This window comes from Arthrobacter humicola (assembly GCF_022803015.1).
In the GTDB taxonomy this organism is placed as follows: Bacteria; Actinomycetota; Actinomycetes; order Actinomycetales; family Micrococcaceae; genus Arthrobacter; species Arthrobacter humicola_A.
This window is the reverse complement of the sequence record NZ_JAFKON010000001.1, coordinates 796,146-853,318: the sequence shown is the minus strand read 5'-3', so window position 1 is coordinate 853,318 and position 57,173 is coordinate 796,146. Positions and strand designations below refer to the sequence as shown.

At 67.7% G+C, this 57,173-nt stretch carries 52 protein-coding genes (2 of these 52 cut by a window edge); 27 read left to right on the top strand and 25 right to left on the bottom strand.

All coding sequences use genetic code 11. The features are described 5' to 3' along the window. Window positions 1–750, top strand: partial view of a pirin family protein gene (locus ARTB_RS03960; protein WP_243177799.1) — the 3' portion only. Its footprint begins 312 nt before the window's first position; 750 of the gene's 1,062 nt are visible here — the last part of the coding sequence; its start codon lies off the left edge, out of view; it ends in the stop codon at window positions 748–750. Window positions 751–847: 97 nt separating this feature from the next. After that, entirely contained in the window at window positions 848–1,195 is a 348-nt protein-coding gene (locus ARTB_RS03955) for a GNAT family N-acetyltransferase (protein ID WP_243177798.1), read from the top strand. A 28-nt stretch (window positions 1,196–1,223) separates the two neighbouring features. Here ARTB_RS03955 and ARTB_RS03950 read toward each other — a convergent pair whose 3' ends face one another. Then, the gene (locus ARTB_RS03950) at window positions 1,224–1,802 is read right to left on the bottom strand and encodes a TMEM175 family protein (RefSeq protein WP_028276784.1); all 579 of its coding nucleotides are present in this window, start codon (window positions 1,800–1,802) and stop codon (window positions 1,224–1,226) included. 81 nt (window positions 1,803–1,883) lie between these two features. After that, complete coding sequence (locus ARTB_RS03945; RefSeq protein WP_028276785.1) at window positions 1,884–2,213, bottom strand: carboxymuconolactone decarboxylase family protein; 330 nt, start codon at window positions 2,211–2,213, stop codon at window positions 1,884–1,886. A gap of 324 nt (window positions 2,214–2,537) precedes the next feature. Here ARTB_RS03945 and ARTB_RS03940 point away from each other — a divergent pair, with 324 nt between their 5' ends. Together ARTB_RS03940 and ARTB_RS03935 are read left to right on the top strand one after the other, a co-directional pair. Further along, entirely contained in the window at window positions 2,538–3,977 is a 1,440-nt protein-coding gene (locus tag ARTB_RS03940) for a DUF2252 domain-containing protein (RefSeq protein ID WP_243177797.1), read from the top strand. A 28-nt stretch (window positions 3,978–4,005) separates the two neighbouring features. After that, a complete protein-coding gene (locus tag ARTB_RS03935; RefSeq protein WP_243177796.1) occupies window positions 4,006–5,508 on the top strand; it encodes an FAD-dependent oxidoreductase in 1,503 nt (500 codons plus the stop codon). Here the strand turns inward: ARTB_RS03935 and ARTB_RS03930 are convergent. The 3 genes from ARTB_RS03930 to ARTB_RS03920 all read right to left on the bottom strand — a co-directional run bounded on the left by ARTB_RS03930 (window position 5,505) and on the right by ARTB_RS03920 (window position 7,279). Continuing rightward, complete coding sequence (locus ARTB_RS03930; protein ID WP_243177795.1) at window positions 5,505–6,320, bottom strand: CDP-alcohol phosphatidyltransferase family protein; 816 nt, start codon at window positions 6,318–6,320, stop codon at window positions 5,505–5,507. The two genes, ARTB_RS03935 and ARTB_RS03930, sit on opposite strands and share 4 nt — an antisense overlap. 141 nt (window positions 6,321–6,461) lie before the next feature. Beyond that, window positions 6,462–6,920, bottom strand: a complete 459-nt coding sequence (locus ARTB_RS03925) for a hypothetical protein (protein ID WP_028276789.1) — start codon at window positions 6,918–6,920, stop codon at window positions 6,462–6,464. Beyond that, on the bottom strand, window positions 6,917–7,279 hold the full coding sequence (locus tag ARTB_RS03920; protein WP_243177794.1) for a cupredoxin domain-containing protein: 363 nt from the start codon (window positions 7,277–7,279) through the stop codon (window positions 6,917–6,919). Before ARTB_RS03920 ends, ARTB_RS03925 begins: the two co-directional genes overlap by 4 nt. A 203-nt stretch (window positions 7,280–7,482) precedes the next feature. On the opposite strand from ARTB_RS03920, the gene ARTB_RS03915 reads away from it, so the two are divergent. Beyond that, entirely contained in the window at window positions 7,483–8,430 is a 948-nt protein-coding gene (locus ARTB_RS03915; protein ID WP_028276791.1) for a cation diffusion facilitator family transporter, read from the top strand. Window positions 8,431–8,467: 37 nt separating this feature from the next. Here ARTB_RS03915 and ARTB_RS03910 read toward each other — a convergent pair whose 3' ends face one another. After that, window positions 8,468–10,738, bottom strand: coding sequence for a putative bifunctional diguanylate cyclase/phosphodiesterase (locus tag ARTB_RS03910; protein ID WP_243177792.1), 2,271 nt, complete (start codon window positions 10,736–10,738; stop codon window positions 8,468–8,470). A gap of 219 nt (window positions 10,739–10,957) precedes the next feature. Then, window positions 10,958–11,260 carry a DUF4193 domain-containing protein gene (locus tag ARTB_RS03905; protein ID WP_028276793.1) on the bottom strand — a complete coding sequence of 101 codons (303 nt, stop codon included), beginning with the start codon at window positions 11,258–11,260 and terminating at the stop codon, window positions 10,958–10,960. Window positions 11,261–11,567: 307 nt separating this feature from the next. On the opposite strand from ARTB_RS03905, the gene ARTB_RS03900 reads away from it, so the two are divergent. Next, window positions 11,568–11,813 (top strand): hypothetical protein, encoded by a 246-nt coding sequence (locus tag ARTB_RS03900; RefSeq protein WP_230008878.1) that lies wholly within the window; start codon window positions 11,568–11,570, stop codon window positions 11,811–11,813. Between the two features lie 96 nt (window positions 11,814–11,909). Further along, window positions 11,910–12,620, top strand: coding sequence for a response regulator transcription factor (locus ARTB_RS03895; RefSeq protein WP_028276795.1), 711 nt, complete (start codon window positions 11,910–11,912; stop codon window positions 12,618–12,620). Here ARTB_RS03895 and ARTB_RS03890 read toward each other — a convergent pair. After that, entirely contained in the window at window positions 12,568–14,040 is a 1,473-nt protein-coding gene (locus ARTB_RS03890) for a sensor histidine kinase (RefSeq protein ID WP_243177790.1), read from the bottom strand. The genes ARTB_RS03895 and ARTB_RS03890 overlap by 53 nt on opposite strands. A gap of 345 nt (window positions 14,041–14,385) precedes the next feature. Then, window positions 14,386–16,311, bottom strand: a complete 1,926-nt coding sequence (locus ARTB_RS03885; protein ID WP_243177788.1) for an alpha-amylase family protein — start codon at window positions 16,309–16,311, stop codon at window positions 14,386–14,388. Between the two features lie 166 nt (window positions 16,312–16,477). On the opposite strand from ARTB_RS03885, the gene ARTB_RS03880 reads away from it, so the two are divergent. Beyond that, complete coding sequence (locus ARTB_RS03880) at window positions 16,478–17,227, top strand: ABC transporter permease (protein ID WP_243177787.1); 750 nt, start codon at window positions 16,478–16,480, stop codon at window positions 17,225–17,227. A gap of 24 nt (window positions 17,228–17,251) precedes the next feature. Here ARTB_RS03880 and ARTB_RS03875 read toward each other — a convergent pair whose 3' ends face one another. Further along, entirely contained in the window at window positions 17,252–17,755 is a 504-nt protein-coding gene (locus ARTB_RS03875) for an HtaA domain-containing protein (protein ID WP_052355067.1), read from the bottom strand. Window positions 17,756–17,939: 184 nt separating this feature from the next. Here ARTB_RS03875 and ARTB_RS03870 point away from each other — a divergent pair, with 184 nt between their 5' ends. From ARTB_RS03870 to ARTB_RS03860, 3 genes are all read left to right on the top strand, one after another. Then, window positions 17,940–18,923, top strand: a complete 984-nt coding sequence (locus ARTB_RS03870; protein ID WP_043436053.1) for a S1C family serine protease — start codon at window positions 17,940–17,942, stop codon at window positions 18,921–18,923. Window positions 18,924–19,279: 356 nt separating this feature from the next. After that, on the top strand, window positions 19,280–20,218 hold the full coding sequence (locus ARTB_RS03865) for an AfsR/SARP family transcriptional regulator (RefSeq protein WP_243177785.1): 939 nt from the start codon (window positions 19,280–19,282) through the stop codon (window positions 20,216–20,218). 181 nt (window positions 20,219–20,399) lie between these two features. Then, window positions 20,400–20,663, top strand: coding sequence for a hypothetical protein (locus ARTB_RS03860; RefSeq protein ID WP_028276801.1), 264 nt, complete (start codon window positions 20,400–20,402; stop codon window positions 20,661–20,663). Between the two features lie 104 nt (window positions 20,664–20,767). Here the strand turns inward: ARTB_RS03860 and ARTB_RS03855 are convergent, their stop codons facing one another. Continuing rightward, the gene (locus tag ARTB_RS03855) at window positions 20,768–21,388 is read right to left on the bottom strand and encodes an L-threonylcarbamoyladenylate synthase (protein WP_028276802.1); all 621 of its coding nucleotides are present in this window, start codon (window positions 21,386–21,388) and stop codon (window positions 20,768–20,770) included. A gap of 209 nt (window positions 21,389–21,597) precedes the next feature. Here ARTB_RS03855 and ARTB_RS03850 point away from each other — a divergent pair, with 209 nt between their 5' ends. Then, entirely contained in the window at window positions 21,598–22,467 is an 870-nt protein-coding gene (locus ARTB_RS03850; RefSeq protein WP_243177784.1) for an SDR family NAD(P)-dependent oxidoreductase, read from the top strand. Beyond that, the gene (locus ARTB_RS03845; protein WP_243177783.1) at window positions 22,464–23,009 is read left to right on the top strand and encodes an NAD(P)H-dependent oxidoreductase; all 546 of its coding nucleotides are present in this window, start codon (window positions 22,464–22,466) and stop codon (window positions 23,007–23,009) included. The genes ARTB_RS03850 and ARTB_RS03845 overlap by 4 nt, the downstream gene beginning before the upstream one ends. A 189-nt stretch (window positions 23,010–23,198) precedes the next feature. On the opposite strand, the gene ARTB_RS03840 is transcribed toward ARTB_RS03845, so the two are convergent. From ARTB_RS03840 to ARTB_RS03800, 9 genes are read right to left on the bottom strand one after another with little or no spacing between them, the layout of a single operon-like run. Beyond that, complete coding sequence (locus ARTB_RS03840; RefSeq protein ID WP_243177781.1) at window positions 23,199–24,326, bottom strand: XdhC family protein; 1,128 nt, start codon at window positions 24,324–24,326, stop codon at window positions 23,199–23,201. 9 nt (window positions 24,327–24,335) lie between these two features. Beyond that, on the bottom strand, window positions 24,336–25,070 hold the full coding sequence (locus ARTB_RS03835; protein ID WP_243177779.1) for an SRPBCC family protein: 735 nt from the start codon (window positions 25,068–25,070) through the stop codon (window positions 24,336–24,338). Then, entirely contained in the window at window positions 25,060–26,382 is a 1,323-nt protein-coding gene (locus ARTB_RS03830) for a vWA domain-containing protein (RefSeq protein ID WP_243177777.1), read from the bottom strand. Before ARTB_RS03830 ends, ARTB_RS03835 begins: the two co-directional genes overlap by 11 nt. After that, window positions 26,375–27,298 carry an AAA family ATPase gene (locus ARTB_RS03825; protein ID WP_243177776.1) on the bottom strand — a complete coding sequence of 308 codons (924 nt, stop codon included), beginning with the start codon at window positions 27,296–27,298 and terminating at the stop codon, window positions 26,375–26,377. The genes ARTB_RS03830 and ARTB_RS03825 overlap by 8 nt, the downstream gene beginning before the upstream one ends. After that, a complete protein-coding gene (locus ARTB_RS03820) occupies window positions 27,295–27,945 on the bottom strand; it encodes a nucleotidyltransferase family protein (RefSeq protein ID WP_243177774.1) in 651 nt (216 codons plus the stop codon). The genes ARTB_RS03825 and ARTB_RS03820 overlap by 4 nt, the downstream gene beginning before the upstream one ends. After that, entirely contained in the window at window positions 27,929–28,924 is a 996-nt protein-coding gene (locus ARTB_RS03815) for an XdhC family protein (protein ID WP_243177772.1), read from the bottom strand. The genes ARTB_RS03820 and ARTB_RS03815 overlap by 17 nt, the downstream gene beginning before the upstream one ends. Beyond that, window positions 28,924–31,317 (bottom strand): aerobic carbon-monoxide dehydrogenase large subunit, encoded by a 2,394-nt coding sequence (locus tag ARTB_RS03810; RefSeq protein ID WP_243177770.1) that lies wholly within the window; start codon window positions 31,315–31,317, stop codon window positions 28,924–28,926. Before ARTB_RS03810 ends, ARTB_RS03815 begins: the two co-directional genes overlap by 1 nt. Continuing rightward, entirely contained in the window at window positions 31,314–31,865 is a 552-nt protein-coding gene (locus ARTB_RS03805) for a (2Fe-2S)-binding protein (protein ID WP_243177768.1), read from the bottom strand. The genes ARTB_RS03810 and ARTB_RS03805 overlap by 4 nt, the downstream gene beginning before the upstream one ends. A gap of 5 nt (window positions 31,866–31,870) precedes the next feature. After that, window positions 31,871–32,749 carry an FAD binding domain-containing protein gene (locus ARTB_RS03800; protein WP_243177766.1) on the bottom strand — a complete coding sequence of 293 codons (879 nt, stop codon included), beginning with the start codon at window positions 32,747–32,749 and terminating at the stop codon, window positions 31,871–31,873. A gap of 131 nt (window positions 32,750–32,880) precedes the next feature. Between ARTB_RS03800 and ARTB_RS03795 the strand changes: the two genes are divergently transcribed. Continuing rightward, window positions 32,881–33,870, top strand: a complete 990-nt coding sequence (locus ARTB_RS03795; RefSeq protein WP_243177997.1) for a LysR family transcriptional regulator — start codon at window positions 32,881–32,883, stop codon at window positions 33,868–33,870. A gap of 116 nt (window positions 33,871–33,986) precedes the next feature. Then, window positions 33,987–34,304: a DUF6457 domain-containing protein gene (locus ARTB_RS03790; RefSeq protein WP_028276814.1), complete on the top strand. Its 318-nt coding sequence runs from the start codon at window positions 33,987–33,989 to the stop codon at window positions 34,302–34,304. Window positions 34,305–34,497: 193 nt separating this feature from the next. Here ARTB_RS03790 and ARTB_RS03785 read toward each other — a convergent pair whose 3' ends face one another. Further along, on the bottom strand, window positions 34,498–36,846 hold the full coding sequence (locus ARTB_RS03785) for an FdhF/YdeP family oxidoreductase (protein ID WP_243177764.1): 2,349 nt from the start codon (window positions 36,844–36,846) through the stop codon (window positions 34,498–34,500). Window positions 36,847–36,969: 123 nt separating this feature from the next. Continuing rightward, on the bottom strand, window positions 36,970–38,709 hold the full coding sequence (locus ARTB_RS03780; protein ID WP_243177762.1) for a long-chain-fatty-acid--CoA ligase: 1,740 nt from the start codon (window positions 38,707–38,709) through the stop codon (window positions 36,970–36,972). 351 nt (window positions 38,710–39,060) lie between these two features. Between ARTB_RS03780 and ARTB_RS03775 the strand changes: the two genes are divergently transcribed. From ARTB_RS03775 to ARTB_RS03745, 7 genes are all read left to right on the top strand, one after another. Continuing rightward, a complete protein-coding gene (locus tag ARTB_RS03775; RefSeq protein WP_243177761.1) occupies window positions 39,061–40,443 on the top strand; it encodes an MBL fold metallo-hydrolase in 1,383 nt (460 codons plus the stop codon). Continuing rightward, window positions 40,440–41,756, top strand: a complete 1,317-nt coding sequence (locus tag ARTB_RS03770; RefSeq protein ID WP_243177759.1) for an erythromycin esterase family protein — start codon at window positions 40,440–40,442, stop codon at window positions 41,754–41,756. Before ARTB_RS03775 ends, ARTB_RS03770 begins: the two co-directional genes overlap by 4 nt. A gap of 32 nt (window positions 41,757–41,788) precedes the next feature. Beyond that, window positions 41,789–42,658, top strand: coding sequence for a universal stress protein (locus tag ARTB_RS03765; RefSeq protein ID WP_243177757.1), 870 nt, complete (start codon window positions 41,789–41,791; stop codon window positions 42,656–42,658). A gap of 104 nt (window positions 42,659–42,762) precedes the next feature. After that, window positions 42,763–43,449 carry a hypothetical protein gene (locus ARTB_RS03760; RefSeq protein ID WP_243177755.1) on the top strand — a complete coding sequence of 229 codons (687 nt, stop codon included), beginning with the start codon at window positions 42,763–42,765 and terminating at the stop codon, window positions 43,447–43,449. A 265-nt stretch (window positions 43,450–43,714) separates the two neighbouring features. Then, window positions 43,715–44,920, top strand: coding sequence for an inorganic phosphate transporter (locus ARTB_RS03755; protein WP_243177754.1), 1,206 nt, complete (start codon window positions 43,715–43,717; stop codon window positions 44,918–44,920). Continuing rightward, window positions 44,917–45,138, top strand: coding sequence for a hypothetical protein (locus tag ARTB_RS03750; protein ID WP_028276822.1), 222 nt, complete (start codon window positions 44,917–44,919; stop codon window positions 45,136–45,138). The genes ARTB_RS03755 and ARTB_RS03750 overlap by 4 nt, the downstream gene beginning before the upstream one ends. A 116-nt stretch (window positions 45,139–45,254) precedes the next feature. After that, entirely contained in the window at window positions 45,255–45,803 is a 549-nt protein-coding gene (locus ARTB_RS03745) for a dihydrofolate reductase family protein (RefSeq protein ID WP_243177752.1), read from the top strand. A gap of 48 nt (window positions 45,804–45,851) precedes the next feature. Here the strand turns inward: ARTB_RS03745 and ARTB_RS03740 are convergent, their stop codons facing one another. After that, window positions 45,852–46,316 carry a hotdog fold thioesterase gene (locus ARTB_RS03740; protein WP_028276824.1) on the bottom strand — a complete coding sequence of 155 codons (465 nt, stop codon included), beginning with the start codon at window positions 46,314–46,316 and terminating at the stop codon, window positions 45,852–45,854. On the opposite strand from ARTB_RS03740, the gene polA reads away from it, so the two are divergent. The 3 genes from polA (at window position 46,315) to rpsA (ending at window position 52,330) form a co-directional block, all read left to right on the top strand. Next, entirely contained in the window at window positions 46,315–49,209 is a 2,895-nt protein-coding gene (gene polA, locus ARTB_RS03735; protein ID WP_279293865.1) for a DNA polymerase I, read from the top strand. The two genes, ARTB_RS03740 and polA, sit on opposite strands and share 2 nt — an antisense overlap. A 120-nt stretch (window positions 49,210–49,329) precedes the next feature. Beyond that, window positions 49,330–50,616: a GNAT family N-acetyltransferase gene (locus ARTB_RS03730; protein ID WP_243177751.1), complete on the top strand. Its 1,287-nt coding sequence runs from the start codon at window positions 49,330–49,332 to the stop codon at window positions 50,614–50,616. A 238-nt stretch (window positions 50,617–50,854) separates the two neighbouring features. Then, window positions 50,855–52,330 (top strand): 30S ribosomal protein S1, encoded by a 1,476-nt coding sequence (gene rpsA / locus ARTB_RS03725; RefSeq protein WP_026537355.1) that lies wholly within the window; start codon window positions 50,855–50,857, stop codon window positions 52,328–52,330. Between the two features lie 630 nt (window positions 52,331–52,960). Here the strand turns inward: rpsA and ARTB_RS03720 are convergent. Further along, entirely contained in the window at window positions 52,961–53,638 is a 678-nt protein-coding gene (locus ARTB_RS03720; RefSeq protein ID WP_243177749.1) for a GNAT family N-acetyltransferase, read from the bottom strand. Window positions 53,639–53,642: 4 nt separating this feature from the next. Further along, the gene (locus ARTB_RS03715; protein WP_243177746.1) at window positions 53,643–54,344 is read right to left on the bottom strand and encodes an IMPACT family protein; all 702 of its coding nucleotides are present in this window, start codon (window positions 54,342–54,344) and stop codon (window positions 53,643–53,645) included. A 22-nt stretch (window positions 54,345–54,366) separates the two neighbouring features. Here ARTB_RS03715 and coaE point away from each other — a divergent pair, with 22 nt between their 5' ends. Together coaE and uvrB are read left to right on the top strand one after the other, a co-directional pair. Beyond that, window positions 54,367–55,668, top strand: a complete 1,302-nt coding sequence (gene coaE, locus ARTB_RS03710; protein ID WP_243177745.1) for a dephospho-CoA kinase — start codon at window positions 54,367–54,369, stop codon at window positions 55,666–55,668. A 40-nt stretch (window positions 55,669–55,708) separates the two neighbouring features. Then, window positions 55,709–57,173, top strand: partial view of an excinuclease ABC subunit UvrB gene (gene uvrB / locus ARTB_RS03705; protein ID WP_243177743.1) — the 5' portion only. It continues 617 nt past the right edge of the window; the window shows 1,465 of its 2,082 coding nt (coding positions 1–1,465); the start codon lies at window positions 55,709–55,711; the stop codon falls past the right edge of the window.

Here is a 57,173-nt window from a genome sequence, read left to right as displayed (position 1 = left end):
GTGCGGCCCGGTGAAGTGAACCTCATGACCGCCGGCCGCGGCATCAGCCACTCGGAATTTTCCACCCCGGACACCACCGTCCTGCACGGCGCGCAGCTGTGGGTGGCGCTGCCGGACACGGCACGCCACATGGCGCCCACCTTTGAGCACTACCGTCCGGAGCCGGTCAGCGGAAACGGCTGGACCGTGCGCGTCTTCCTGGGCTCGCTCGCCGGGTCCGTCTCGCCCGTCACAACCCACACGCCCCTGCTCGGTGCCGAGCTCCTGCTCGAAGCGGGGACGGAGCTGACGCCCACAACAGATGCGTCCTTCGAACACGGCCTGCTCGTGGACTCGGGCAACCTTGCCCTGGACGGGCAGCCGGTCCCGAAGGACAACCTCGCGTACCTGCCCGTCGGCCACGGGTCCCTGACCCTGGTCGCGGGCAGCGAGGGAGCCCGCGTTCTCCTGATCGGCGGAGAGCCGCTGGGCGAAAAAATCGTGATGTGGTGGAACTTCGTCGGCCGCAGCCATGAGGAGATCGTCGCGTACAGGACCCAGTGGCAGTCCGAGATCGGCGCGGACGCCGGCACTGAGGACGCCGGCACTGCGGGCTCCGACGGCACTGGGGACGCCGGCACTGAGGACGCCGGCACTGCGGGCTCCGGCGGCCGAGCATCCGACCTGCGGTTCGGTCCGTTCCCGCCCGGCGGCCCCGCAGCTCTCCCGGCCCCGGCCCTGCCGAATGCCCGCATCCGGCCCCGCGGCTGACCTGTCTATTCCGGCAGGCCCATACTGGCAAGCCCAGCCGGCCCTGCACCCGTAAGCCCGACTGCCGGGCCAATCCGGCCCGCTCAAGGAGACCATATTGACCACGATCACCATCAGTAACAACCCGCAGCGCAGCCGTTTCGAAGTGCTCGACGCCGGCACCGTGATCGGCCAGGCCGCTTACGTGGACGACGTCGGGGCGGGCCAGCGGATTTTCTACCACACGGAGATCAACGAGGAATATGGCGGCCGCGGGCTGGCCGGGGTGCTGGCCGCACAGGCACTCGATGAGACTGTCGCCGCGGGCCTCACGATCGTTCCGGTGTGTCCCTACATCAAGAAGTTCCTGGGCAAGCACCCCGGCTACGCGGCCCACGTGGTAAAGCCGGCCCCGGCTCAACTGCGGTTCCTGAGCGCCTCGCTGGCTCAACGCGTCCGGCAGTAGCCGCCCCGGGACAGATGCGCCTCTGGACTCACGTGTGCGCGATGAACCGCTCCACACGCCGGTCCGGGATGAGCCAGATCGCGGCGACCACCGAATAGGCGGCGATCCCCAAGAGCGGGTTCACCAGGCTGAGCCCCATCCCGGCGATGTAGAGCGCGGGCGATCCCTTGCCCTTCCAGTCCTGCCCCATGGCCCGGTCCAGCGCGCCGCCGCGTCCCTGCTGGCGGATCAGGGTTGTTTTCAGGATGTAGTACGCAATGGCGGCGAACAGCAGGTCCAGCCCATAGACGAGGACGGGTACCTCGGCCAGGCCCGTGTCATTTATCCACCGGGTGGTGAAGGGGATGAGGGAGAGCCAGAACAGCAGATGCAGGTTTGCCCAGAGCACCCCACCGTTGATCCGCCCGGCCAGATGCAGCATGTGGTGGTGGTTGTTCCAGTAGATCCCGACATAGATGAAGCTCAGCAGGTAACTGAGCAGGGTTGGAAGCTCGTGAAGCAGGGCCGGCCAGGTCGGTTCGGCTGGGACGTGAAGCTCCAGCACCATGATGGTGATGACGATCGCCAGCACCCCGTCGCTGAAGGCCTCCAGCCGGTTCTTGTTCATGGGCCGCCTTTAATCAGGGCATCGTGGCAGATGCAACGAGGAACTGCCGACGCCGTGACGTGCGGTTCGTAGGTAAGGGTACTAGTCCCGGGTCCCTGCTTCGAGTTCTTCCTCCGCCATTTCGAGGGCAAAGCCCAGCGCCTGGACGAGATTGGTGGTCGCCGCCACGATCCGGGGAGTGCCGACGATGGGTGCAACGGCGATCAGGACGCCGCGGACATCCTCCAAGGTGATGCCGACGTCCACGGCGGTACCGGCGTTGAACAGGTAGGAGGCGCCCGGGGCGTCGACCGCCGCGAGCGCCGCAATCCGGGCCAGCATCAGTTCGCGAGGCTCAAGGGTGGAGCGTTCGAGCGAAACGGCGGTGATGTCGGCGAGGACGGCGAGAACAGGTGCTTCTTCTTCGGCCATGGTTATGTCTCCATCTGGTTTCAGTGGTGTGCGCCGAGTGACGCGACGTGAGCGGATCGGCCCGACTCGTCATGAACGTAACCCGCCACGACCAGGGGTGGCATCACCCGAACCGCATGAATCGATTGGTCAGTCGCCCGGCTGCGGAACAGATGGCGTTTTGAGCCTGCGCTGCGGGATCCATCAGCGATGCGTTGACGATGGGCCGGTTCGGGGCCAGAATCGCAGTAGCTTGAGCCGAGACGCATTGGCGCGCTCGGCGGGGACTGACCCAGGCAAGCAGTGCCGGTGGCGGTTCCGGACCTAATAGGGAGGTCGCCGATCATGGCCGAGACCAAAAAAGTCAAGCATCCGAGCGTCGAGGAGCGTGCTGCGAAGGGCAAGGGGCGCCGGGAAAAGACGCCCGTCTCCAGCCACGCAGGCTGGGTCCCCGCGTCCGACCGCCCGGATCCGGTCGCGCTGCTCGAGGAACAGAACCTCACCCGCGAACAGGACCTCGTTCCGGTGAGGCACGGCCGGATGCTGGTCTCACCGTTCACGTTCTACCGGGGCGCCGCCAAGATCATGGCAACCGATCTGAAAGACACTCCCCGGGCCGGCCTGGTGTCCCAACTGTGCGGGGACGCCCATTTATCCAACTTTGGCGTCTTCGCCTCACCAGAGCGAACCCTGTTGTTCGATCTCAACGATTTCGACGAAACTCTGCCCGGCCCATTCGAGTACGACGTCAAACGCATGGCCGCGAGCTTTACCATCGCGGCGCGGAACAACGCGTTCACCAAGGAAGAAACGCGCGACGCGACACTCACCGCCGTTCGGGCTTACCGCGAGGCGATGGCAGAGTTCGCACAGATGGGCACCCTGGACATCTGGTACGCCCGTCTGTCCGAGGAACAGCTGATGGAAACCATAGAGCTGGCCGTGGCAACCCAAAAGGGCAAGGCCCTCAAGAAGGCAGCCCACGGCATGGAAAAGACGGCGAAACAGAACGTCGCCAAGGCCCACACCCGCGACAGCCTGCAGGCACTCTCCAAGCTCGCCGAGCGGGTGGACGGGGAGTACCGGATCGTCAGCCAGCCGCCGATCGTCATTCCCTCGCGGGAGCTGGGTGAATCGTTCGGCATGTCTGCGGATGGGATTCAGAAAGCGGTTCGTGAGCAGCTCCGTTCCTACCGGGCCACGCTGCCAGACGACCGACGAATCTTGCTGGAGCGCTTCGAAGTCATCGATGTCGCCCGCAAGGTCGTGGGCGTCGGCAGTGTCGGCACGCGGGCGTTCATCGCCTTGCTCCAGGGCCGGGATGAGCAGGATCCGCTGTTTCTTCAGGTCAAGGAGGCGACGAGGTCGGTGCTCGAGGACCACTTACCGAAGAGCAAGTTCAAGCAGCCGGGCGAGCGTGTGGTGCAGGGCCAGCGGATGATGCAGGCCGCGAGCGACATCTTCCTGGGATGGACCAAGGGGGTACAGGACAACCGGTACCTGTATTGGCGCCAACTGCGTGACATGAAGGGCTCAGCCATTGTGGAAGGGATGAAGCCGCTCGGCATGACCTTCTATGCCGGCGCCTGCGGCTGGACGCTGGCGCGGGCCCACGCCCGGTCCGGCGACCCCATCGCGATCGCGTCCTACCTCGGTAAGAGTGACAAGTTCGAACGCTCCATCACCGACTTCTCCGAGCGGTACGCGGACCAGAACGAAAAGGACTACGAGGCCTTCGCCGATGCGGTTCGCTCGGGGCGGCTGGAAGCCACTGAGGGCCTCTGATTCCGGATGTTCAGTAGAAGGCGCCGCCGTGGGTGAACGGCTCGAAGGACGGCAGGTTTCGCTCTGGCTCGCCACAACCGGTACCACCCGCTATCCCTCCCTGGACACGGATCTTGAGGTCGACGTCGCCGTCGTCGGGGGAGGGATCGCCGGCCTGACGGCGGCGCTGGCCCTCAAACGCGCCGGCAGCACCGTCGCGGTCCTGGAGGCAGCCCGCATTGGCACCGGCGTTACGGGGCACACCACCGGCAAAGTCACCTCACTGCACCGGCTGGCCTACACCGAACTCGCGGACCGGCACGGACCGGACGTCGCGGGCACGTACGGGCAGGCCAACCAGGCCGCCATCGAGCACATTGCGCGTGTCGTCGCGGAGGAGGGCATCGACTGCGACTTCCGCAGGGTGTCCAACTACACCTACGCCGAATCCGACGACGCCCTCGCCAGGGTCCGCGGCGAGGCGGCCCTGGCCGGACGGCTCGGCCTGCCAGCTGTCTTTACCTCCGAGGTGCCGCTGCCGTTCGGTACCCGGGGCGCAGTCCGGTTCGACGGCCAGGCACAACTCCACGCGGTGAAATACCTCCAAGGCCTCGCCCGCGCCGTGGACGGGAGCGGAAGCCACGTACTGGAGGACTCGCGCGTCACCTCGGTCCGCGACGGGGTGCCCGCCGTCGTCAAGACCGGGAGCGGCACCGTCCGGGCGCGCGAGGTGATCATTGCCACCAACGTCCCCGTTGGCGACGCCGGGCTGTTTGCCGGGCGCTGCTACCTGCACCGTTCCTACGTCGTTGCCAGCCTGGCACCTGCCGTGCCCCTGGACGGGACCTTCATCAGCGTCGACGAGCCGATGCGCTCCATCTTGGCGATCGACATTGAGGGCGCCCGGTTCGTTCTCACCGGCGGCGAGGGGCACCGTGCCGCCGACGCCAGCGATGCCGCCGCGCGGTACCGCCGCCTCGCGGCTTTCTCCCGGGAACGCCTCGGCACCGGGGAGACCAGCTTCCGCTGGTCCACGCAGGACAACATGCCCGTCGACGGGTTGCCCTACGCCGGGACTTTGACACCGACGGCGGCGCACCTTCATGTGATCACCGGCCTGCGAAAATGGGGCCTGACCAACGGCACCGCTGCCGCCCTGATCCTGGCCGACACCCTGTCGGGCCGGCACAACCCCTGGGCCGCGGTTTTCGATACCAACCGCCCTTCCGCCGGCCAGGCAGGCGGGGTGCGGCAGCAACCGGACCAGCCGCCCCCACACCGGCTGCCGGCCCAACCGGCCGTCGCCGGGCTGCGACCCGGCGAAGGCACCGTCGTGGAGATCGACGGCGAAATGACCGCCGTCTACGCTGGCGCTGCCGGGGACCTCCTCGCCGTCTCGGCCATCTGCACGCATCTGGGCTGCACGGTCGCGTTCAACGCGGACGATTCGACGTGGGACTGCCCCTGCCACGGCTCGCGGTTTGCCGCCGACGGCGCCGTCATCCAGGGCCCGGCGACGAAGGACCTGGCGCCGAGACCCGCACCGCGTTAGGTTCCTGCGGGTGAACCGGCCCGGGTGGCGGGGAAGCCGGCGGCCGAAGCGCGTCCCGCCCGGAGCCGTTCCAGCTTGACCACGTCCCGCCCGAATGAAAAGGCCAGCAGCCCAAGCGCCGGCCCGAGCACCATGGCTCCCAGCGCCGGAGTCACCGCCGGCAACAGGGCGAACAGCAGGGCCGCCGGCTGGGCGGCTCCGATGACCCTGCGGACAGTGCTGGACGGCAGCGGGTTCTTCAGGGACGGCCGGAACCAGGCCGCTGCGAGGAACGCGTAGTACATCAGGCCGATGCCCAGGGGCCACAGGCCGAACTTTCCCGCCGCCGCGCAGGACAGCACCAGGACCAGCGCGGCGTCCGTATCCGAATCCAGGCGCGAACCCTCGGCCGTGGCACAACCCGTGAACCTGGCCACCCGTCCGTCCACGGCATCGAGCAGGAACGCGGCCGTGCCCAGGACCACCACCAGAAGGCTTGGTCCGGCTCCGGCGATCAACCCCACCACCGTTTCGGCGGCACAAAAGGCCACGATGCCGGCCCGGCCGAGGGTGACGCGGTCCGCGCGGGTGGAAAAACGCGGTTTCCGTCGCAAAACGGAGCCGGCGGCCCGGATGATCACCGCGGCCCCCGCCGCCAGGGCCAGGAGCCAGGGAACAGGATCCCTGAAGACCGCCGCGCCGAACCAGGCCCAGGCCCAGGCCCAGGCCACAAGATAGGCGCCGACGGCGGTGCCGGCATCCGCCACGGCACGGCGGGCGGCTGCCGATCCTGGCCCGGTCTGCCCTGGCGCCGGGGAAGCAGTGGCCCTCATCGGTTCTGCAGGCCGGCTTCCGGGCACGTTTGCTGATCCCGTGCCTGTAGACGCCGTGTCCTCTTGTTTCGTGCCTACTGCAAACGACTTCAGCCTGAACCACCCCGCCCACATGCTAGCAAGTCCGCGGCCCGGGGTTGGTCAGTGCTTGGACTGGGCGCCCTGCCCGTTCGTCCGCCGTCCGGCCCGGACGAAACCGATGGCCGCCAGGACGGCGCCGGCGCCTTCGGCCACGGCGCTGACGGACTTCTCGAAGAACCAGATGGGCTCGTACATGGCCGGGAAAGGCCCGAACGCCGGAATATTCACGTAACGGTAGGCCACCACGGCCACGAAGGCGCTCAGCGCGACGACGAATGCGACGGCGAAGGCCGCCCTGCTGCCGCGCAGCAGCACGTACAACCCGGCCAGCACAGCGGCAGCCGATTCCAGCAGGAACAGGTTCCCTTGGCCGATTCCCGCGGAGTTCCCCGCCTGGTAGCCCGGGGCCAGGTGGATGTGGACGGCGGCGTCAATGAACAGGGCAACGGCCGTGAGGATTCGCAGTGTCATGCCGGCCGTATGGACCCGCACGGTCCGTCCGGGGCTCTGGGCGCTCATTTGACCACCAGCGTCCCGTGCATGCCCGGATGGTAGGTGCAGTGATACGCGTAGGATCCGGGCTTCGTCGGCGCAGTGAAAGTGGCAGTGCCGCCGCCCGTGACCTGGGCATCGAACGCTGAACCTTCGTCAGCCGTGACCGTGTGCGCCGCGGCATCCATGTTGGTGACGGTGACCGCCGCGCCGGGGGCCACGGTGAGCGGGTCGCCGTAGGCGAAGTCCTTGATGGTGATGGTGGCGGCGGCGGTGCCCGCCGTCGGGCCGGCCCCGTAGGCAGGGCCGGGTGGGGGCGCCGACGTCGACGCCGGCGATCCGCTGCCGCCGGCGCACCCGCCGGTGCCCAGCAAGATCAGGAGCACCAATAGCGACGACAGCTTCCGACGAGCATTCATTGCGCACCACCCCGAGCGGCTTGAGGAAACGAGCGGATGAAGGTACTAGCTATATTGTGCGCCTGACCGGCACGAATGGAACCAGTCGGCGTCGAACGCCGGTCCGGGAGAGCCCGGGGAGATAGCGTAGTCACTGGCATGCATCCTGCAGCCGAGGGAGGGAAAATTGCGTGAAGCGTAAGAAGTCCTGGTCAGCATCGCTCACAGTGCTGATTGCCTTTGCAGCGAACGTCCTCGTCGCGGCAGCCAAAACAGTGGCCGCACTCATCTCTGGCTCGGCGTCCATGACTGCCGAGGCGGCCCACTCCTGGGCCGATACCGGCAACCAGGTCTTCCTGCTCATCGCCGAACGGAAAGCCGCGCGGAAACGCGACAAAGCCCACCCCATGGGTTACGGGCGCGAGGCCTACGTATGGTCAATGATCGCCGCCTTTGGCCTGTTTACGGCCGGCGCGGTGGTGTCGGTGATGCACGGCATCCAGCAGCTGATCACCCCGGAACCGCCAGGTGACTATGGGATCGCCTACCTGGTGCTGACCATCGCGTTCGTCCTTGAAGGCGTGTCCTTCATCCAGGCGTTCCGGCAAAACCGGAAGGCGGCGCGAGAGCTTGACCGGAACACCCTCGAGCAGGTCCTCAAGGGCTCCGACCCCACGCTGCGCGCCGTCTTCGCCGAGGACGGGGCCGCGCTCGTTGGCCTGCTCATCGCCTTCGCCGGGATATTCCTGCACCAGGTCACGGGGTCCTCCGTGCCGGACGCCGTGGGGTCCATTCTGGTGGGCATCCTCCTGGCCGTGGTTGCCGTCGTGCTGATCGAGCGGAACCGGCGCTTCCTGGTGGGACAAGCCGTGACCGGCGATATCGAGGGCAGCATGGCCCGCCGCCTCCTCGAACACCCAGAGATCGAACGCATCACGTACCTGCATCTCGAATACGTCGGCCCGCGCAAGCTCTACGTCGTGGCGGCCGTGGACATACAGGGAGATCTCCGGGAACACGACGTCGCCGTGGCCCTACGCCGCGTTGAACGCGAACTTGAGGACCACGAAACCGTGGAAGAGGCCGTGCTGACACTCGCCACCGCGGACGAGCCCTCGTTGGACTTCCCCGCCGTTTGAGCACAACGCCGACCGCCTGTCCGGTCCTTCGGCTGGCTCAGGCGCCGGCCGCCGTCGCGTCCATGCCGGCCGGCGGCTGCAGGCGGGCCCCGGAGGCCAGCAGCGCCTCGAGAACGGGAGACGGGCTGGGACTGGCCAGAAGGAAGCCCTGGCCCATGTCGCAGCCGAGCGAGCGCAGGAGATCCAGCTGCCCGGTGTGCTCGATGCCCTCGGCGATGACGGCCAGGTCCAGTTTCCGGGCCACTTCCAGAATGCCCTCGAGCATCGCCGCGGCCGGGGCGTCCCCAGGCAGCCCGGACAGGAAGGCACGGTCGATCTTGAGAATGTCCGCGGGCAGCGCAGCGAGCGTGCTGAGCGAGGAGAAACCGGTCCCGAAGTCGTCGATTGCGATGCGGACGCCGAAGCTCTTCAGCCGGTTCAGGGCAGCGACCCCGCCGTCGGCGCTCGTGGCCAGGGCCGATTCGGTGACCTCGAGGATCACCTTGTCGGCCTGCGAGGCGGGGTGGGCCAGGATGCGCTCCAGGGCTGCCAGGTTCCGGTCGCTCGAAAGCTGAAGAGTGGAAAGATTGACTGAGACCCAGAAGTCTTCGGCAGTGCCCGGGGACCGGCGCCAGCCGGCGACGTGACGGCTTGCGGTGTCCAGTACCCAGCAGCCGATGGGGCCTATCTCGCCGGTTTCCTCGGCCAAGGAGATGAAGTCGGCCGGTCCCAGCCGGCCCAGGGTCGGGTGCTCCCAGCGGACCAGGGCCTCCACCCCGGCGATCTCACCGGTGCCGAGATTCACCACGGGCTGGTAGTCGAGGCGCAACTGCCCGGCCTGCACGGCTGTGGCGAGGTCCGCCCGGAGAGCGGCCCGGTAGGTCATTTCGTCATACCCCCGGGCATCGAAGAGCTGGTAGCGGCCTTTGCCGCCGTGCTTGGCCATGTACATGGCGAAGTCCGCCTGCCGCATCAGCTCGGCCGGATCTGCAGTGCCGGCGCTGCGCTGGGCGGCGCCCATGCTGACGGTTACCTTCAGCCGGACGTCATCGATGCAGAAAGGGTCCCGCAGCGTGTCCTGGATGCGCCGTGCGACGTCGTCCGTCGCCGTGCCGCCCTCATCCGTCACAAGGATCGCGAATTCGTCGCCGCCCAGCCGGGCGACGAGGTCATGCCCGCGCACGCAGCCCCGCAGCCGTTGGGCCAGCTGAATGAGCAACGCGTCGCCGCCCTCATGGCCCAGCGAGTCGTTGACGTCTTTGAAGTCGTCGACGTCGATGACCAGCAGGCCTTCATGCCCGTCGCAGACCTCGGTGCCAGCTGCTTCCGGGTTCTTTGCCTCGGGGTCGAACGCGGCGGTGAGGCGTTCGGTGAGGACTGCCCGGTTGGCCAGTCCCGTGAGCGGGTCGTGGGTGGCGCGGAAGGTCAGTTCCAGGTGGTTGTCATGCACGGTGGCGGCCATGGAATTGAAGGCCTCGGCCAGCTGCCCAAGTTCGTCATTGCGGACAACGCTGATCCGGTGGCTGTAATCACCGGACTGCAGCTTCAGGACCCCGCGGTACAGACCCTCCACGGGGCGCATCAGGTACTTGGTCATCCGCCGTCGGAAAAAGAAAACCCCGCCCGCGGCCAGCGCAAAGAGGGCCGTGCGGACGGTCGATACCATCTGCTGAAGCCCGGCCCCACGGGCGACGCCGTCGTCCAGCGCGTCGAGCGAAGCGCGACGGACGTCGGCGAGCAGGGCGCGGGCCCTGGCGCTGGACGCGGCGAACGCCGGCGCCTCCGCCACCCGGTTGCCGTGGAGAGTGGCCACCTGGCTTTCCCAGAGATTGTGCGCGGACAGTCCCTCCTGCCACGCGGCCCGGGCCTCGCGGACTGTGGCCCGCATGCCGTACGCCTCCGGCAGGATCCGGGCGGTGGCATCGAACTGGGCGCAGATGTCCTTTTGTTGCAGCAAAAAAGCGGCCGGATCTGCCGGGGCGGACAACAGCTGGAGTCCGGCTTGTTCGTGGGTCTCGATGCCGGTCCGGAGCTCGGCGATGGCCTCCGACTCGACGCGGTGCTGTGCGGCAGCGTGCTGGATTTGGTCCGTGACAAAACGGACGCCGACCAGGGTTACCGCGGCCCCGGCGAGCAGGGCAAGGAGCACCAGGATGAAGGCCCTGGACCATTCGCGCTGCAGGCTCCCTGCGCGGGCGGGTTTGCCGGTGCCGGGGGTACGGGTGGCCGCCGGCCCGTCGGATCGTTCGGGTCCATTGGCGTCGTTGGCGTCGGCGGCCGACGGCGGCGCAGCAGCAGGGTCAGCCAAGCTGCTGGTGGATTTACGCATGATCAGCCTCCGGCCGTGTGCCGGCCGTCGCCGCATCGTCAAACAGGAGCGTAGCCGAACGTGCCCCGGCTGGTCATGTCCTTCCGCCTCCCGACACTATTGTGAAGCATGTGACAGAAGTGTATTCGACGGGCGGCCCGGCGGGCAGCGTCCGGTGCCGGAACCACACCTGCCGGGCTGTACGTTTCCGGACCGGCTGAGCCGGTCCTGCCGGGGGCTCTAGCTGAGGCAGTCTGCGCAGTAGGCGTGGCCGGCCTTCTCCTTGGCCAACTGGGACCGGTGCCGCACCAGGAAACAGGAATAGCACGTGAATTCGTCTTCTTTTTGCGGGATGACCGTGACGGTCAGTTCCTCGCCGGACAGGTCTGCCCCCGGCAGTTCCACGCCTTCGGAGGTATCGGCCTCGTCTAGTTCGCGGACAACGCTTCGCGCGTCAGGCGCATTCGCCGAACGGAGCGCCTCCAGGGAAGCGTTGCGGGATTCCGCGACGTCGGAGCGTACTTCGTCATAATCGGTTGCCACCTGGTGATACTCATTTCAGTTGCTGGGCGTGTGATTCGGAGTCTCTCCGGATCTACGTATCTCTGTATCTCCGGATCTCCGGGATTGAACCGTACAGCATGACGCCGTGTAAATGCTGGGGACCGGGGCAGTCGCGGCAGTGACGCTCATGACACCCGGAGGCGGACGCCCGCGACGCCGGCCTTCCTGCTTTGTTCGCCACTGGTCACCGGGGCGTCACGTGCCGTTAATTTGGCTGCCCTAGCCTGATTCTTTAGGCACCATCCACCTTGGGCACCATCCGCACCATCCGTCGGGAGGATTCACCATGGCCGATATTGCTGCAGTGCTGGGACGGCTCACGCAGGACGAACTTAATGAACTGCGGTCCCTGGGCCCCAGCGGGCACCTGACCCGTCGCCTGACCGACGCCATCGACCGCGCCGCCGGCGGCCCCGGAGCCGGGCGCGGCTACTACGTCCCCAACGGAAGCGTCAGTTCCACCGGCGGACCGCACGTGGTCCTGCGCAGCGACGTTTCGGGGTGGCTGTTCGGTCCTCCCCAACAGGCCTGACCGAACTGCGACGGGCATCCCCTCCCACTGGGCCCGCGAGGTTCCTTCCAGCCCGGCCCCGGAAGGGCCATACTGGCCCAAAGGGAGGGGGCTGGATTGCGGATCCTGATGGTGGAGGATGAGGACGCCCTGGCGGAGACAGTCCGCCGCGGGCTGAGGAACGAGGGGTTCGTCGTCGACGTCGCCCACGACGGCGTGCGGGGACTCGCGGCGGCGCTGGAGAACGCGTACGATGCCATCCTGCTGGACCTCATGCTGCCGCGGATGAACGGCTACGACGTCTTGAAGGAATTGCGGCAACGCAAGGTGTGGACTCCGGTGCTGATGCTCACGGCCAAGGACGGCGAATACGACCAGACCGATGCCTTCGACCTGGGCGCTGATGACTACCTCACCAAGCCGTTCAGCTTCCTGGTGCTGGTGGCCCGGATCAGGGCGTTGATCCGGCGCGGAGCGCCCGCCAGGCCTGTCATCATGACGCTTGGCACGCTGTCCCTGGACCCCGTCAGCCACAGTGTGCGCCGCGGCGACACCCTCATCAGCCTCACGGCCAGGGAGTACGGGCTCCTGCATTATCTGATGCGCCGGCATGACCAGATCGTCTCAAAGGCGGAAATCCTGCAAAACGTCTGGGATCCGGCTTTCGAGGGCGCGAACAATGTGGTTGAGGTGTACATCGGCTACCTTCGGCGCAAGATTGATGTCCCGTTCGGGATCCACAGCCTGACCACGGTGCGCGGCATGGGCTATCTGCTCAGCGCCGACCCGACCCCTGAACCCCGTGCCGCCGGGAGTCGCGAGGAGTGACGTCGGCCGGCTCCACAGGTTCCGGAAGGGGAAGTGTGATCTCAAAGCGGCAGTGACCCGCCGGTCCGTCCGTCGGACGGATGCTCCCATGATGGGCGGCCACAATTCCCGCCGCGATGGCCAGGCCCAGTCCGCTGCCGCCGCCTTCCCGGGAACGGCTGCCATCGAGCCGGACGAACCGTTCGAAGATCCGCTCCCGGTCCGCCTCCGGGATGGGGTCGCCGTCGTTGTCGACAGTGAGGATGACCCGGTCCCCGGCCGTGTGCAGGTCCACGGCGATCCGGGACAGGGCGTGGCGGTCGGCGTTGTCCAGGACGTTCCGGAGGACCTGCGCCAGCCGCCGGGCGTCGCCGCGGATCCGGGTCGGAACGAGCTCCACCGAGATCCGGTTCCGGCTGGTGGACCGCAGCCGGCGGATCTCCTGGTCCAGCACGTCGTCAAGATCGACGTCCTTCTGCTCTACGCGCAGGCCGCCGTCATTGGCTTTGGCCAGTGTCAGCAGGTCCTCCACGAGGAAGCTCATGCGGGCCGTCTCCTCGGAGAGGACATCCTTCATCTGAAGCCACATCGCCCCGGTCGGGTCCGCCGCCGCGATCTCGATTCCGGCCCTCAGCGTGGCCAACGGGCTGCGCAGCTCGTGGCTGGCGTCCGAGACGAATCTGCGCTGTTCGGTGTCCGAGGCCTGCAGCCGGTCCAGCATGGTGTTCATGGTCAGCGCCAGGGCGTGGATTTCGTCGTTGGTGGGCGGGACGTCGACGCGCCCATCCAGCCGCTCGGCGTTGATCCGGGCCACCTGGCCACGGATCCGCTCAACCTGGCGGAGGGAACGGCCCACCAGGAGCCATACGGACACGGCCACGGTCCCGAGCAGCAGCGGCGTGGCTCCCAGCATGAACCACGCGACGGTGGAAATGGTGTCCGCCTGTATCTGTGAGGCCTGGGCCACCACCACGGTGTAGCTCAACGTGCCGGTCCGTGCTCCCACGGTGACGATGTGGTAGTCGTCGGTGTCCCCGATGCTCGGAAGGCTCGAGACGTCCTGGGTCATGGTCTGGCCCGGGCTGGGCCGCTGGGCTGACAGGGGGGCGTTGGCGACCTCGGGGTCCGAGCTGGCCAGGACGTACCCTTCGGCATCCAGCACCTGGACGAACTGGCCCGCATGCGCGGTGTCAACGATGTAGGCGCGGCCATCCTCGATGTCCATGTCCTCCATCTCGGCGATCACGTCCAGGGCCTTCTGCTGGGCTGCGGCGTCGCTCGACCGCGCCAGGGACGCCTGCAGCAGGACCAGAAGGACGAGGCCGCCGAGCAGCAGCGCCACGGCTACGACGCCGACGGCGACCGCCGTCGAGCGCTTCCGCACGCCCCATCGAATCTCGCCCCTGGCGGGGCCGGAGGGGGCCCGTTTGCCCAGTGCCATGCTCCAAGAATGCGTCAATGCGCGGTTCGGGACAACCACCGCGGCCGCCTTGCCGGCGCCGCCCGCCCGGCCGGCGCCCCGGCGGTGGCCGGAGCGCTCCCGCCTGCGCGCACGTCCCCACGGAGAGAGGCTGCTCTCAGTCTCTTCTCAGCGGGATGGGGGAGAGTGGAAATAGGCCGCAGAAGACCGGCCGCCGGCCGCCACGGGGCCGTTCGTCCACAGATTCCGGCCGCACGCTCTCCTCAACCAGTGTGCGGCCGGACACGGCACCGGGCGAAGCGGCGCAGCAGGCGCCGACAACAGCCGCTTCCCTTACTCCCTGCCGATGAGCAGCGGGCCAGCGCCTCAAGGCCGGGGCGTCACCCGGAGCCAGACGAACTGCCGGGCGTCCAGGACCAGTCCCGCGTCGAGGCACACGTGGGCGCCGGTCAGGACGTCGACGGCGCCAGCCGCGAAGCCGGAGAGCGTCAACGCCGTTACCTCCTGGGGGCCGTCGCTGAAGTTAGCCAGGGCGAGGATCAGCGTTCCATTTCCGGGACGCTGGTACCCCAGGACTCCCGGGTTGTTCGTGGCGAACCCGACCAGCCGGGTCCCGGCCAGTTCCGGCGTCGCGGACCGTACGGACACCATCCGGCGCAGCCCGGCAAAGACCGCCCCGGCGGGGGTTTCCGGCTCCGCGCGCCGCGCGTACCCTGCGGCCGGGTAGTGCGGCCGGTGCACCCAGCGGCTGTCCGTTCCGTGGCCTTCCTCGGCGGCGTACCCGTAGTCGTTGAACTGGCCGACCTCGTCACCGAGGTAGAGCAGCGGGATGCCCCCGGTGCTGAAGGCCACCGAGTGGGCCAGCAGGATCCGGTCCACTGCCGCATCGGTTCCGCCCTCCAGCCCGCAGAGCGACGCCGTTGTGCCGGAAATCCGGCAGTCGCCGGTGCGGGGGTTGTCCTGAAAAGGCACCCCGCGGGCGAAGCTGCCAGGGAAACGGTTGACGTAGAAGGAATTGAGGAATCGCCGGTGCTCGAAGGCATTGATGCCAAGCTCGGCGGCATCCTCATCCGCAAATGTCCAGCCGATGTCGTCATGGCTGCGGACGTAGTTCACCCACGCCGTGCCGTCCGGAATATTGTGGCGCCGCTCCAGGGCCTGGGTGAGCAGGGACACGTCGCGGGTGGCCAGCGCCTCCCAGATCAGCGCCATCTGCAGGGGGTTGTAGGAGAGCTGGCACTCGGCGGGGTCAATGTAACGGGCCACCTCGTCGGGGTGGACGATCGCCTCGGACTTGAACAGCAGCGACGGCGCCGCCAGCCGGCACACGGCATTGAACGCCTGCAGCAGCGTGTGGGCTTCGGGAAGGTTCTCACAGGGCGTGCCGAGCTGCTTCCAAATGAAGGCGACGGCGTCCATCCGGAGAATGTCCACGCCCTGGTTGGCCAGGAACAGCATCTCGCCCGCCATGGCACGGAAGACGTCCGGGTTGGAGTAGTTCAGGTCCCACTGGAAGGTGTGGAACGTGGTCCAGACCCACCGTCCGTCCGGCAAGTCGACGAATGAGCCGGGGTGGTCGTCCGGGAAGATTTCGCGCACGGTTTGCTCGAACGCGTCCGGCATGGACCTGTCCGGGAAGATCCAGTAGTAGTCGCTGTAGGCCGGCTCGCCCGCGGCCGCCTTCCGGGCCCATTCGTGCTCGTCGGAGGTGTGGTTGAAGATGAAGTCGACCACGAGGCTGATGCCGTTCGCCCGCAGCTCGGCGGCGAGGTCACGCAGCTGCTCCATGGTGCCCAGCCTGGGATTGACGTCCCGGTAGCTGGAAACGGCGTAGCCGCCGTCGGAGTGCGGTTCGGGGGCCAGGAACAGCGGCATCAGGTGCAGGTAGGTCAGGCCCATTTCCTTGAAATAGGGGATCCGGGCGCGGACGCCTTCGAGGTCCATGGCGTATCTGTCGACGTAGCAAACGCCGCCGAGCATGGTATTGGACTGGAACCAGCCGCTGTTGTGTTCCCGTTCGGCGTCGAGGCCCTTGAGCGGCGCAGGCCTCTCGGCCCACGACCGGGCAGACTGCATCACTAGGTCGGTGAGCTGATCCAGCCAATCAGGCCGTGCGCCGTAGAGATCGTGGAACAGCCGGAACAAGGCCGGGAAATGACGGTCGAAGCGCTCTTCGAAGACGGCCCGGTCCGCGCCGTCCCACCCGATCCCCGTGCCCGCCGCCAAGGCCCGGAGCACATGCCGGCGGGCCTCGCTGTGGACGCCGTCGGCTAGAAGGGCGGGTTCAACCATGGAGCATCTCCTTTGACCAGTTTCAGTCCCCGACGGCGCGACGACCGTTCACATCCTTGCAGAAGGACGCGCGGGTGCCCAGCACGGCAGCCGTGTCCGGCGAGGAAAGGCAGCCGACAGCCGATGCCGCCAATGGTGCTGCCGCGAAGGTCTATAGGCTGGCGTGATGACCGCCTTGACTGATCTCCTGCCCACGCTGCTGGGCGTAGGGCTCCTGATGCTGGTCACCGTGGGGTTGCTTGCGGTTTTCCGGATCCCGCACCGGACCGCGCCGGCGCTGGCCATCCTGCGCGGGGCTGTGCAACTGGCTGTCATCAGCCTCATACTGGGCACTGTTATCACCAGTCCGGTCTGGGTCGGCGCCGCACTTCTCGTGATGTTTTCGGTGGCCGCAGTGACGGCCGCGCGACGCCTGGGGTGGAGTTGGGGCCGCCTGGCGGTAGTGGGCGGCTCGATGGCCGCCGGCATCCTGGTGACCCTGGCGATCGTTTTCGGCACGGGCGCTATGGCCCTGACGCCCCGCTACGCGCTGGCAATTGGGGGGATCGTGATCGGCAATGCGATGACCATCGCCACTCTGGCCGGCCGGCACTTTGCCGAGTCGGTGAATGAACGTTGGGATGAGGTTGAAGCGTGGCTGGCTTTGGGGGCGACGCGGCGTCGGTCGACGTTGGAGCTGGCCCGGCGCGCCGTCTATTCCGCCCTCATCCCTTCGACCGACCAGACTAAGACGACGGGACTTGTTACCCTGCCCGGGGCGTTTGTGGGTGCGATCTTCGGCGGCCTTTCACCCTTGGAGGCGGGCCGCTTCCAGATCGTCGTGCTCGCCTCGATCATGGCGGCAGGTTCCATGACCGCCGTGGCCCTGATCGGGATCATCGCGCCGGTGAGGGTGCGTCCGGTGCGTCCACGCTAGCGTCCGCGCCTTGGGCCGTCCTGACTACGCCGGCACCCGGATGACCAGGGGGTCCATCGCCTGGCCGTCGGCGTACTGGCCGTCGAAAAGTTCCGAACCGGCCTGGGAGACGGCGACCTCGACGCGCTCCCAGACGAGAAACCCCTCCATGTTGCGGGGCGCGGCAGTGCGCAGGGTGCCGACATCCGAGCGGTCCGTCCCGCCGCCGTCGCCCGTGCTGATGGACAGGACCCCGTGCCCGGCCGCGAACTCGACCCATGGATCCAGCAGCCGGACGAACATCATTCCGTGGTGACCGGCGACGCGGACATCGCCGCGGAACCGCAGCAATCCGGTGCCGCTGGCGGGATCGTACTCGGAGCCGGCGGGAGCGAAGCAGAACTCTCCGGACGCAGTGACCGTGGCGCCGTCGGCTGCGGAAACAGCACCGTCCGGGAGTCCCGAAATGTAATCCATAAAGCTGCGTTTGATACCCCAGGTCAGACCCGGCAGGGGCAGCGGGGCGGGGGAGGCGGACGTTGGTGTCACGTGGGTTCTCCTGGGCTGTCGGGCGGATCTACATCCGAGCCTAGCCGCGGATCCGCGCCGGGCTGAACTGTTGCACCGCCGCCGCTTCATCCTAAGTATTTCTCTGACGGCGTAGGCCCGCCAGGACTACTCCCGGGACGGCGGTGGTTGACTTGGATGAGTACCGTTTAGCAGGAGGTGCACCGTGGCCGCGTCCATCAGCAGGGTTTCCGGATCCGATGTGTCCGAAGACCCGTTGGATTCATATTCCGCAACGGTCATCCGCGTGGCCGAGGCTGTCACCCAGCACGTCGCCGCGCTCGAGGTGACCGGCAACGGGCGCAACGGCAGGGTGAGGGTCGGTGCGGGCTCGGCCGTGCTGTTCACCACGGACGGATATCTGCTGACGAATGCCCACGTGGTGGGTGGCGCCCAGTCCGGCCACGCAGTCTTCGCCGACGGCACCAGCACGGCCGTTGACGTGGTGGGCGCCGACCCGCTCTCCGATCTTGCCGTGGTCCACGGCAGGGCACCCACCGCGGCGCCGGCTGAACTCGGCGACGCCGAGTCCCTCCGGGTCGGCCAGCTGGTCATCGCCGTGGGCAATCCGCTCGGGCTCGCCGGCTCCGTCACCGCCGGCGTGGTCAGCGGGCTGGGCCGTTCGATCCCGGTCTGGTCCGGACGGAGCCGGCGCGTGATCGAGGACGTCATCCAGACCGACGCGGCCCTCAACCCCGGCAGCTCCGGCGGGGCGCTGGCAGACGCCCGCGGGCGGATCGTCGGCATCAATACGGCCGTGGCCGGTGTTGGGCTCGGGCTGGCCGTTCCCATCAACGCGACGTCCCGGCGGATCATCGCGTCCCTGCTCAAGGACGGCCGCGTCCGCCGGGCCTACCTGGGCCTGGTCAACACACCGATCCAGTTGCAGCCGAGCGCCGTCGTCCGGACGGGCCGCAGGGAGGGCCTGCTCGTGGTCGAAGTCCTCCCGGATTCCCCCGCCGAGCGGGCCGGGCTACGGACCGGCGACATCCTCCTGAAGGTCGGACACATGTATGTGTCCAACGCCGAGAGCCTGCAGAAACTGCTGTTCGCCGAAGCGATCGGGGAGCCGCTGGACCTTGCCGTGCTCCGGGACGGCGCGGACCTGCGACTGGTGGCCGTGCCCGCCGAGATGACCGATAACCAGTAGGGAAACCCGGTCCGGACCGGCGGTTTCAACCCGCTGGAATTTGCCCGCCGGGGGCCTAATCGCTGCCCGGCTAAACTACTTGGGTCCGCATAGCGGCGGCCCGCGGAATTACTTGGTTGGCGCCGCAATCACCTGCCCTCCGCTCCGCGCGCTTACTCAGCGGTACTGACCCCTGTACGCGTCTTTCTTTGGGCGAAAGATCGGGTAGCGGCATGCCTTGTTGCGCCCCGCCGGGCGTGTCACGGTGTCATTGGAAAGCCGGAGGGAACAGAGCCTCAGTACGGCCTGGTTTCGATGTTGATCCGGCTCTCCATAGACGATTAAGTTCGTTTTACCTGGGGAAATCGGAGAACATCGTGGATAGCCCAAAGGAAACAGCACCTTCCATTTCGGTCCGCCTCTTCGGATCATTCGAAGTGCGCCGGGACGGCGTGGCGCTCACCGCCGCCGACATGGGCGGATGCAAGCCCCGGCACATACTGGAAATCCTTCTCCTGAACCTTGGCACGCCCGTGTCCAAGACCCGCCTGATCGATCTTCTCTGGGGCGCCGGAGCCAGTGACGGCTCCGTTGCGACCCTCGAGAGCTATATCAGCGGTATCCGCCGTGCCATCCAGCCGGGGCAGACCAAGACCGGCCCGCTCCGCACGGCCAACAGTGGCTACGTCCTGGATCCTACGCTCGTGGACCTCGATCTGTTCCGGTTCCGGGACCTGGTCCGCGACGCCGGTGAGCTGGCTCCGGCGGAGGCCTACCCCCTGATGCTCGAGGCCCTGGAGATTTCCGCCGAGCCGCTGCTCGGGTTCGAACTTGCCTCCGACTGGGCCGAAGAGGCGCGCGCACGCCATGCAGCCGAGAAGGTGGCGCTGCAGATCCTCGCGGCAGAAACGGCGGCTCTGCTGGACAAACCAGACGATGCCGTCAACCTGGTCCAGGCTGCCATTCGCGCGGAGCCCCTGAACGAGCGGGCCTGGACGGTGCTGGTGACCGCCTATGAACAGGCAGGCCTGCCGGCGGAGGGCCTCGCGGCGTATGACCGCTGCCGGCGGCTCTTCGACCGCGACCTTGGCTGCAGCCCCGGTCCGGCCCTGCAGGAAGCGCATCTGCGGCTACTGCGGCAGCGCGCGGAAAGCAACTCCGAACTCTCCGAGGTACTGGCGGCGCTGCTCTATCTGGGTGAGCGGTTGAACGGGCCCAAGAGCCGGCAGCTGCCGGCGGCGGAGTCCCGGCGCATGCATGAGAACGCCGGGCGGGTGCTTGATTCCTTCCTCCAGCGCGTCCGGGCCGCGGTCTGACCCCCGCGGGGCCGCCACCGTTGGACCGGCGGCGCCGAATTGATGACCGAGATGGCCGCCACAGGGACGCGGGCGTTAGCTTCGTCACGTGGCCGGGATTCTCGGGGAATTCCGCCGCGCCGGGCCTCATACTGGGAACATCCCCGGCGGGCAGTCCCACCGCCGGGCGTGAGGAGGGCCCATGGAAACCTTGAAGAAAGTCGTCACGAACGAGTACTTCCCCGCAGCCGCTGTGCTGTCCGGAGTCATCCTGTTCTGGGTCCTGGGCCTCTTCGGCGGACTGTCCCTCCTAAGCACCCGCCAAAGCCCGGTGACCACCCTGACGTGGATGATGTTCGTCTACGCCGCAGCGGTGCTCTCGCCCCTGGCCGGGCTTGTCGCCGCCATCGACCTCGTGCGCCGGTGGCTGCGGAACCGGCAGGCGGCCGCGGCGGAATCCGCCTAGTCCGCCCCGCCTGGCCTATCCCGGCGCCCGGTCCATCCCGGCGCCCGGTCAGCCAGCCGGCGCCATGCCGCTGCCGGCGCCCTCTGTCAACCGAAGCGCGACTGTTACTCGAAGCGCGACGGATCACCCATGCCGCGCCGGACGATTTCTGCGACGCCGCTGGAGTAGTCGATCACAGTGGTTGGCTCGGCACCACAGTCGCCGGAATCGATCACGGCGTCCACCACGTGGTCCAGGCGTTCCTTGATCTCCCACCCCTGAGTGAGTGGCTCTTCCTCATCGGGAAGCAGCAAAGTGCTCGACAGCAGCGGCTCGCCAAGCTCAGCGAGCAGCGCCTGCACGACGTGGTTGTCCGGAATGCGCACGCCAACAGTCTTTTTCTTCGGGTGCAGCAGCCGTTTCGGGACCTCCCTGGTCGCCGGCAGGATGAAGGTATAGCTGCCGGGCGTGACGGCCTTGATGCTGCGGAACACATCGTTGTCGATCTGGACGAACTGGCCCAACTGGGCGAAGTCCTTGCAGACGAGGGTGAAATGATGTTTGCCGTCCAACTGCCGGATGGTCCGGATCCGGTCCAGGGCCTCCCGGTTACCCAGCTGAGCGCCCAGCGCGTAGCAGGAATCCGTGGGGTAAGCGATCAGGCCGCCTGAGCGCACGATGTCCACCGCCTGGAGGATCGAACGGGGCTGGGGGTTCTCGGGGTGCACATCGAAGTATCTCGCCATGCCAAGAGCATACGCCCGGCGGCCGCCCGGACGACCACAGCGGAGCCCGTCAGCCGACCCGAATGTCCCGCGGCGGAGCGGGGCCGGCCGCTGCTTGTGCACAGACAGTTCTGTCTGATACTTTCATTCCGGTGTAGACAAACCTGTCTACACCCCACTCATGCAGGTTTGCGGCAACGAACACCGAGAGCGAGAACCGAATGCTGTCAATGGCAGGAAAGACAGTTCTGATCACCGGAGGCACCGGCGGGATCGGCAAGGCCACGGCTCTGGGTCTGGCCGCCCTGGGTGCGCGGGTTGCCATCACTGGACGCAACGCTGACAGGGCATCGCGGGCAGCTGAGGAGATCCGGGCTGTGGCGTCGGCCCCCGTCGAGGTGTTCACCGCCGATCTCTCCTCCCAACGGGAAGTCCGCAGGCTGGCCGACGAGGTGCTGAATACCTTGGACCGCCTCGATGTGCTGGTCAACAATGTGGGCGGATTCTGGAACACCCGCCGCGTCACCGTGGATGGACTTGAGTACACCTTCGCCCTTAACCACCTTGCTCCTTTCCTGCTCACCAACCTTCTCCTTGAACGGTTGAAGGAGAGCGGACCGGCGCGGATCGTAACGGTCTCGTCCGGCGCCCAGGCCATGGCCCGGATGGACTTCGCGGACCTGCTGGCCGAACGGTCCTACTCGGGGCAGCGGGCGTACAACCAGTCGAAATTGGCCAACGTCTTGTTCACTTACGGACTCGCCGCACGTCTCTCCGACACCCACGTCACCGCAAATGTGCTCCACCCCGGAGTCGTGGCGACGGCGTTCGGAGCCGAAGATCCGGGCCGGCTGCAAGAGTTCCTGACACCGCTGGTTCAGCGGTGGATGAAAACCCCGGAGCAGGGCGCCCGGACCTCCATCTACCTTGCCTCGGCGCCGGAGGTCGAAAACGTCACCGGCCAATACTTTGCCAACAGCACTCCCAAGAAATCATCAAAACGCAGCTACAGCCAGTCCGATATTGACCGCCTCTGGCAGGTCAGCTCGGCTCTGGTCGGCCTCGAATCCGACTCTGAAAGAAGCACGAACCTTCCATGACCCCACAGCGCACGCTCGTCCTTGTTGCCCACCCCGACCTGGAAAGCTCGCGGATCACCGCGCACCTCACCTCAGCCATCATGGACTTGGAGCACGTGACGGTGCATGACCTCTCCGCCGCCCACCCGGACCGGCGGTTCGACACCGCCCGGGAACAGGAATTGCTGCGCGGGCACGACACCATCGTCTGGCAGTTCCCGTGGCACTGGTACTCCGTCCCGGGGGTCCTGAAGGAGTGGATGGACCAGGTGCTCACCTACGGCTTCGCGTACGGCGCCGGAGGCGACGCCCTCCACGGAAAGCGGCTCCAGCTGGTGCTGTCGACCGGCGGCCCTGAATCGTCCTACGCGCCGGCAGGACACAACCGCTTCACGATGGAGGAGCTCCTGCGCCCCCTCGACGCGACCGCGCACTTGTGCGGCCTGGAGATGGCCCAGCCACTCATCCTGCATTCGGCACCCCGGGTGGACGCCGACGAACTCGGCCGGCACGCCGCCCGGTACCGAGAACTGCTGGCTCCCGCGTCGGTCGCCGCGCGGTAGCCGGAATCCGGTGCGTCGGATCAGACGCACCGGGGGGAGCGGCGGTCAGGCGGCCTGGGCGGCGGACATGAAAGCAGACCCGCCGGCCCGGCTCCGCACAGGCTTTGCCCGGCCGGGTAGCCCGTTGCCGCCAGCAGCAGCACCGCCAGCGTCCAGCGCAGGGCCTCGTCCGCCGTCATGTCCACACAGTCACAACTGCTCGTCGTGGTGGATCCGTTCGCCGAGCTGCCGCAACGGCTCCCCGCTGCCGCTCCACTGCTGGGCGATGAACTCTGCCGCGATGGACACCGCCGTTTCCTCCGGGGTGCGGGCGCCCAGGTCCAGGCCGACAGGACTGTGAAGCCTGGACAACTCGGCCTCAGTCAGTCCCGTCTGCCGAAGCCGTGCCATCCTGTCCTCGTGCGTGCGCCGGGATCCCATGGCGCCGATAAAGGCCACGGGGCTGCCGCGCAGGGCCACCTCAAGGACGGGGATGTCGAACTTCGGGTCGTGGGTCAGGACGCAGAGCACAGCCCTGGAATCCAGCAGGCCTTGGGCAAACTGCTCGCTTAGGTACCGGTGTGGCCACGCGTTGACCACCTCGGCGGCGTCGGGGAATCGCGCCGGCGTCGCGAATACGGACCGCGCATCACAGACGGTCACCCGGTAGCCCAGGAACGCGCCCAGCCGCGCCAGCGCCGCGGCGAAGTCAATGGCGCCGAAAACGAGCATGCGCGGCGGCGGCGCATAGCTGGCAAAGAAGACGCGCATGCCGGTGTCCAGCCGCTCGCCGTCCACACCGTAGTTCAGGATGCCCGTCCGGCCGGCGGCGAGAAGACCCTGGGTGTCGTCGCCGACGGCGCGGTTGGTCCGGTCCGAGCCCAGGTCACCCCCGCAACCGTCCGGCCTGACAACCAGGTGCCGCCCCACGCGGCCGGCATCCGGGTGTTCGATGATCGTGGCGACGCCCACGCGGCGCCCGGCGGTGATGTCCTGCGCGACGGCGTCGAGTTCGGCAAAGCGGTGCCGGGAAACAGGTTCGACGAAGATATCGATGATTCCACCGCAGGTCAGGCCCACGGCAAAGGCATCGTCATCGCTGATCCCGTAGCGCACCAGGGCCGGCACGCCGTCGTCCTTGACCTGGGTGGCGAGCTCGTACACGGCCCCCTCGACGCAGCCGCCGGAGACGGATCCCACGGCCTCGCCGCCGGCCGTCACCAGCATCGCCGCCCCCGGGAGCCGGGGCGCAGATCGGAATGTGCTCACGACGGTGGCCAGGCCTGCCGTGGCACCGCTTCGCCAGTCGGGCAACATGGCCGCGAGGACATCACGCATCGGCGCTCCTCAGAGCCTGCCGCACAGCCGGAGCAGCCGGAACGCCGAACGCCGGCCGGCCCAGTACGCGATGCACGCCACGACGGCGATAACGCCGAGGACCTTCACCGGGCTGGCCAATTGCTCCGCCGCGATTCCCTTGGCGAGGCTCAGCGCATCCAGGCTGCCGTCGGGCGCAGCCGCCGCTGAGACAGGCACAGGGACCGGTTCCGGCGCCGACGCGGGGACCGGAGCCGGGGTGGGTCCGGGGACCGCCGCAGGGGTCGGTCCGGCAGGGGCTTCCTCCGCAGGGGGTGCTGCCTCTGTGAGCATGGCCTGCAGATTTTTCGCGAAGAGCGACATCATCTGCTCAGTGACGCTGCCGATCACCCCCTTGCCCATGGCCGCTGCCTTGCCGGACAGCGCCAGGTCTGCGCTGACGGAACCCCGTGTGGCCGCTCCGTCTTCGGCCAGCACCAGGGTGACGGTGGCCTCGGCAGTGCCTTGTCCGCGCGTCTCCTGGGCCTTGCCGCCAAGGACCGCACGATGTTCCGGGGCGTTTCGTTCAATGACGTTCAGCAGGCCCTTGTATTGCATCGTGACCGGGCCGAGCTTTACCGTCATGCCCACTTGGTAGGCGTCGTCCGAGAGCTTGTTCAGGATCCTGGCCCCCGGAAGGCAGCCGGCCACCCGTTCGAAGTCCATCAGCGTGTCCCACACCTGGCTTATCGGTGCGACCACCGAGAACGTGCTGTCAATGTGCATGGGCTGGTTCCTTGCCTCTCGCTCGTTCGTGCGTGTCCTGTGAAGGCGGCCCCTCGCCGCGAATGGCGGCAGCCACCTGCGCAAAGGCCCGGTAGCTGTGGCCGCTGACGAAGGCGTCGCAGTAGGGCAGGGCTGCCGCCATGCCGCCGACGAGGGGCCGGTACTGCGGGGCTGCCTTGCGCGGATTCACCCAGATGATCCGGTGGGCGAGCCGGCGCAGGCGGGCCATCTGCGCCGCGACCTGTTCCGGATCCTCGTAGGCCCAGCCGTCGGAAAACACCACCACCACAGCGCCCCGCGCCAGTCCGCGGCGGCCGTATTCGTCGACGAAGCGCCGGAGGCATTCGGCGATCCGGGTTCCGCCGGCCCAGTCCGGCGCGGAGACAGCGGCGCGGGCCAGGGCCTGGTCCGGATCACGCAGGGCCAGTTGCCGTGTCAGCCTGGTCAGCCTGGTGGAGAAGACAAAGGCTTCCGCCCCGACCTGGGTCACGGCGCCCTGCAGGAAGGATACGAAGACCCGGGAGTAGGGTTCCATCGATCCCGAAACATCGCAGAGCAACACCAGTTTGCGGCGCTGCTCGCGCCGGCGGGCATAGAGCAGCGCCGGGGCGTCGGTCCCGGACCGCCGGGCGGCGCGCACTGTCGCCCGGACGTCCAGGCTCGCCGTGTTGTGGGCCGACGTGCGCGTGCGCCGGCTCAGGCGCAGCGGCGTCGCGAGCTGCAGCGCCGCCGCCAGCCGCCGTACCTCCGCTACTTCCTCGGCGGAAAGCTCGGCAAAGGATGTCACCTGCAGGTGTTCGTCCGCGGAAACCATGGCAAGGACGGCCTCCCGGTCCGTGCGGCCGTCCTCCGCGGAGCCGTCCCGGCCGGGGAAGGCCAGGCGCGGCCACTGCGGCGTCCCGGGGGCCGGGCCCGGCGTCTGGCTCCCTGGCGCTGCGGGCCTGGTCCGGAGCGCCGGTGCGGGAGGCGCCGGTGCGGGAGGCGCCGCTGCCGCGCCGGGCACGCTGCCCGGCTGGGCGGGGGCGGCGTTCGCGCGGAACACGGCCGCGAAGACGGCATCGAACACGGGCACTTCTTCGCGGGCCGACACGAGCACCACGCGGCAGGTCCAGTAGAGCTGCTCAAGCCGGGCCGGGGGGATCAGGTGGAGCGCCTCGGCCAGCCGCGCCGCCCGGTCCGGCGAGGTCGCCAGGCCGGCCCTCCGGATGGCCGTGACGAACGCGGCGGACAAGGCGGCCGCCTCGACCAGTGGCGGCTGAGGTGGCTGATCGGTGGCACTGTTGTTTTGGGCGGGGCCGTTGTCTTCAACCATCGGTGCCGTCCACGAGCCAGGCCGCGCCGCGGGAGCCGACGAGTTCGAGGTCATCGCGGTTCTTGACGATGGAGCCCCACGTCTGCTCGGTGGTGCCGGGGTCGATCCGCTTCACCCCCAGCACGGCCAGGGCCGAGACCCAGTCGATTGCCTCGGAGATCCCGGGCGGCTTGGCGAGGTCCAGGGTGCGCAGCCGGGTGATGACGGCCGCGGCCTGGAGGGCCAGCGGGCCGCTGCTGGCAGGAACCCGGCGGCGCACGATCTCGGCGATCCGGGCGGGTCCCGGGTAGTCGATCCAGTGGTACAGGCAGCGGCGGGTCAGGGCGTCGTGAAGGTCCCGGGTCCGGTTGGAGGTCAGGATCACGATGGGGGGATGGGTGGCGCGGATTGTGCCCAGCTCCGGGATGGTGACGGCGGATTCGGCCAGCAGTTCAAAGGTGAAAGCCTCGAATTCGGCGTCGGCGCGGTCGATCTCGTCCAGGAGGAGCACGGCAGGCCGCGGGCCGGGATGTTCCAGCGCCTGCAGGAGCGGGCGCCGCAGCAGGTACTGGGAGGCAAACAGGTCCGTTTCCGTGACCTCGGTGTCGCGGACTTCGGCCAGCCGGATGCCGAGCAGCTGGCGCTGGTGGTTCCACTCATAGAGGGCCTCACCGGCGTCGATTCCCTCATAGCACTGCAGCCGGTACAGCGGGGTGTTGAGGAGCTCGGCCAGCGCCTTCGCGGCCTCCGTCTTCCCGACTCCCGCCTCGCCCTCGAGCAGGATGGGCTGCGGCAGGCGGACAGCCAGGAACAGGGCCGTCGCCAGTCCGACGTCAGCCAGGTAGTTGGTCCGGTCCAGCGCGGCCATCAGCGATCCGACATCCGGGACCCGGCGCCGCACGTCCTCCTCCGCGCCGGCCCGCGCCGCCGCCGTCATAGGGCCCCCAGCAGCCCGGCAAGGAGGCGCCGGTAGTCGTCTTCGGTGTCGACGTCCGGGGGGACGGGGCCGGGTGTACGGACCTCGACGACGTCGTCTGCCCGCTGTGCCAGGAGCTTCCAGACGGCTTTGTCCCCGTGCAGGGCGGCCAGGTCCGGCAGCAGGCGCCGGGCAAACGCCATCGGGTGGCCCACGCCGTCGTCGTAGCGGCACACCGCGATGCCGGCAGCGCGCGCAGAAGTGGGCTGCAGGGCGCCAAGCACTGCCCGGACGCTCGCGGCCCGGACACCGGGCTGATCGCCGAGCAGCAGGACGACGGCGCCGGTGTCCGGATGGAGGACGGCGAGCGCCGTGGCGATCGAGGACGCGCACCCTTCGCCGAAGTCCGGGTTGAGCACCACATCGCAGCCGCTGGTGTCCACGGTGCGCTCCACCTCGGCCGCTGCGCCGCCCAGGGCCAGCACCGTCTGGCCGAAGGCGCAGTCCCGGGCAGTCGCCAGGACGGCATCGAGCAGCACGCCCCCGCCGTAAGGCAGCATCTGCTTCGGCCGGCCCAGGCGCCGGGAACCGCCCGCGGCCAGGATGATGCCGGCGGTCCGGGGTCCGGGGCTTCCTTCCGCCCGCAACGGGTCAGGTCGTAACGGCATAGCGTTCCGGATCTTTGCGGAAGGCGGCCCGGCAGCCGGGCGAGCAGAAGTAGACGGCGGCCCCTTCGTGAACCAGGTGCAGGGACGATTCGAGGGCCGGGACGGACATGCCGCACACCGGGTCGACCGCGCTCGCCGGCTCCGGTGGTGCAGGCTCGGATGGCACTGGCTCCGTGCCGAAGCTCGGGGCCGCGGCCGCGGCCGCGGACGCTGGGGACGGCGCGGCAGCGGACGCCAGGGGCGGGGCCGCGCGCCGCGCCCTGGACCGTTCACCGACCAGCTGGGCGAGGATGGACAGGGCGATCTCCCCGGGGGTCCGGGCGCCGAGCTGCAGCCCGGCCGGTGTGAAAACCCGCCGCCGCAGGGCGTCGTCGACGTCGAGGGATTCCAGGACGGCGGCGCCGCGGGTTCTACTGGCCACGAGGGCAACGTAGGGGACACCGGCCCGCAGGGCCGCTTCCAGGGCACGCTCTTCCGCTTTGCCGTGCGAGGCGACAATCAATGCCGCGTCATCCCCGCGGGGATCGGCGGATTCGCCGTCCGTCAGTTCGACTTCGAGGCCGACGCCGGAGCCGAGCGTTTCCAGGGCCTGCGCCACCGGCGTCGTGCCCACCACCACGACCCGGGGCGCCGGAATCCGCGGCTGTAGGAAGATCTCGATGGCCCCGCCGCTCAGGCACGGGTTGGTGACCTCGACGGCGCCTTCCTCCGCGGTGCGGGACGGTTCTCCGGGCAGCACCCGCAGCAGGAGGGGTTCCTGGGTGGCCAGGACCTGCCGGCTGTACTCGCGCACCGACTCCTCCACGCAGTTTCCGCCCACAAAGCCGTGGATCTCTCCGCTGGGCAGCACCAGGGCGGTGTCCCCGGCGTGGGCGCTCGTCGGATGCTGGGCGCGGACCACCGTGGCATGGACGAACGGCTCGCGGCGGCTGGCGAGTTCATCTGCCCTGGCGGCCAGGGATCCTGCGGTGGAAGCCATCAGATCGGCGGCCGTGCCCGGCCCTGCATGGCAGCCCAGACGCGGGCCGGGGTGCAGGGCATGTCCATATGCGTGACGCCGAACGGCGCCAAGGCATCGACGACGGCGTTGACGATCGCCGGCGGTGAGCCGACTGTGGCGGACTCACCGATGCCCTTCGCCCCGATCGGGTGGTGCGGGGAGGGCGTGACAGTGAATCCGGTTTCCCAGTCCGGCACCTCCATGGCCGTGGGGATCAGGTAGTCCATGAAGGACCCGGCGAGGCAGTTGCCGTCCTCGTCGAATTCGATGATCTCCATCAGGGCCATGCCCACACCGTCCGTCAGCCCGCCATGCACCTGGCCTTCGATGATCATCGGGTTGATCCTGGTGCCGCAGTCATCCACCGCGATGAAGCGCCGCACTTTGACCTCCCCGGTGCCGGGATCGATGTCGACGACGCAGATGTAGGCGCCGAACGGGAAGGTCAGGTTCGGCGGGTCGTAGGTGACCTCGGCGTCGAGGTTTCCGTCAACGCCCTCAGGCAAGGCAATCGTGCCGTGGGCGCCCATGGCGATCTCGGCCATGGTCTTGCCGACGCTCGGATCGCCTTTGACGAACCAGCGACCCTTTTCCCATTCGAGGTCCTCGGGGCGGGTCTCCAGCATCGCCCCGGCGATCAGTTTCGCCTTCTCGCGCACCTTCCGGGCTACAAGGGCCACGGCGCCGCCGCTGACCGGCGTCGAACGGCTGCCGTACGTGCCCAACCCGAACGGGGTCTGGTCGGTGTCCCCGTGCACCACCTCGATGTCCTCCGGCGGGATGCCGAGTTCTTCCGCCACGATCTGGGCGAAGGTGGTCTCGTGGCCCTGGCCCTGGCTCTGCACCGAGATGCGCACCACGGCCTTGCCAGTGGGGTGGACGCGCAGTTCGGCGCCGTCGGCCATGCCGAGGCCCACAATGTCGAAGTGTTTCCTGGGCCCGGCTCCGACGACTTCCGTGAAGAAGGAAACCCCGATGCCCATGAGTTCCCCGCGTTCGCGTTTCTCGGCCTGCTCGCGGCGGAGGTCCTCGTATCCGGCGAGCTGCATCGAGAGGCGCATGGCGGCCTCGTAGTTGCCCGAGTCGTAGACCCAGCCGGTCTTATTGGCATAGGGGAATTGTTCCGGCTTGATGAAGTTCTTGAGCCGCAGCTCCGCCGGGTCCATGTCCAGCTTGCGGGCCAGGATGTCGACCATCCGCTCCACGAGGTACACGGCCTCGGTGACCCGGAACGAGCACGCGTACGCGACCCCGCCGGGCGCCTTGTTGGTATAGACGCCGGTGACGGAGCAGTGGGCGGCCGCGAGGTCGTAGCTGCCGGTGAAGATGGAGAAGAATCCGGCCGGGTTCTTGGTGGGCTGGGCGGTGGCGTTGAACGCGCCGTGGTCGGCCAGCACGTGGGTGCGCAGGGCGAGGATCTTGCCGTCCCTGGTCGCCGCGATTTCGCCCTGCATGATGTAGTCCCGGGCGAACGAGGTCGACATCAGGTTTTCGGAGCGGTCCTCCACCCATTTGACCGGGCGGCCGGAGACGATCGAACCGACGACGGCGAGGATGTAGCCGGGATAGATCCCGACCTTGTTGCCGAAGCCGCCGCCGATATCGGGGGAGACGATCCGGATCTTGTGCTCGGGGATGCCGGCGACGATCGCGAACAGGGTCCGGTGCGCGTGCGGTGCCTGGGTGGTCTCGTAGAGCGTCAGCTTGCCGTTGACGGCGTCGAAATCGGCGACGGCGCCGCACGTCTCCATCGGGGCGGGATGGACCCGCGGGTAGACGACCTCCTGGCTGACCACAACATCCGCGGCGGCGAACACCGCATCCGTTTCGGCCTTGTCGCCCATCTCCCAGTCGAAGATCCGGTTGTCCGTCCGGCCCTCGATCTCATCGCGGATCACCGGGGCGTCTGCGTCCAGTGCCTTGCGGGCGTCCACCAGCGGGGGAAGGACATCGTATTCGACGTCGATCAGCTCCAGGGCGTCCCGGGCGGCGTAACGGTCCTCGGCCACGACAAACGCGACTTCCTGGCCCTGGAACCGGACTTTGTCGGTCACCAGCACGGCCTGGACATCCGCCGACAGCGTCGGCGCCCACGCGAGCTTCAGGCCCAACAGGTCCTTGCCGGTAATGACGGCGACCACTTTCGGATGCGCGAGGGCGTTAGTCGTGTCGATGGACACGAGCCGGGCGTGCGCGACCGGAGCGCGCAGGATGGCGCCGTGCAGCATCCCCGGCAACACGATGTCATCCAGGTAGTGGCCCTTGCCGCGCACGAAGCGCGGGTCTTCCTTCCGCTGGATGCGGCCATAGCCGATGGGGCGGTCCTCGTCGCCAGCGGCCGGGTTTGACTGCCGGTCATGGATGACGGTCATGCCTTCACCTCCGTGTCTTCTGTCTCCGCCGCGACATCCGGGACGGCGGTGTCCGTGTCGGCGGCGGCCGTGTCGGCCAGGCCGGAGCCGGCCGGATGGGCGGCGGCCCACTGCACCGAGCGGACAATCGTCGCGTAGCCCGTGCACCGGCAGATCTGCCCGGAAATGGCCTGCCGGATCTCGGCGTCGTCCGGGTGCGGATTCTTATCCAGCAGCGCGCGGGCCGTGAGCATCATCCCCGGGGTGCAGAAGCCACACTGCAGCCCGTGCTCTTCCATGAAGCCCTGCTGGACGGGGTCGAGGGTGCCGCCGCTGGCCAGCCCCTCGACGGTGCGGATGTCGTGCCCCGCGGCCATGGCGGCCAGGACGGTGCAGGACTTCACGGGCTGTCCGTCCATCAGGACCACGCACGTCCCGCAGTTGCTTGTGTCGCATCCCCAGTGAGTACCGGTGAGGCCCAGGACCTCGCGGATGTAGTGGACCAGGAGCACCCGGGGCTCAATCTCGCTCGTGACGTCGGCGCCGTTCACGGTCATGCTGATCTGCATCGGCTTCAGCCTTCCTGCATCTGGGCGGCGCGGGCACAGGCCCGCCGCAGTACCCGTTGGGTGAGCTCATCGGCGAGATGCCGCTTGTAGTCGACCGGGCCGCGCTGGTCAGCCACCGGATCGCAGGCCTCCGCTGCCAGCCTGCCCGCCTCGGCGAACAGCTCCTCGTCCGGATGCCGGCCGCGGAGCACGGCGGCGGCCCCGGCCAGGGGGTGGTCAAGGCCCAGGGCGGTGAGCCCGACGGCGGCGTCGTCGACAGTGCCGTCCGCGGCGAGGGTGACGGCGGCACCTGCGGCACCGACCGCCCAGTCTCCGACCCGGCGTTCGACCTTTTCATAGGCGCTGCCCGACCGGGGGCGGATGCCGAACCTGAGTTCGCAGAGCAGTTCATCGTGCCCGACCGCGGTTTCATAGGGGCCGCGGTGGAACTCGGACATGGACAGGATGCGCTCGCCGCCTGGTCCGCGGATCACGGCCTCGGCGCCCAGGACCCCGCAAACCGTGGAGAGGTCCTCGGCCGGGTCGGCCTGGCAAAGCGAGCCGCCAATGGTGCCGCGGTTGCGGACCACGGGGTCGGCGATCACCCGCTCGGCGTCCCGCACGATGGGGAACAGCCCGGCCACCTCCTCCGACTCGAGCAGGGTGGTGTGGCGCGTCAGGGCGCCGACCCTTAGTTTGTTGCCGTCACGGAGGATGAAATCGAGCTCGTATAAGTCATTGATGTCGATCAGCCATTCGGGCCGGGAGAGGCGGAGCTTCATCATCGGCAGGAGGCTATGCCCCCCGGCCACCACCCGCGAGTCGGGTCCGTACCGGGCAAGAAGTTCCAGGGCGTTCTCCACCGTAGTGGCGCGCACGTAGTCAAATGGAGCCGGAATCTGCATAGTCCCTACCTCACTCCGAAAGGCCGGCGGCGTGGAGCAGCGGCTGCCTGGCGCCGGATTGACGTCAGTCTTGCCGCGGCCTGGCGGGGCTGTCAATATCGTCATAAGCGAAAGGTTATGAAGCCGTGGCGATGACATTGGGACAGTTGCGGACCTTCGCCCTGGTGGCCAAGCTGGGTTCCCTCCATGCGGCCGCCGTCCAACTCGGAGTCAGCGAACCGGCAGTCTCGACGGCGCTCGCCGCACTCAGGCAGGATCTGGGCGACCCGCTCTTCGTGCGCGCCCATGGCGGGATCGCGCTGACTCCCGGCGGCCGGGCGCTCGCCGAACATGCCCAGGACATCGTGGGACTGGCGGACCGGGCCCGGTGGGAGGTGGCACATGCCCAGACCGAGACCGGGCGGCTGAAAATCGTGGCGACGGCGCCGTTTGCCGAGCACGCGGCGGGGCGCCTGCTGGACCTTTTCACCCGCCGGGTTCCCGGGGCTTCCGTCGATGTGGTGGTGGAGGAAGCCGAGGACATCGCCTCGCTGATGCTCGAACGCGTCTATGACATCGCTTTGGGGGCCAGGCCCGCCGTCCGCAACGGCTCCCGTGCCAACGGCACTGGCGCCGTCGGCATCGACTCCGTCCCGTTCCTGCGGTACCAGCGGATCGTCGTGGCGGCCGCCGGACATCCGATCGCCGCCCTCCACGGGCCGGTCGCGCCGGCCGAGCTGGTGCGCAGACCCTGGTTTGCCGGGCCCGCCGGCATCCAGGCGGCCAGCGAGGAGGGCCGCTGGCTGGCCGCCCAGTCGGTGGCGCCGGAGATCGTCCGGTTGAGCAGCGAGACGGAGGCCCTGGCCGCCGTCAGGGCCGGAGAGGGAACCATGCTGGCGCTGGGGCATATTGTCCGGGCTGAAATCCGCAGCGGTTCCCTGGTCCGTGTGCCGGTAGCCGGAACGCCGATCTCCGGACTCTGGTGGGCCAGTACCCTGGACCGCGGCCGGGCCACCACCATGGCGCGGACCCTCCAACGGTTTGCCGGAACCGCCGACGCCACCGCGGCCATGGTCGCCCCCGGCGGTTCGCGAGGGCTGGAACGGCGGGGGTCCAAGTTCCACGTGGCGCTCTGGAGCTGAGGGGCCGCCGCCGAGCCGGCTGCCGCTGTGCCGCTGTGTCGCGTTGCGCAACGCCGGGGACGGGTGCTACCCCTTGAGGGTTAGACGATCCATTCACCCTGCGAGAAGGAGTAGCAATGACGTTGTCCCGAGACGAAGACAGCTCGCTGAGGCATTGGAGCAGCCGGCTGATCCAGGCGCTGCAGATCCTCGACCTGGAAGTCGACCACGAAAAGATCGTCCAGGTGGCAGAGGAATCGGTCAAAGCCGTCGGGCCGCATGCGGACGCCATCAGTGCGTTCATCGTGGGCTACGCGGCGGGTACTGCGTCCACCAAGGGCCGCAAGGGCACGCAGGAGGCCGTGCACGCCGCATCAAACAAGGTCATCGAGCTCTGCGAACATGGCGAGTCGGGCGGCCCTGACGAGAAAGGCTGGGCCAAGAGGGCCCAGTAGCCCGGCCCGCGAGCACCCTGGAAGCACGCCGGACCTGATGCACAGGGATCACGCCATGCGCGCGGTCCGCAGCCACTGGACATGCTCCGCGGTGGGGCGCAGGGACGGGCATGTTGGTGTTATGTCCACTCGCCGGGGCCGGGGCGGGGCATGTCCGGTGGTGCGGACTGGCCCGGCCCCGGCTGGCGGGTGCCTAGGGTGAGGCCACCCGGGCAGGGGCTGTTGCCGCGCCGTCGGGCGTCTGGTCCAGGCTCGGCTCGAGCCGGACGATGACTGCCTTCGAGACTGGCGTGTTGCTGCCTTCGGCCGTGTGGTTCAGCGGCACCAGCACGTTGGCCTCGGGGTAGTACGCCGCCGCGCAGCCCCGTGCCGTGGGGTACGACACCACGCGGAACTTGCGCACCACGCGTTCCTCGCCGTCGTCGTGCACGCCGTGGACGTCCACGTACTGCCCGTCCGCAAGGCCGAGTTCGGCGATGTCGTCAGGGTTCACGAACACCACATGGCGGCCCTTCTTGATGCCACGGTAGCGGTCGTTGTGCGAGTAGATGGTGGTGTTGAACTGGTCGTGGGAGCGCATGCTCTGCAGGATCAGGGTTCCATGCGGCCGTTCGACAAGTTCAAGATCATTGACTGTCAGCACGGCCTTGCCGGTGGGCGTGGGGAAGGTGCGGGAGTCGCGGGGACCGTTGGCGAGAATAAACCCGCCTTCCTGCCGGATCCTCTGGTTGTAGTCCTTGCAGCCGCCCACCACGCGCGAAATGTGGTCCCGGATAAGGTCGTAGTTCTTCTCATAGCCGTCCCAGTCGGCCTTGATCTTGTCGCCCACCAGGAGTTTGCCCAGCCGGCTCACGATGGCCGGCTCCGAGAGCAGATGGTGAGACACCGGCTCGACGCTGCCCCAGGACGGGTGCACGGCGCAGACGGTGTCCTCCACCGACACGAACTGGGGACCGGATTCCTGGATATCGATCTCGGTCCGGCCCATCGTGGGGAGAATCAGGGCCTCGCGGCCCGTCACAGTGTGCGAGCGGTTCAGCTTGGTCGAGATCTGCACCGTCATCTCCGTGTTTTGCATCGCAGCCTCGGCGGCGTTCGTGTCCGAGATGGCACCCACCAGGTTGCCGCCCAGGGCGACGAATACCTTGATCTCGCCCGCGCGCATCTTGTTGATGGTCTCGACGGCGTCCGCGCCGTGTTCGCGGGGCGGCTCGAAGTCGAACTCCTCGCCGAGGGCCTCCATGAAGGACTGCGGCATCTGCTCCCAGATGCCCATGGTCCGGTCGCCCTGCACATTGCTGTGCCCGCGGATGGGGGAGGCGCCGGCGCCCGGCTTGCCGATATTGCCGCGCAGCAGCAGGAGGTTGATGATCTCCTTGATGGTGGCAACACCCTTCTTCTGCTGGGTGATGCCCATGGCCCAGGTGATGATGACTTTCTCGGCCTTGAGATAGCGGGCGGCCAGCTCATCGATGTCCTCGCTGTGCAGGCCCGTGGCCTCAAGAACTGTGCCTTCATCCAGCCCGGCGAGGTGTTCCTTGAGCTCCTCGAGCCCCTCGCAGTGTTCCGCCAGGAAGGCGTGGTCCAGGACTGTCCCGGGGTTCTTGGCCTCGGCGTCGAGCACGCGCTTGGACACGGCCTGCAGCAGCGCCATGTCGCCGCCGATCCGGATCTGAAGGAACTGGTCCGCGATCTGGACGCCGTGACCGACGACCCCGTTGACCTGCTGCGGGTTCTTGTACCGGCGCAGGCCTGCTTCGGGGAGCGGGTTGACGGCCACGATCTCGCCGCCGTTGCGCTTGCACGCCTCAAGTTCGGTCATCATCCGGGGGTGGTTGGTGCCGGGGTTCTGGCCCATGATGATGATCAGGTCGGCTTTGGCGTAGTCGTCGAAGCTGACCGTCGCCTTGCCGATGCCGATGGTCTGGCCCATGGCCCAGCCGGAGGATTCGTGGCACATATTGGAGCAGTCCGGCAAGTTGTTGGTGCCGTAGCCGCGGACCATGAGCTGGTAGAGGAAGGCAGCCTCGTTCGAGGTCCGGCCGCTCGTGTAGAATGCCGCCTGGTCGGGGGAGTCCAGGCCCTTGAGCTTGTCGGCCACGAGCCGGAGCGCCTCGTCCCAGCTGACCGCCTTGTAGTGGTCCTCGCCGGCGGCCTTGTACACCGGTTCGGTCAGGCGGCCCTGCATGCCAAGCCAGTACTCGGTCTGGCTGCGCAGGTCGCTGACGGCATTCTCGGCCCAGAAAGTTGCGGGAACCACCACCGGGGTCGCTTCCCAGGTCACCGCTTTGGCCCCGTTCTCGCAGAACTCGAATGCCTTGCGGTGGTGGGGATCCGGCCACGCGCAGCTCGGACAGTCGAAGCCGTCCTTCTGGTTCATCGCCATGACGGTCTTGCGGGTCCGGTTCAGTCCCATCTGTTCGATGGCCGGCTTCATGGAGTGGTATACGCCCGGGACGCCGGCGGCCCAGCTTTTCGGCCCGTCCCCGACGACGAGATCCTTTTCGGACGGTTCCTCGATATGAGGAGTGTTGCGAGTCACGTGAACTTCCCTTCTGCAACCACCACCCGGATGGGGCGGCGTGCTGATCTGCCACTCTGCACCTTACCGTCAGGCCTATCAGCTTGATCGGAGCGCCGCAAGCAATTGCCCGGCCGGGGCAAGCTACCGGCCGGCCACGAGTGTGTCCCGGATCTCGCGGCGGAGGACCTTGCCGATCAGCGAACGCGGCAGCTCATCCACCACGGCAACGCGGCGCGGCACCTTGTAGGCGGCCAGGTTCTCCCGGGCAAACGCCAGCAGCCCCTCCGGGTCCAGGCCGGGGCCCGCGGACGGGACGACGGCGGCAACCACGTCTTCGCCGCCGCCCGGGCGGGGCAGTCCCACCACACACACGTCCCGCACACCGGGGTACCCGGAGAGGACATCTTCGACTTCCGTGGGGGAGACGTTGAATCCTCCCGTGATGATCAGCTCCTTGATCCGGTCCCGGACGGTCACGAAATCATCCTTATCTACCGAGACGATGTCACCGGTCCGGAACCAGCCGCCCTCCAGCAGCGCCTCCTCGGTCTCCTTCGGCCGGTTCCAGTAGCCGGCAAAGACCTGCGGGCCGCGGACCAGGAGCTCGCCCTCCTCTCCCGGGGCACGGTCCAGGAGGACGTTCCGCGGGTCCACCACACGAATGTCCGTCAGGGGAAACGGGACCCCTACGGTTCCCGGTTTCCGGCTGGGACCGAAGGGGTTGCCCAGGGCGATGGGCGAGGTTTCCGTCAGCCCGTAGCCCTCGATCAGGTAGCCCCCGGTCGCCTTCTCCCACGCGTCCACCGTCGCGGTCGGCAGGTTCATCGCCCCCGAGATGGAGAAGCGGATGCTGTCCAGCGCGATACCGCGCTCGGCGGCTGCGGCGGCGATGCGGTCGTAGATCGGCGGCACCGCCGGCAGGAATGTGGCAGGCGACTTCCTGTGCGCCTTCAGCACCAGGTCGACGTCGAACTTAGGGAACAGCACCAGTTTCGCGCCGATGCTCAGGGCGAACGTCATGCAGAGCGTCAGGCCGTAGGCGTGGAACATGGGCAGCACCGCGTACACGGTTTCCCGGCCGTCCTTGAGTCCCGGCACCCAGGCGCGGCCCTGCGCGGCATTGGCCTGCAGATTGGCATGGGTCAGCATGGCGCCTTTGGGCCGGCCCGTGGTGCCGCTGGTGTATTGGATGACAGCCAGGTCTGTGGCGGCCGGGCGCGGATGCTTTTTCTTCAGGTCGCCCGCGCCAAGGAGGTCTTTCCACGCCAGCACCCTCCGGTGCGCCGGCTGCGCCACGGGCCGGGGCGAGTGCTTGCCGGCGGTCAAGGCGGCACGGGCGGCGCGGGCCGCCGGCACGGGGAGCCGCAGCGCGACCCGTTGCAGCAGGGGCATCGCCGGAATCAGTTCAACGGAGACGATGCTCTGCAGCCCGACGTCGGCCGGCAGTTGGCGGACCTTGTCCACGGCCTTGTCCCAGACAATGGCGATGGTGGCGCCGTGGTCCTCGAACTGGTGGCGCAGCTCGCGGTCCGTATATAAGGGGTTGTGTTCGACGACCACGGCGCCCAGGCGCAGTGCCGCGTGGAACGCGATGATGTGTTGCGGGCAGTTCGGCAGGACCAGCGCCACCCGGTCACCGGCCCGGACGCCGAGCTTCCTCAGGCCCGCGGCCGCCTTGTTGATGGCGGTGCCGAGGTCCCGGTAGCTGGTGCGCGCTCCAAAGAATTCCAGGGCGGTCTTCTTCCCGTAGCGCCGGACGGACGAGTCCATCAGGTCGACGAGGGAACCTTCCGGGAGCTTGAGTTTGGCGGGAACCCCGGGGCTGTAGTGGCGGGTCCAGGGGCGGTCGGGACGCTTGGGCCCTGCGGATTTGGTGCTCATGGTGTGTCCTTGCCACTGGGCTGCGCTGTGATGTGCGGGGCTGTGCGGTGCCGGGCTGCCGGCCTCGGGCCCGGCCGGGCCCGTCAAGAAATCCTACCGGGGCGGCCCCGCCTGGACGCGCGTGCCGGGGAGGCCCCGGCGGCGGCCGGCGCCGGCCCGGAGGTGACTTTTGGCCCTTGGCACCCGGCAGGCCCGGGCGGAAGCTGGGGCGTACACCGCGAGCCGCGGGTCCGTGCAGTTCTCTGGGGTCGTTCAGGACACAGGTTCGCGCTGGTCACGGGTTTGCGCAGGTCACAGGTCCGCGCGCAATCAACGCACAATTTACGCAAGAAGAAGGTCCACGGGGGCGCCATGAAGTACCAGCAGCCGAGCCTGAACTTCCTTGGTGCCACCGACACCGTGACCGGTTCACGCTACCTGATCGACGCCGGCGGCGGGCGCGTGCTGGTGGACTGCGGACTCTTCCAGGGCTATAAGCGCAGCCGCGAGCGCAACCGGGCGCCCTTTCCGGTGCCGCCGCGGTCCATCGACGCCGTGGTGCTGACCCACGCGCACCTGGACCACACCGGATATGTCCCTGCCCTGGTCAGGGACGGGTTCGGCGGCCCCGTGTACGCCACGGCCGGCACCACAGACCTGTGCAAACTCATCCTGCCGGACAGCGGCCACCTGCAGGAGGAGGAGGCCCGGTATGCCTCGCAGCGGGGGTCATCCGCGCATGATCCCGCCCTGCCCCTCTACACGGCTGCGGACGCCGTCGCGTCCCTCAACAGATTCAAAATCGTCGAGTTTGATGTTCCCCTTGACCTTGGCGCTGGCATGGAGTTGACGTTCGTGCCGGCCGGGCACATCCTGGGGGCCGCCCAGGTGCACGTCCGGCTTGGCTCCCAGTCCGTGCACTTCACCGGGGACCTGGGCCGGGCCGATGACCCGTTCATGTATCCGCCCCGTCCGCTCGGCGAAACCGGCATCCTGGTGACCGAATCAACCTACGGCAACCGGAAACACTCCACTGAGGATCCGGAGAAGCTGCTGGGAGAGATCATCAACCGCGTCGCGAAACGCGGAGGGGTCATCATGTTTGCCGCGTTCGCCGTCGGCCGGGCCGAAACGCTGATGCTGTACCTGTCCCGGCTCTTGCGCAAGGGCGCGATTCCTCGCATCCCGGTCTACCTCAACAGCCCCATGGCCATCGACGCCTCCGAAATGTACCAGCGCCACCCCGAAGAACACCGGCTCAAGCGGGAGGAGTACGTGGACATGTACAAACTGGCCAAACTCACCCGCACCGTGGACGAATCCAAGTTGCTGAACCTGCGCGGCGGCCCCATGATCATCATCTCGGCCAGCGGCATGCTGACTGGCGGACGGATCCTGCACCACGTCGCGGCGTACGGCCCCGACCCGAAAAACGCCATCATCCTCAGCGGCTACCAGGCCAGCGGCACGCGGGGGGCCACCCTTGCTGCCGGTGAACGCGAGTTGCGCATCTACGGGGAGGACGTCAAGGTGCGGGCCGAGGTTATCCAGATGGAAAGCCTGTCCGCGCACGCCGACGGCGACGCCATCATCGCGTGGATGAGGACGGCAGAAGCAGCGCCCCGCATGACCTACATCACGCACGGTGACCCGGACGCGTCGGACGCCCTGCGTGTCAGGATCAAACGCGAACTCGGCTGGCGGGCGAGGGTGCCCGAATACCTGGAGACGATCGACGTCGAGGATCCGCGATGAACCCCGAGGCCGTCACCCGGTCCACCGTGTTGAAGGAGGTCCACGATCTCGCCCGGCCACTGAAAACCGATCGGGACCTCAACGGCCTCGTGCGGCGCGCGGCCGACTGCCGTTTTGTAGCCATCGGCGAGGCCTCCCACGGCACCCACGAGTTCTACACCTGGCGCGACACCCTCAGCAGGCGGCTCATCGCGGAGGAAGGCTACAACTGGATTGGGGTGGAAGGGGACTGGCCAGACTGCTGGCGCATCAACCGCTGGGTCCGCGGCCTGGAGGGGAAGGACCAGGGCGTCCACGCGCTGCTGGCCGGCTTCGAACGCTGGCCAACCTGGATGTGGGCCAACGAGGAAGTCGCGGCGTTCCTGGACTGGCTGCGCAGCTGGAACCTGGCCAGGCCGCTGGACAAACGTGTCGGCTTCTACGGACTGGATGTCTACTCGCTCTGGGATTCGCTGCGCGAAATCATCGGCTGGCTGCAGGCGAACGTTCCCGACGCCGTCCCCGCGGCGGAGCGCGCCTGGCAGTGCTTCCTGCCCCACCACGAGGACCCGCACCAGTACGCCTGGAGCACGCGGCTGGTGCCGCAGTCCTGCGAGCCCGACGTCGTGGCCCTCCTGACCGAGGTCAGGAACCGGGCCTTCAGCCCCGGCCGGCATGAGGAGGACGCCTTCGACGCCGTCCAGAACGCTGAAGTCGCGGCCAACGCCGAGCACTACTACCGCATCATGGTCCGCGGCGACAGGCAGTCCTGGAACGTCCGCGACCACCATATGGCCGACACCATCGACCGGGTCAGCAGGCACCTCGGTCCGGCGTCGAAGGGACTGATCTGGGAACACAACACACACATCGGCGATGCCCGGGCCACCGACATGGCGCAGGACGGCCTGGTCAACGTCGGGCAGCTGCTGCGCGAACGCCACGCGGGCGAAGGTGTGCTGCTGGTCGGCTTCGCAGCCCACCGCGGCTCCGTGCTCGCCTCCGACGGGTGGGGCCGCCCCGAACGCATCCTGACGGTTCCGGAAGCGCGCCCGGGCAGCCACGAAGACTTCCTGCATCAGGCCCTGGGGGTGCCCTCAGTGCTGGTGTTCGGCGACGACCGGACCGGGCCGTGGCTCTCGACACGGCTCGGACACCGGGCGATCGGCGTCGTCTACCACCCGGAACGGGACGCCGGAAACTACGTTCCGACCCGGATGGGGGAGCGCTACGACGCACTCATCTGGCTGGAACACACCGCAGCGCTGCGCCCGGTGCACCATGAAGGCCCGCCCCGCGAACCGGAGTTCGAGACCGAGCCCACCGGATTCTAGGCCGGTGTGCATTCCAGGAAGCAGGAATCAGCATGAGCAAAGCAATCATCGTCGGCGTCAACGGGTCCGCAGGCAGCAACGCCGCCCTGGCCTGGGCCCTTGACCGGGCCGCCCGGGACAAGCTCCCGGTCACGGTCGTCCACGCGGTGGACGACAGGTGGATGTCACCGGATTTTCAGTACCACGAGATCATCCGGGAATCGGGGATGGAACTGCTTCGGGACGCTGAGACGGCCGCCCGTGAACAGGCCCCGGACGTCACTGTGGACATCCAGCTGCGTCATGGCAGCGGCGGCTCGGTGCTCCGGGAAGTCTCCAAGGAGGCCGCCATGATCGTGGTTGGCGGCCATGACAAACATTGGATGGGCGGCGGTCCCATGACGGACCGGGCCCTGCAGATTGTCTCGGCCTCGGAATGCCCGGTAGCCGTCGTGCCGGCGAAACCGGCCACGGGGGCAAAGGGCGTCGTGGTCGGCGTGGATGGCTCCGAGGAGTCGCTGCAGGCCGTCGCCTTCGCGGCCGCCGAAGCTGATTGGGGTGGAGACGAGCTCACCGTGGTCCTCGCGTTCAAGAGCCCTGCCCGGTGGGTCGAGAAGCAGCTGCCGACCAGTGGTCTCGCCGAGAGCATCGTCGAAGAGGACCGGATTGTTCTCGCCGAGTCGGTCGCCGGGCTCGGCGACAAATACCCCGACCTGGTGGTCCATCAGCGCCTTGAGACGAACACCGAACCGGCCAAGGCCCTCGTGGATATCGCCGCCGGCGCCAGGGAGTTGGTGATCGGAAGTCGGGGACGTGGCGGTTTCTCCCGGACGGTGCTCGGCTCCACGGCGCACGCTGTGCTCCTGAACGTGCCGTGCCCCACCATCGTCACGAAGGTGCATAAGGTCAAGCACGGGGACTGACCGCCCGGCGAGCAACCCGTTGCCGGCAAGGTCCCGGAACTGGCTGGAGAGCGCCCTTTTGGAGGGGGCTTTCCGGCGCCGCCAACGGATGGGAGGATGATGCCGTGGACCCCTTCTTCAATTTCATCACGCACTTTTGGTGGCTCGTCTTTCCCCTGAGCGGACTGGCCGGCGGGTGGGCGCGGTCCTGGTCCAAAGCCGCCGAACGCCGGCACCGCCGGCGCGTGGAGCTTTACACGCTCAAGAACCAGGCGGCGCAGGCAGAGCAGGCCAGCCAGGCCGACGTGCTGGCCCTCATGAAGGCGCACGATACCGTCAACAAGCGCTGGCTGGACTACGAACTCGACGTGGGGAAGCTGATCGACTACCCGGTCATGACGGATGTCCGGGAGCCCCTCACCGTGGCCTTCCTCCGGGCCAAACGCGAGGCCGACGGGCTGCGCCCCGCCGCCCCGGCGGAAGTCAGGACTGCCGCGCGGCTTGCGGAGTACCGGTCGGCCGTGACCAGCTTTGAGCTCGCATTCGACGTCGCCGAACGGGAAGCCAAACGGATTAGGGACAGCAAGTTCACCGGTCCCGAACGCCAGCGGCTCGAGACCGCCCGGAAGCTCCTGAGGATCGCATCGGACGCGGCCGCAACTCCCGCCGAGCGGCAGACGGCCTACCGCCGCGCCCGCCGGGAACTCGACGGGCTCATCGTGCTGCCCGAGGCGACGCTCGCGGCGCTGGAGGACAGGATCGCTTCGATGCTCGGCGCGGGCCCGGCGCCTGACGTCCGCCGGGCCGTCTGAGCTGGGCCTTTTCCGGTGGAGCCGGGCGGTGCCAGCTGTGACCGGCATCGCACCGCCGCGGTGAAGGCCCGTGCCGCACAGGAGGACTAAATTTAGGGACTTCTGGCATGTTTTGCCCAGCCGTCTTTCCCACGTACCATCGATAAGGTTTCAAATCGCGTTAGCGCCACCGAATTCATCTGATCAGGCATCGAATGGACGTGGTGGCCATGCAGCAACGGGGATGTGGAACTGCCGACCGTGAACACTTCAGATTGGGCAACAGGTGGAAATCACCGTAATGGTGGCGCTAGTGATATCGCTGGCGCTGTTCTTCGACTTCACCAACGGATTTCATGACACCGCGAACGCCATGGCTACCCCCATCGCAACCGGCGCCATCAAACCGAAAACAGCAGTTGCCCTCGCGGCGGTGCTGAACCTCGTGGGAGCGTTCCTTTCCACGGAAGTCGCCAAGACCGTCTCGGGCGGCATCATCAAGGAAGGCTCGGACGGGGTCCAGATCACCCCAGACATCATCTTCGCCGGGCTGATGGGCGCCATTCTCTGGAACATGATCACCTGGCTCAAGGGCCTGCCGTCCAGTTCCTCCCACGCGCTGTTCGGCGGCCTGATCGGGGCCGCGATTGCCGGTATCGGCATCCACGCGATCAACTTCGAGTCAATCCTCCAAAAGATTATTCTCCCCGCGGTGTTCGCCCCGGTCATCGCGGGCGGCGTAGCCTACTTGTGCACACGGCTGGCGTACGCCCTGACCGCCCGCCATGACCCCGAAACCGGGGACAAGCTCACGCAGAAGCGCGGCGGATTCCGGACCGGTCAAGTTTTCACGTCCAGCCTCGTGGCTTTGGCCCACGGCACCAACGACGCCCAGAAGACGATGGGCATCATCACACTGGTCCTGATCTCCGCCGGCCTCCAGCCTGCCGGCTCTGGTCCGGAGTGGTGGGTTATCACCGCCTGTGCCTTCGCCATCGCGATCGGCACGTATTCCGGCGGGTGGCGGATCATCCGCACCATGGGCTCGGGACTCACCGAAGTGAAGCCCGCCCAAGGCTTTGCCGCCGAGACCAGCACCGCCACAGCCATCCTGGCGTCCTCGCACCTGGGCTTTGCCCTGTCCACCACGCAGGTGGCCTCCGGCTCGGTCGTGGGCTCCGGCATGGGACGGCGCGGCACTACGGTGCGGTGGGGAACCGCCGGTCGGATTGCCATCGGCTGGCTGTTCACGCTGCCGGCCGCTGGAATCATGGGCGCGCTGACGGCTCTGCTCGTGCAGACCGGGGTCGTAGGCGTGATCATAGCGGCAACTGCCGGCACCGCCGCAGTGGCCTATATGTTTGTGCGCTCACGGAAGTCGCCCGTGGGCAGCAACAACGCCGTCGAGATCGAGGAAGTCGGCCAGGCCGTGCAGTTCCGCAAGAAAAAGTCCGCCACCAAGTCGATCAAGAACGGCGGTGCCCAGCGATGAAATGGCTGGAACTGTTCAGCGTGGCGAGTGCCACGCTTGTGTCCGCTGTAACCGTGGTAGTTCTCTACTCCCTCGGCGTCCGGCTCACGGCCATCGCGGGGGACACCCGGACCTCCCCGGCGGCCTGGACGCGACCGCTCGCTTACACGTGCTTCGCTTTGTGCGGCGCCGCCATCCTCTTCGGGCTCTACCTGATCATTCCTTACTTCCACAAGTAAGCCGCTGCCCGCATCCGGGTCCGGTTGCCCGTGCGTTTCCGGCCGCCGCGTGGGGGTCGGCTGACCGTGCGTCAAGGGGATGGGACACCGGCCACCGCAGTGGCTAGGCTGGGGCCATGGTGAGCTTCCAGTACTTCGTGGCGTCCTCACTCGACGGGTTCATCGCCACTGCCGACGACAATCTGGCCTGGCTGCTGCAGTTCGACGGCTTTGAGGGCGGACAGGACAGCTATGACGCGTTCATGGCCGACGTCGGCTGCATCGTCATGGGCGGCGAGACCTACGCGTGGCTTCGGGAGCATGAACCGGACACCTGGCCGTATCCGGGCACACCCTCCTGGGTCTTCACCCGCCACGAGCACGCCGCCCCGAAGGGCGCGGATGTCACGTTTGTGCGCGGGGCCGTAGGCGAGTTCGTGGACGACCTCAAAGAAGCGGCGGGCGGCCGGAACGTGTGGGTTGTGGGTGGAGGCGTGCTCGCAGCGCAGTTCGCTGACGCCGGGCTGCTGGACGAACTGATTGTCTCGGTCATTCCGGTGGTCCTGGGCGGCGGCAAGCAGTTGCTGCCCATGGCGGGCCCGACGCCGCCGCTCGAGTTGACATCTTCCCGCACCCTGGGCAGGGGCATCGTGGAACTGCGCTACCGCTTCCCGGCCCGGGCGTAGCCGGATCCGGCTACGCCCGGGCCGGTCGCCCAGCGCGATATCGCGGATCTAGGGCGCGATATCGCGGATAAGGTTCGTGATCCGGGCGGTGGATAGCCGGCGGCCATGCTCGTCGGTCATCACGATCTCGTGGGTGGTGAGAGTCCGGCCAAGGTGGATGGCCGTGCACGTGCCGGTGACGGTGCCCTCCGAGATCGCCCGGTGGTGCGTCGCGCCGACCTCGATCCCCAGCGCCTGACGGTTGGGGCCGGCATGCATGCCCGCCGCGAAAGAACCCAGGGTTTCGGCCAGGACCACGTGGGCCCCGCCGTGCAGGATGCCTGCCACCTGGGTGTTCCCCGCCACCGGCATGGTGGCCACAGTGCGTTCCGGGCTCATCTCGAGGAAGCGGATCCCCATCTTCACCACAAGGGCTCCGACGCCGTACTGGCCCAGCCAATCGTGCATCTCCTCGGGAACACCGGCCGCTGCGAGCTCGGTCGCGTAGGGGCCGGGCGTGAAATTGTCCTTCATGGGAACTAGGCTGGCACCTGTGAGTGAAACTACCAAACCGGCCCTTGTCCTCGAGAATGCAGCCCCCCAAAATGCTGCCCCCCTTTCCGCGGACACCGCGGCAGACCTTCTCCCGGCAGATGCGCCGGATTCAGGGGTTGCGGCCAAGCGTGCCGGAAAATCCAGCCGGGCCGCGGCGTCGGTTTCCGCCACCGAGGCCCCCGTGATTCCGATCACGGACCAGCCGCGGCTACTCGTACTGGATGGGCACTCCATGGCGTTCCGGGCATTCTTCGCCCTGCCCGCGGACAAGTTCTCCACCGCCACGGGCCAGCACACGAACGCCGTCCACGGCTTCACGTCCATGCTGATCAACCTGATCAAGGAGCAAAAGCCCACCCACGTGGCGGTCGCCTTCGACGTCTCCGATGACACGACGCACCGCAAGGCCGAATACAGCGAGTACAAGGGCGGACGCAACGAGACCCCGCGGGAAATGAGCGGCCAGATCGACCTCATCGACAAGGTCATGGGCGCCTGGGGCATCAAGACCATCAAAATGCCCGGTTGGGAAGCTGACGACATCCTGGCCACCCTCGCCGCAATGGGGGAAAAGGCCGGTTACGAAGTGCTGCTGGTCTCAGGCGACCGCGACGCCTTCCAGCTCATCACCGACAACGTTTTCGTCCTGTACCCCAAAAAGGGTGTCAGCGACATTCCCCGCATGGACGCGGACGCCATCCAGGAGAAGTACTTCGTCAGCCCGGCCCAGTACTCGGACCTCGCCGCCCTGGTGGGGGAATCCGCGGACAACCTCCCCGGCGTTCCCGGCGTCGGCCCCAAGACGGCAGCGAAATGGATCAACCTTTACGGCGGTCTGGAGGGGGTCCTGGAGAACGTCGACGCGATCGGCGGGAAGGTGGGGGACTCGCTGCGCGAATACGTTGACGACGTCAAGCGCAACCGGCGCCTCAACAGGCTGCACACCGACTTGGACCTGCCAGTTACGTTGGACGAGCTCGCGGACCCGCGGCCGGACCAGGCCGCCCTCGAGGAGCTGTTCGACGCCCTGGAATTCAAGACCATCCGGACCCGGCTCTTTGCTCTCTACGGCAGTGAAGTTGCCGAAGCCGAGCGGGAAAGCCTCGAAACGCCCGGTTTCGTGGTCCCGTCCGACGCAGCCGAGCTCAGTGCGTTCCTCGCGGCCGGTGCCGGCAAGCGCTCCGCAGTGGCGGTCGATCTCGTGCCAGGCCGGATCGGCGAGGACGCCGCAGCGGTGGCGATCGTCCGCGACGACTCCGCCGTCTATATCGACCTGGCCAGCCAGGACGCTGCCGCCGAAAACGTCCTGGCGGCGTGGCTGCGGGACGCCCAGGCGCCCAAGGTGATGCACGGGTTCAAGGCTGCCCTGAAGGCCCTCCACGCCCGCGGATTGGAACTGGAAGGCGTGGTGGATGACACCTCCATCTCCGGCTACCTCATCCAGCCCGACCGCCGCAGCTATGAACTCGCCGAGCTGGCGCAGCACCACCTGAACATCTCGGTGTCGACCGAGGCGGCCAAGGCAGGCCAGCTTGAGCTGGCGTTCGACGGCGACGACGCCGCCACCGCCGGCGCGCTGGTCCACGTGGCCGCCGTCGTCCAGGCCCTGAGCCGCTTCTTCGAATCAGAACTGACGGAACGCAAAGCCCAGGACCTGCTCACCACGCTGGAACTGCCCGTCAGCCTCGTCCTCGCCGATATGGAACTCGCGGGAATCGCCATCGACATGCCCCGCATGGACGAGCAGCTGTCGGATCTCGCCAAGGTGATCGACAACGCCCAGGAGCTGGCGTTCGCCGCGATCGGCCACGAGGTCAACCTTGGTTCGCCGAAGCAGCTCCAGACCGTGCTGTTCGACGAACTCCAGTTGCCGAAGACCAAGAAAATCAAGTCCGGCTACACCACCGACGCCGCGTCACTCAAAAACCTGCTGGAAAAGACCGGGCACGAATTCCTGGTCCAGCTCATGGCGCACCGGGAGTCGTCGAAGCTGCGCCAGATGCTGGAGTCGCTGAAGAAGTCCGTCACGGAAGACGGCCGGATCCACACCACGTACGCGCAGAACGTCGCAGCCACGGGCCGGATCTCGTCCAACAACCCCAACCTGCAGAACATCCCGATCCGCAGCGAGGAAGGCCGGCGCGTCCGTGGCATCTTTGTGGTCAGCGAGGGCTACGAGTGCCTGCTCTCCGCGGACTACTCTCAGATCGAAATGCGCATCATGGCGCACCTCTCGGGCGACGCCGGCCTGATCCAGGCCTACAAGGACGGCGAAGACCTCCACCGGTTCGTGGGCTCGAACATCTTCCATGTGCCCACCGATGAGGTGACCAGCGCCATGCGGTCCAAGGTCAAGGCGATGTCCTATGGCCTCGCGTACGGGCTGACTTCGTTCGGTTTGTCCAAGCAGCTGGAGATCTCCGTTGACGAGGCGCGGACCCTCATGAAGGACTACTTTGACCGGTTCGGCGCCGTCCGTGACTACCTCCGCGGCGTGGTGGACCAGGCCCGGATCGACGGCTACACCGCCACCATCGAGGGGCGCCGGCGCTACCTCCCGGACCTGACCAGCACCGACCGCCAGCTGCGTGAGAATGCGGAGCGCATCGCGCTGAACTCGCCCATCCAGGGATCGGCGGCTGACATCATCAAGCGCGCCATGCTGGGTGTGCACGCGGAACTGGCGGCACGGGGCCTGAAATCGCGCATGCTCCTGCAGGTCCATGATGAACTTGTCCTCGAAGTCGCCGCGGGTGAGCGCGAGGCCGTGGAGAAGCTGGTGACCGAGCAAATGGGCTCGGCCGCGGACCTCAGCGTTCCGCTGGACGTCCAGATCGGCATCGGCTCCAGCTGGTACGAGGCGGGGCACTAACGCTGGACCGGTATCGGCAAGGTTTCGGTCCGGCAAGTATTATTCGGTCCGGCAGTTTTCGGTCCGGCAGTTTTCGTTCCGGCTCGGCCGGGACCCGAGATTCTCAGGGGGAGAAAGTACGTGGCAGATAAGTACGAGCTCAAGCGGTTCCGCGCGGTCGCGAAGGACGAGGCGGACTACGCGCAAGGCACGGCGTGGCTGAGCGGGGTCGGGATCGGCTTCTACGAGGAGCCGCGCAAAGACGACTTCGTGGACAAGATCCTGGCCATGTATCTCGTGGACAACCGTGAAATGACCGGCGTTTACCAGGCCGACGGCGTCGCGCCCCACTCGCTGGCGGCCGACGTCCCGGTGGCGACCTTCGCCACCCTGCGCAAGGACCTGAACATCGGCTACGGCCGTCAGCTCGAAGCCCAGCTGGTCACGGCCGTCACCGTGCGCGGGACCCACCGCCGGCAGGGGCTGCTGCGGCGGATGATGACCGAGGACCTCGCCGCGGCGAAGGCGGACGGCGTCGCGCTGGCGGCACTGACCGCCTCGGAAGCCTCGATCTATGGCCGGTTCGGTTACGGCGTGGCCACCTTCGAGCGCAGCATCAAGGTCGACACCGGGCCGCGCTTCCGGCTGGGCCATGCGCCCGCCGGCTCCGTGGAGATTGCGGACCGCAAGGTCCTGCTGGAACTGGCGCCCAAGGTTTTTGGCCAGGTCCACGCGTCCATGCCCGGATCGATCTCGCGGCAGGAAGCGTACCGGCTGCGGTCCGCGGGCATGCTCGGCCGGGACGGCAGCGAGGACGAGGCAATCCGCTGCGCCCTGCACTACGACGCCGCCGGAACCGTGGACGGCTACGTGTCCTACAAGTTCGCCGGGTGGGACGCCAAGCCGTACACCATGGAGGTCGTGGACCTCGTGGCCGCGAATGACGCCGCCTACCTGGAACTCTGGCAGTTCCTGGGCAGCATCGACCTCGTGGACCGGATCAGCTGGCAGGATGCACCGGTGGACGACCCCCTGACCTGGGCGCTTGAGGACCCGCGATGCGTCGAGGCATCGGACCACCGCGACATGCTGTGGCTGCGGGTCCTGGACCCGGCCCGGGTGCTGGGGGCCCGGCGGTATTCGGCCGACGGGACGGTCGTTCTCGCGGTCAGGGACAGTCTCGGCTTCGCGGCCGGCACCTTCGCGCTCACGGTCTGCGGGGGAGAGGCCACAGTGAGGCCGGCTCCGGAGGCTGCGCCGGACCTGTCCCTTGATGTCGCGGACCTCGGCTCCATCTATCTGGGCGCCGTTTGTCCGGTGACCCTGAAAGCTGCCGGCCGGATCACCGAGCACACGGCCGGGGCGGCGCTGACAGCGCGGCTCATGTTCGCCGTCGAACGTTCACCGCACTGCCTCACGCACTTCTAGGCCTCTGGTCCGATTCCGGCGCCGAGGGCGACACGGACGGCCCCGTGCGCTTTGACCGGCGTTCGCGTAAACGACTAGACTAAACAGGCGCGTACTACGTGCGCGCATCTACAATCCACAAAATCAGGATGACCCGGCGGAACGCTTGCTGTGACGCCGTGCTCTTGGCCTGCATTCCATAATGCCGGCGAAGCGGTTTGCCTGACCGACTCACTATCCACAACGGAGCCCCTACTACATGACCATCACCTCCACCGAGAAGCCCGGTACCCCCGTAGTCGCCATTAACGACATCGGTACCGCTGAGGACTTCCTCGCAGCTGTCGACGCCACCATCAAGTACTTCAACGACGGAGACCTCGTCGAAGGTACCGTCGTCAAGGTCGACCGCGACGAAGTCCTGCTCGACATCGGTTACAAGACCGAAGGTGTCATTCCCTCCCGCGAGCTTTCCATCAAGCACGACGTTGACCCCGGAGACGTCGTCTCCGTTGGCGATCAGGTCGAAGCCCTGGTGCTCACCAAGGAAGACAAAGAAGGCCGCCTGATCCTCTCCAAGAAGCGTGCTCAGTACGAGCGTGCCTGGGGCGACATCGAGAAGGTCAAGGAAGAAGACGGTGTTGTCACCGGTACCGTCATCGAGGTTGTCAAGGGTGGTCTTATCCTCGACATCGGTCTGCGCGGCTTCCTGCCCGCATCCCTCGTCGAGATGCGCCGTGTGCGCGACCTCGCTCCGTACATCGGTCAGCAGATCGAAGCCAAGATCATCGAGCTGGACAAGAACCGCAACAACGTTGTGCTGTCCCGCCGTGCATGGCTCGAGCAGACCCAGTCCGAGGTCCGCTCCACGTTCCTCAACAAGCTGGAAAAGGGCCAGGTCCGTCCCGGCGTCGTTTCCTCCATCGTCAACTTCGGTGCCTTCGTGGACCTGGGCGGCGTAGACGGCCTGGTTCACGTTTCCGAGCTGTCCTGGAAGCACATCGACCACCCGTCCGAGGTTGTCGAAGTTGGCCAGGAAGTCACCGTCGAGGTTCTCGAGGTCGACCTGGACCGCGAGCGCGTCTCCCTGTCGCTCAAGGCTACGCAGGAAGATCCGTGGCAGACCTTCGCCCGCACCCACGCCCTCGGCCAGGTTGTTCCGGGTAAGGTCACCAAGCTCGTTCCGTTCGGCGCGTTCGTTCGCGTTGAAGACGGCATCGAAGGCCTGGTCCACATCTCCGAGCTCGCCGTGCGCCACGTTGAGCTGGCCGAGCAGGTTGTCTCCGTTGGTGACGAGCTGTTCGTCAAGGTCATCGACATCGACCTCGAGCGCCGCCGCATCTCGCTCTCCCTCAAGCAGGCCAACGAGGGCGTCGACGCCGACAGCACCGAATTCGATCCGGCTCTCTACGGCATGGCCGCAGAGTACGACGAAGAGGGCAACTACAAGTACCCGGAGGGCTTCGACCCGGAGTCCAACGAGTGGCTTGAAGGCTACGAGAACCAGCGCGCAGCCTGGGAGCAGCAGTACGCTGACGCCCAGACCCGCTGGGAAGCACACAAGAAGCAGGTTGCCCAGCACGCTGCCGACGACGCTGCAGCTGCAACGTCCGGCGAGAGCGATTCCGGCACCACCAGCTACTCCTCCGAGCCGGCTGCAACCGAGACCGGTGCAGGCACGCTTGCTTCGGACGAGGCTCTTGCCGCTCTGCGCGAGAAGCTGACCGGCAACTAATTGCCCGTGATCCTCAAGGAGTCCGCTCCCTGAGGCCAGGCAGTTTGTAGCTTGAAGGTGGCCGTCCCCTTGGGGGCGGCCACCTTTCTTTGTGCCCCGGGGGGACATGCCCATTTTTGAAGCCTTCCCTCCGGGGACATGTCCATTCTTGAAGCCCTCCCTCCGGGGGACATGCCCATTCTTAGAGCCGGGCCGTGGACATTTGTGGATTGTGCCCAGTCCTGGCCCCGTTCGCGGGACATGTCCAGTGCGGGGAGGCCCCGCCATGCCCTGGCGCCGGACATGAGCCGCGGTTGCCCGGACCACCGGACATGCCCATTATTGAAGCCCTCCCTCCGGGGACATGCCCGTTTTTCGAGCCGGGCCGTGGACATTTGCGGATTCGGCCCAGTCCTGGCCCTGGGCGCGGGACATGTCCAGCGCCGGGTGCCCGCATCGTGCGTTGGCCGCCGGACATGCCCATTCCTGGCCCTGGGCACCGGGCTGCCGTTGCACGCGCTTCCTGCTTGTCAGGACAGGCACTGGGCCGCGCCATGGAATGTAGGCTCCGTGACGGCAGCCAGGCGCTGACGACGGAGGGCATGTCCAGTGGTGGGAGGGAGCCCGGAACCGGCCCCGGATGCCATGCCGTCAGCGCAGCGGGATCTTCGCTATGACCGGCACCGTATGCGTCTGCGAGGCGGCACCGGTCACCAGTTCGGCGCCCGCGTACTTCAGTAACGCGAGGGCTCCCACGTTGCCGGCCGTCGTCTCGGCCACCAGGACGGCTGCCCCGGCCGACGCGGCGCGAGCCTTTACGAGGCGCAGCGCCTCGCGGCCCACACCCCGGCCGCGGAAGCTCCGGGCGAGCCAGATGCCGGTTTCCAGCGCCCGGCCGCCACCTGCACCAGCTTCGGCGCCATCACTCGGCCCGGCGTAGCCGCCACCCCCCGCAACAGCCCCAGCGCCACCCCCTGGCCCAGCCCCGCCGCCACCTGGCCCAGCCCCGGCGGCACCAACAGCCCCGGCGCCACCACCGGCCCAGCCCTCATCCGCTGCCGCCGGCTCAGGGTCCATCCGCCTGAGGCGCACGGACCCTGCCATCTGCCCGTCGCAGCTGATGGCCCACGTCTTCTGCCCCGCGGGACCGTCCAGGCCGGCTGCGGCGGCGCGGTGGAATTCGCGGAACCAGCTGATCCGGTCGGTGTTCCAGCCGGCGGTCGTGCCCAGCGGCGGGGTGACCTCGTCGGCGTCGGCGTCCCGGAGCGCAAGTTCCAGGAGGTGTTCGAGCACGTCCTCGCTGACGTCAAGCAGCGCGACCGCGGGCACGGGCTCAGCTGATGGGCACATCGATCCACTCCGTTTCTCCGGGCAGCAGCGACGCGCTGCCGGCCGACATGGCGGCCACGCGGTCCGCGGCCCGGGCCAGTTCTTCCGGATCATCCGGCAGCGCCAGCCTCAGGACAGTAGTCTGCGCCTCGTAACGGGTTTCGGCCATGACATACCCCGCGGCGCGCAGATCGTTCTCGAGCCGCCCGGCCACGGCGTGCTGTACGGGCACAGAGCAAATGCGCAGCCGGCGGCGCCGGACGAGGGGAGCGAGGTCCAGCGCTCCGGACACCGATTCGGAATAGGCCCGCACCAGGCCGCCGGCACCCAGGAGAATGCCGCCGAAATAGCGCACGACGACGACGGCGACGTCGCTGAGATCGGCGACGCCGGGTGCGGTCTCCCGCTTCAGCAGCGCCTCGAGCATGGGGATGCCCGCGGTGCCGGACGGCTCGCCGTCGTCGTTGGACCGCTGGATGTCCCGGTCGGGGCCGAGCACGAAGGCGAAGCAGTGATGCCGGGCGTCATGGAATTCCCGGCGCAAGCTGCCCAGGACGGCCCGGGCGGCGGCCTCGTCCGCCGTGCGGGCCAGCACGGTGATGAAACGGGACCGCTTGACCTCGATTTCGTGCCGAAACCCGGGCCCTGCGGCAAGGGTGGTGTAGACGGCCGTCCTGCTCTCGGGGGATTCCGCCGCATCTGCCACCGGTTCAGTTTAGTCTGGTGAGGTGTTGAAGATCGGGTTGACCGGCGGAATCGCCTCAGGGAAGTCCATGGTTGCCGCGCGCCTGCGCGACCTTGGAGCAGTGCTTGTCGACGCCGACGCGTTGGCCCGGGAGGTCGTGGAACCTGGTACGCCCGGGCTGGCCAGTGTGGTGGAGACCTTCGGTGTTGCCGTCCTGACCCCGGAAGGCCGGCTGGACCGGGCCCGGCTCGGTGCCCTGGTCTTCGGTGATCCGGAGCGCCTGGCCGTGCTGAACGGCATCGTCCACCCCTTGGTGCGGGAGCGCGCCGCGGCGATGGTCGCCGCCGCCCCGGCCGGCGCCGTCGTGGTCCAGGACATCCCGCTCCTGGTCGAAACCGGGCAAGGGAAGAACTTCCATCTGGTGGTCGTGGTGGATGCCCCCGACGACGTCCGGGTCCGCCGCATGGCCGAACACCGCAACATGACCGCCGACGAGGCGCGCGCCCGGATGGCAGCCCAGGCGGGCCGCGAGGACCGGCTGGCCGCCGCGGACGTCGTGCTGGACAACTCGGGCACCCCGGAGGACCTCCGGCACACGGTCGACGCGGTGTGGGAGGAGCGGCTGAGGCCGTTCGCACTGAACCTCAAGGAGCAAAGGATCGCCCCGCGGACGGCGGGGCCGGTCCTCGCCCCGGCCGATCCGGCCTGGGCAGCGCAGGCCGCCCGGCTGATCGCCCGGCTGCGGGCAGCGGTCCCGCAGGATGTCCTGGCCCTCGACCACCTCGGGTCCACGGCCGTCCCAGGCCTCGACGCCAAAGATGTGATCGACCTCCAACTCAGCGTCCGGGACCTCGACGCCGCGGACCGGATCGCGCCGCTGTTGGCCGACGCAGGATTCCCGCGCTGGCCCGGCATCATCGCCGACAACCCGAAGCCCTCGCACCCGGACCCTGCTGACTGGGGCAAGAGGCTGCACGGCAACGCCGACCCCGGCCGGCCGGTGAATCTCCACCTCCGCGCGGCCGGCTCGCCGGGCTGGCGGTACGCGCTGTGCTTCCGTGACTGGCTGCGCGCCGATCCCGAAGCCCGGGCGGACTATGTCGCCGAAAAGCAACGGGTCGCCGGGCTGCACGGCGTCGACAAGTCCACCGCCGGCTACGCGGCCGACAAGGAGGGCTGGTTCACCGAGTATGCCTGGCCCCGGATGGAAGCGTGGGTGCAGCGCACGGGATGGCAACCGCCGTCGTACGCGGACGACGCCGGAGCAGACGACGCCGGTGAAAGCACCGCGGGCGGCGCCACCGCAACGGCGCCTGCCGCCGACCCCGGTACTGCCCAAAGCTGAATCAGGGCATCCTGTCACAGCCCGGCGGTAGATTAGGTACATGAGTCTTGCCCAGGAAATCAACCGTGTCGTGGCGCCCTTCGAGGTCATCAGCGAGTTCCAGCCGGCGGGTGACCAGCCGGCTGCCATCGCCGAACTGACCGAGCGCATCAAGAACGGTGAAAAAGACGTCGTGCTGCTCGGCGCCACCGGTACCGGTAAGAGCGCGACCACAGCCTGGCTGATCGAGCAGGTCCAGCGCCCCACCCTGGTGATGGTGCAGAACAAGACCCTCGCCGCGCAACTGGCCAACGAATTCCGTGAACTGCTGCCGAACAACGCGGTGGAATACTTCGTGTCCTACTACGACTACTACCAGCCGGAGGCCTACGTCGCCCAGACGGACACCTTCATCGAGAAGGACTCCTCCGTCAACGAGGAAGTCGAACGGCTCCGCCACTCCGCGACCAACGCGCTGCTGACCCGCCGCGACGTGATCGTGGTTGCCACCGTCTCCTGCATCTACGGCCTCGGCACCCCGGAAGAATACATCGCCGGGATGGTGACCCTCCGCAAGGGGGCTGAGATGAACCGTGACGACCTGCTCCGGAAGTTCGTCTCCATGCAGTACACCCGCAACGACATGGACTTCCACCGCGGCACGTTCCGGGTCCGCGGGGACACCGTGGAAATCATCCCGATGTACGAGGAACTGGCGATCCGGATCGAGTTTTTCGGTGACGAGATCGAAAATATCCAGACCCTGCACCCGCTGACCGGCGAGGTGCTCCGGGACGAGAACGAAATGTACGTCTTCCCCGCCTCGCACTACGTCGCCGGTCCGGAACGGATGGGCCGGGCGATCAAGCGGATCGAAGACGAACTGGCCGAGCGCCTCGCCGTGCTGGAAAGCCAGAACAAGCTGGTCGAGGCCCAACGGCTCCGGATGCGCACCACCTATGACCTGGAAATGATGCAGCAGATGGGGTTCTGCAACGGCATCGAGAACTATTCCTCGCACATCGACGGCCGGGCCCGCGGGACCGCGCCGCACTGCCTGATCGACTACTTCCCGGATGACTTCCTCCTGGTGATCGATGAGTCCCACGTCACCGTGCCGCAGATCGGCGCCATGTATGAGGGCGACATGTCCCGCAAACGGAACCTCGTGGACCACGGCTTCCGGCTGCCCTCGGCGATGGACAACCGCCCGCTCAAATGGGACGAGTTCCAGGACCGCGTGGGCCAGACGGTCTACCTCTCCGCGACGCCGGGCAAGTACGAGCTCGGCAAGTCCGACGGCTTCGTCCAGCAGATCATCCGCCCCACCGGCCTGATCGACCCCGAGGTTGTCGTCAAGCCCACGAAGGGGCAGATCGATGACCTGCTGGGCGAAATCCGGACCCGCACCGCGAAGAACGAACGGGTCCTGGTCACCACCCTGACCAAGCGGATGGCCGAGGACCTGACGGACTACCTGCTGGGCCATGGCGTGAAGGTGGAATACCTGCACTCCGACGTCGACA

Coding starts and splice junctions, on each gene's coding strand:
- ARTB_RS03885 (WP_243177788.1), bottom strand. CDS start 16,311: ATGGTTGAACCCGCCCTTCTAGCCGACGGCGTCCACAGCGAGGCCCGC.
- ARTB_RS03855 (WP_028276802.1), bottom strand. CDS start 21,388: ATGGCGAGATACTTCGATGTGCACCCCGAGAACCCCCAGCCCCGTTCG.
- ARTB_RS03850 (WP_243177784.1), top strand. CDS start 21,598: ATGGCAGGAAAGACAGTTCTGATCACCGGAGGCACCGGCGGGATCGGC.
- rpsA (WP_026537355.1), top strand. CDS start 50,855: ATGACCATCACCTCCACCGAGAAGCCCGGTACCCCCGTAGTCGCCATT.
- ARTB_RS03945 (WP_028276785.1), bottom strand. CDS start 2,213: ATGGCCGAAGAAGAAGCACCTGTTCTCGCCGTCCTCGCCGACATCACC.
- polA (WP_279293865.1), top strand. CDS start 46,315: ATGGGAACTAGGCTGGCACCTGTGAGTGAAACTACCAAACCGGCCCTT.
- ARTB_RS03825 (WP_243177776.1), bottom strand. CDS start 27,298: ATGACGGCGGCGGCGCGGGCCGGCGCGGAGGAGGACGTGCGGCGCCGG.
- ARTB_RS03740 (WP_028276824.1), bottom strand. CDS start 46,316: ATGAAGGACAATTTCACGCCCGGCCCCTACGCGACCGAGCTCGCAGCG.
- ARTB_RS03775 (WP_243177761.1), top strand. CDS start 39,061: ATGAAGTACCAGCAGCCGAGCCTGAACTTCCTTGGTGCCACCGACACC.
- ARTB_RS03795 (WP_243177997.1), top strand. CDS start 32,881: ATGACATTGGGACAGTTGCGGACCTTCGCCCTGGTGGCCAAGCTGGGT.
- ARTB_RS03805 (WP_243177768.1), bottom strand. CDS start 31,865: ATGCAGATCAGCATGACCGTGAACGGCGCCGACGTCACGAGCGAGATT.
- ARTB_RS03880 (WP_243177787.1), top strand. CDS start 16,478: ATGACCGCCTTGACTGATCTCCTGCCCACGCTGCTGGGCGTAGGGCTC.
- ARTB_RS03890 (WP_243177790.1), bottom strand. CDS start 14,040: ATGGCACTGGGCAAACGGGCCCCCTCCGGCCCCGCCAGGGGCGAGATT.
- ARTB_RS03925 (WP_028276789.1), bottom strand. CDS start 6,920: ATGAGCGCCCAGAGCCCCGGACGGACCGTGCGGGTCCATACGGCCGGC.
- ARTB_RS03810 (WP_243177770.1), bottom strand. CDS start 31,317: ATGACCGTCATCCATGACCGGCAGTCAAACCCGGCCGCTGGCGACGAG.
- ARTB_RS03820 (WP_243177774.1), bottom strand. CDS start 27,945: ATGCCGTTACGACCTGACCCGTTGCGGGCGGAAGGAAGCCCCGGACCC.
- ARTB_RS03815 (WP_243177772.1), bottom strand. CDS start 28,924: ATGGCTTCCACCGCAGGATCCCTGGCCGCCAGGGCAGATGAACTCGCC.
- ARTB_RS03860 (WP_028276801.1), top strand. CDS start 20,400: ATGGAAACCTTGAAGAAAGTCGTCACGAACGAGTACTTCCCCGCAGCC.
- ARTB_RS03745 (WP_243177752.1), top strand. CDS start 45,255: ATGGTGAGCTTCCAGTACTTCGTGGCGTCCTCACTCGACGGGTTCATC.
- ARTB_RS03940 (WP_243177797.1), top strand. CDS start 2,538: ATGGCCGAGACCAAAAAAGTCAAGCATCCGAGCGTCGAGGAGCGTGCT.
- ARTB_RS03840 (WP_243177781.1), bottom strand. CDS start 24,326: ATGCGTGATGTCCTCGCGGCCATGTTGCCCGACTGGCGAAGCGGTGCC.
- ARTB_RS03800 (WP_243177766.1), bottom strand. CDS start 32,749: ATGCAGATTCCGGCTCCATTTGACTACGTGCGCGCCACTACGGTGGAG.
- ARTB_RS03845 (WP_243177783.1), top strand. CDS start 22,464: ATGACCCCACAGCGCACGCTCGTCCTTGTTGCCCACCCCGACCTGGAA.
- ARTB_RS03910 (WP_243177792.1), bottom strand. CDS start 10,738: ATGCGTAAATCCACCAGCAGCTTGGCTGACCCTGCTGCTGCGCCGCCG.
- ARTB_RS03900 (WP_230008878.1), top strand. CDS start 11,568: ATGGCCGATATTGCTGCAGTGCTGGGACGGCTCACGCAGGACGAACTT.
- ARTB_RS03790 (WP_028276814.1), top strand. CDS start 33,987: ATGACGTTGTCCCGAGACGAAGACAGCTCGCTGAGGCATTGGAGCAGC.
- ARTB_RS03830 (WP_243177777.1), bottom strand. CDS start 26,382: ATGGTTGAAGACAACGGCCCCGCCCAAAACAACAGTGCCACCGATCAG.
- ARTB_RS03930 (WP_243177795.1), bottom strand. CDS start 6,320: ATGAGGGCCACTGCTTCCCCGGCGCCAGGGCAGACCGGGCCAGGATCG.
- ARTB_RS03765 (WP_243177757.1), top strand. CDS start 41,789: ATGAGCAAAGCAATCATCGTCGGCGTCAACGGGTCCGCAGGCAGCAAC.
- ARTB_RS03770 (WP_243177759.1), top strand. CDS start 40,440: ATGAACCCCGAGGCCGTCACCCGGTCCACCGTGTTGAAGGAGGTCCAC.
- ARTB_RS03835 (WP_243177779.1), bottom strand. CDS start 25,070: ATGCACATTGACAGCACGTTCTCGGTGGTCGCACCGATAAGCCAGGTG.
- ARTB_RS03750 (WP_028276822.1), top strand. CDS start 44,917: ATGAAATGGCTGGAACTGTTCAGCGTGGCGAGTGCCACGCTTGTGTCC.
- ARTB_RS03780 (WP_243177762.1), bottom strand. CDS start 38,709: ATGAGCACCAAATCCGCAGGGCCCAAGCGTCCCGACCGCCCCTGGACC.
- ARTB_RS03950 (WP_028276784.1), bottom strand. CDS start 1,802: ATGAACAAGAACCGGCTGGAGGCCTTCAGCGACGGGGTGCTGGCGATC.